Annotated in this window: 53 protein-coding genes and 1 pseudogene (1 of these 54 cut by a window edge); 28 read left to right on the top strand and 26 right to left on the bottom strand. The window is 64.1% G+C overall.

Annotation, left to right across the window (positions count from 1 at the left end):
* The 3 genes and pseudogenes from FJW08_RS28580 to FJW08_RS33320 all read right to left on the bottom strand — a co-directional run.
* Positions 1-433, bottom strand: the 5' portion of a protein-coding gene (locus tag FJW08_RS28580) for an isochorismatase family protein (protein ID WP_140762284.1). The gene continues 248 nt to the left of window position 1, outside the view; 433 of the gene's 681 nt are visible here — the first part of the coding sequence; the start codon lies at positions 431-433; its stop codon lies beyond the left edge, outside the window.
* 115 nt (positions 434-548) lie between these two features.
* Entirely contained in the window at positions 549-1,853 is a 1,305-nt protein-coding gene (locus FJW08_RS28575; protein WP_140813230.1) for a Xaa-Pro peptidase family protein, read from the bottom strand.
* 318 nt (positions 1,854-2,171) lie between these two features.
* Positions 2,172-2,285, bottom strand: a pseudogene (locus tag FJW08_RS33320) (helix-turn-helix domain-containing protein); the annotation flags it as partial.
* A gap of 99 nt (positions 2,286-2,384) precedes the next feature.
* Between FJW08_RS33320 and FJW08_RS32585 the strand changes: the two are divergent.
* Positions 2,385-2,552, top strand: coding sequence for a hypothetical protein (locus tag FJW08_RS32585; protein WP_181183080.1), 168 nt, complete (start codon positions 2,385-2,387; stop codon positions 2,550-2,552).
* Positions 2,553-2,566: 14 nt separating this feature from the next.
* Here FJW08_RS32585 and FJW08_RS28560 read toward each other — a convergent pair whose 3' ends face one another.
* The 4 genes from FJW08_RS28560 to FJW08_RS32580 all read right to left on the bottom strand — a co-directional run bounded on the left by FJW08_RS28560 (position 2,567) and on the right by FJW08_RS32580 (position 7,573).
* A complete protein-coding gene (locus FJW08_RS28560; RefSeq protein WP_140813229.1) occupies positions 2,567-3,535 on the bottom strand; it encodes a GlxA family transcriptional regulator in 969 nt (322 codons plus the stop codon).
* Between the two features lie 271 nt (positions 3,536-3,806).
* Positions 3,807-4,976 (bottom strand): PLP-dependent aspartate aminotransferase family protein, encoded by a 1,170-nt coding sequence (locus tag FJW08_RS28550; RefSeq protein WP_140813228.1) that lies wholly within the window; start codon positions 4,974-4,976, stop codon positions 3,807-3,809.
* The gene (locus tag FJW08_RS28545) at positions 4,973-6,424 is read right to left on the bottom strand and encodes a pyridoxal-phosphate dependent enzyme (protein ID WP_140813227.1); all 1,452 of its coding nucleotides are present in this window, start codon (positions 6,422-6,424) and stop codon (positions 4,973-4,975) included. The genes FJW08_RS28550 and FJW08_RS28545 overlap by 4 nt, the downstream gene beginning before the upstream one ends.
* 963 nt (positions 6,425-7,387) lie before the next feature.
* Positions 7,388-7,573, bottom strand: coding sequence for a hypothetical protein (locus tag FJW08_RS32580; RefSeq protein ID WP_181178733.1), 186 nt, complete (start codon positions 7,571-7,573; stop codon positions 7,388-7,390).
* A gap of 309 nt (positions 7,574-7,882) precedes the next feature.
* Here FJW08_RS32580 and FJW08_RS28535 point away from each other — a divergent pair, with 309 nt between their 5' ends.
* The 4 genes from FJW08_RS28535 (at position 7,883) to FJW08_RS28520 (ending at position 11,210) form a co-directional block, all read left to right on the top strand.
* Positions 7,883-8,251 (top strand): septal ring lytic transglycosylase RlpA family protein, encoded by a 369-nt coding sequence (locus FJW08_RS28535; RefSeq protein WP_140762270.1) that lies wholly within the window; start codon positions 7,883-7,885, stop codon positions 8,249-8,251.
* Positions 8,252-8,542: 291 nt separating this feature from the next.
* Positions 8,543-9,820 carry a polyhydroxyalkanoate depolymerase gene (locus tag FJW08_RS28530; protein ID WP_140762267.1) on the top strand — a complete coding sequence of 426 codons (1,278 nt, stop codon included), beginning with the start codon at positions 8,543-8,545 and terminating at the stop codon, positions 9,818-9,820.
* Positions 9,821-9,980: 160 nt separating this feature from the next.
* Positions 9,981-10,595 (top strand): transglutaminase-like cysteine peptidase, encoded by a 615-nt coding sequence (locus tag FJW08_RS28525; RefSeq protein ID WP_140813226.1) that lies wholly within the window; start codon positions 9,981-9,983, stop codon positions 10,593-10,595.
* Positions 10,596-10,970: 375 nt separating this feature from the next.
* Complete coding sequence (locus FJW08_RS28520; protein ID WP_140813225.1) at positions 10,971-11,210, top strand: hypothetical protein; 240 nt, start codon at positions 10,971-10,973, stop codon at positions 11,208-11,210.
* Positions 11,211-11,256: 46 nt separating this feature from the next.
* Here FJW08_RS28520 and FJW08_RS28515 read toward each other — a convergent pair whose 3' ends face one another.
* From FJW08_RS28515 to FJW08_RS28500, 4 genes are read right to left on the bottom strand one after another with little or no spacing between them, the layout of a single operon-like run.
* Positions 11,257-11,625, bottom strand: coding sequence for a helix-turn-helix transcriptional regulator (locus FJW08_RS28515; RefSeq protein ID WP_140813224.1), 369 nt, complete (start codon positions 11,623-11,625; stop codon positions 11,257-11,259).
* A 25-nt stretch (positions 11,626-11,650) separates the two neighbouring features.
* The gene (locus tag FJW08_RS28510; RefSeq protein ID WP_140813223.1) at positions 11,651-12,181 is read right to left on the bottom strand and encodes a Smr/MutS family protein; all 531 of its coding nucleotides are present in this window, start codon (positions 12,179-12,181) and stop codon (positions 11,651-11,653) included.
* Positions 12,181-13,278, bottom strand: coding sequence for a murein transglycosylase A (locus FJW08_RS28505; protein WP_140813222.1), 1,098 nt, complete (start codon positions 13,276-13,278; stop codon positions 12,181-12,183). Before FJW08_RS28505 ends, FJW08_RS28510 begins: the two co-directional genes overlap by 1 nt.
* A 21-nt stretch (positions 13,279-13,299) precedes the next feature.
* On the bottom strand, positions 13,300-14,007 hold the full coding sequence (locus tag FJW08_RS28500; RefSeq protein WP_140813236.1) for a Tim44/TimA family putative adaptor protein: 708 nt from the start codon (positions 14,005-14,007) through the stop codon (positions 13,300-13,302).
* Between the two features lie 200 nt (positions 14,008-14,207).
* Here FJW08_RS28500 and FJW08_RS28495 point away from each other — a divergent pair, with 200 nt between their 5' ends.
* From FJW08_RS28495 to FJW08_RS28475, 3 genes are all read left to right on the top strand, one after another.
* A complete protein-coding gene (locus tag FJW08_RS28495; RefSeq protein ID WP_140813235.1) occupies positions 14,208-14,705 on the top strand; it encodes an FxsA family protein in 498 nt (165 codons plus the stop codon).
* A 349-nt stretch (positions 14,706-15,054) separates the two neighbouring features.
* Entirely contained in the window at positions 15,055-15,558 is a 504-nt protein-coding gene (secB, locus tag FJW08_RS28485; protein ID WP_140813221.1) for a protein-export chaperone SecB, read from the top strand.
* Between the two features lie 497 nt (positions 15,559-16,055).
* Complete coding sequence (locus FJW08_RS28475; RefSeq protein WP_140813220.1) at positions 16,056-17,696, top strand: ABC transporter substrate-binding protein; 1,641 nt, start codon at positions 16,056-16,058, stop codon at positions 17,694-17,696.
* A gap of 1,069 nt (positions 17,697-18,765) precedes the next feature.
* On the opposite strand, the gene FJW08_RS32575 is transcribed toward FJW08_RS28475, so the two are convergent.
* Both FJW08_RS32575 and lepA read right to left on the bottom strand, forming a co-directional pair.
* On the bottom strand, positions 18,766-19,278 hold the full coding sequence (locus tag FJW08_RS32575; RefSeq protein WP_181183078.1) for a hypothetical protein: 513 nt from the start codon (positions 19,276-19,278) through the stop codon (positions 18,766-18,768).
* A gap of 1,134 nt (positions 19,279-20,412) precedes the next feature.
* Positions 20,413-22,218 carry a translation elongation factor 4 gene (gene lepA, locus FJW08_RS28460; protein ID WP_140813218.1) on the bottom strand — a complete coding sequence of 602 codons (1,806 nt, stop codon included), beginning with the start codon at positions 22,216-22,218 and terminating at the stop codon, positions 20,413-20,415.
* Positions 22,219-22,427: 209 nt separating this feature from the next.
* Between lepA and FJW08_RS28455 the strand changes: the two genes are divergently transcribed.
* From FJW08_RS28455 to msrA, 5 genes are all read left to right on the top strand, one after another.
* A complete protein-coding gene (locus FJW08_RS28455) occupies positions 22,428-23,492 on the top strand; it encodes a TadE/TadG family type IV pilus assembly protein (protein ID WP_140813217.1) in 1,065 nt (354 codons plus the stop codon).
* Between the two features lie 258 nt (positions 23,493-23,750).
* Complete coding sequence (locus tag FJW08_RS28450; protein WP_140813216.1) at positions 23,751-24,122, top strand: endonuclease domain-containing protein; 372 nt, start codon at positions 23,751-23,753, stop codon at positions 24,120-24,122.
* Between the two features lie 273 nt (positions 24,123-24,395).
* Positions 24,396-25,100 carry a DUF1223 domain-containing protein gene (locus FJW08_RS28445; protein WP_140813215.1) on the top strand — a complete coding sequence of 235 codons (705 nt, stop codon included), beginning with the start codon at positions 24,396-24,398 and terminating at the stop codon, positions 25,098-25,100.
* A 112-nt stretch (positions 25,101-25,212) separates the two neighbouring features.
* Positions 25,213-25,506, top strand: coding sequence for a hypothetical protein (locus FJW08_RS28440; RefSeq protein ID WP_140813214.1), 294 nt, complete (start codon positions 25,213-25,215; stop codon positions 25,504-25,506).
* Positions 25,507-25,692: 186 nt separating this feature from the next.
* Positions 25,693-26,418 (top strand): peptide-methionine (S)-S-oxide reductase MsrA, encoded by a 726-nt coding sequence (msrA, locus tag FJW08_RS28435; RefSeq protein ID WP_140765603.1) that lies wholly within the window; start codon positions 25,693-25,695, stop codon positions 26,416-26,418.
* A 188-nt stretch (positions 26,419-26,606) separates the two neighbouring features.
* Here the strand turns inward: msrA and FJW08_RS28430 are convergent, their stop codons facing one another.
* On the bottom strand, positions 26,607-27,611 hold the full coding sequence (locus tag FJW08_RS28430; protein ID WP_140813213.1) for a cytochrome d ubiquinol oxidase subunit II: 1,005 nt from the start codon (positions 27,609-27,611) through the stop codon (positions 26,607-26,609).
* A gap of 274 nt (positions 27,612-27,885) precedes the next feature.
* Positions 27,886-29,247, bottom strand: a complete 1,362-nt coding sequence (locus FJW08_RS28420) for a cytochrome ubiquinol oxidase subunit I (RefSeq protein WP_140813211.1) — start codon at positions 29,245-29,247, stop codon at positions 27,886-27,888.
* 319 nt (positions 29,248-29,566) lie between these two features.
* Between FJW08_RS28420 and FJW08_RS28415 the strand changes: the two genes are divergently transcribed.
* Positions 29,567-30,493, top strand: a complete 927-nt coding sequence (locus FJW08_RS28415; RefSeq protein WP_140813210.1) for an ABC transporter ATP-binding protein — start codon at positions 29,567-29,569, stop codon at positions 30,491-30,493.
* Positions 30,494-30,507: 14 nt separating this feature from the next.
* Complete coding sequence (locus FJW08_RS28410; RefSeq protein ID WP_140813233.1) at positions 30,508-31,269, top strand: ABC transporter permease; 762 nt, start codon at positions 30,508-30,510, stop codon at positions 31,267-31,269.
* Between the two features lie 80 nt (positions 31,270-31,349).
* On the opposite strand, the gene FJW08_RS28405 is transcribed toward FJW08_RS28410, so the two are convergent.
* A complete protein-coding gene (locus FJW08_RS28405; RefSeq protein ID WP_140765191.1) occupies positions 31,350-32,387 on the bottom strand; it encodes a phosphatidylglycerol lysyltransferase domain-containing protein in 1,038 nt (345 codons plus the stop codon).
* A gap of 434 nt (positions 32,388-32,821) precedes the next feature.
* On the opposite strand from FJW08_RS28405, the gene FJW08_RS28400 reads away from it, so the two are divergent.
* Entirely contained in the window at positions 32,822-34,006 is a 1,185-nt protein-coding gene (locus FJW08_RS28400) for an NAD(P)/FAD-dependent oxidoreductase (RefSeq protein WP_140813209.1), read from the top strand.
* A gap of 191 nt (positions 34,007-34,197) precedes the next feature.
* Here FJW08_RS28400 and FJW08_RS28395 read toward each other — a convergent pair whose 3' ends face one another.
* Entirely contained in the window at positions 34,198-36,201 is a 2,004-nt protein-coding gene (locus FJW08_RS28395) for a PhoX family phosphatase (RefSeq protein ID WP_140813208.1), read from the bottom strand.
* Positions 36,202-36,476: 275 nt separating this feature from the next.
* Between FJW08_RS28395 and FJW08_RS28390 the strand changes: the two genes are divergently transcribed.
* Positions 36,477-36,962 carry a hypothetical protein gene (locus FJW08_RS28390; protein ID WP_140813207.1) on the top strand — a complete coding sequence of 162 codons (486 nt, stop codon included), beginning with the start codon at positions 36,477-36,479 and terminating at the stop codon, positions 36,960-36,962.
* A gap of 179 nt (positions 36,963-37,141) precedes the next feature.
* On the opposite strand, the gene FJW08_RS28385 is transcribed toward FJW08_RS28390, so the two are convergent.
* Together FJW08_RS28385 and FJW08_RS28380 are read right to left on the bottom strand one after the other, a co-directional pair.
* Positions 37,142-37,804, bottom strand: coding sequence for a response regulator transcription factor (locus FJW08_RS28385; RefSeq protein WP_140813206.1), 663 nt, complete (start codon positions 37,802-37,804; stop codon positions 37,142-37,144).
* Positions 37,801-39,192: a sensor histidine kinase gene (locus tag FJW08_RS28380; protein ID WP_140813205.1), complete on the bottom strand. Its 1,392-nt coding sequence runs from the start codon at positions 39,190-39,192 to the stop codon at positions 37,801-37,803. Before FJW08_RS28380 ends, FJW08_RS28385 begins: the two co-directional genes overlap by 4 nt.
* Positions 39,193-39,360: 168 nt before the next feature.
* Between FJW08_RS28380 and FJW08_RS28375 the strand changes: the two genes are divergently transcribed.
* The 4 genes from FJW08_RS28375 to FJW08_RS28360 all read left to right on the top strand — a co-directional run bounded on the left by FJW08_RS28375 (position 39,361) and on the right by FJW08_RS28360 (position 42,806).
* Positions 39,361-39,699: a hypothetical protein gene (locus tag FJW08_RS28375; RefSeq protein WP_140765229.1), complete on the top strand. Its 339-nt coding sequence runs from the start codon at positions 39,361-39,363 to the stop codon at positions 39,697-39,699.
* A gap of 24 nt (positions 39,700-39,723) precedes the next feature.
* Entirely contained in the window at positions 39,724-40,425 is a 702-nt protein-coding gene (locus FJW08_RS28370) for a phosphatase PAP2 family protein (protein ID WP_140813204.1), read from the top strand.
* A 285-nt stretch (positions 40,426-40,710) separates the two neighbouring features.
* Complete coding sequence (locus tag FJW08_RS28365; protein ID WP_140765203.1) at positions 40,711-40,989, top strand: helix-turn-helix transcriptional regulator; 279 nt, start codon at positions 40,711-40,713, stop codon at positions 40,987-40,989.
* A 68-nt stretch (positions 40,990-41,057) separates the two neighbouring features.
* Positions 41,058-42,806, top strand: coding sequence for a SulP family inorganic anion transporter (locus tag FJW08_RS28360; RefSeq protein ID WP_140813203.1), 1,749 nt, complete (start codon positions 41,058-41,060; stop codon positions 42,804-42,806).
* Here FJW08_RS28360 and FJW08_RS28355 read toward each other — a convergent pair.
* Together FJW08_RS28355 and FJW08_RS28350 are read right to left on the bottom strand one after the other, a co-directional pair.
* Positions 42,796-43,413, bottom strand: coding sequence for a DNA-3-methyladenine glycosylase (locus tag FJW08_RS28355; protein ID WP_140813202.1), 618 nt, complete (start codon positions 43,411-43,413; stop codon positions 42,796-42,798). The genes FJW08_RS28360 and FJW08_RS28355 overlap by 11 nt on opposite strands.
* 129 nt (positions 43,414-43,542) lie before the next feature.
* Positions 43,543-44,397, bottom strand: coding sequence for an ATP/GTP-binding protein (locus tag FJW08_RS28350; protein WP_140813201.1), 855 nt, complete (start codon positions 44,395-44,397; stop codon positions 43,543-43,545).
* Positions 44,398-44,509: 112 nt separating this feature from the next.
* Between FJW08_RS28350 and FJW08_RS28345 the strand changes: the two genes are divergently transcribed.
* On the top strand, positions 44,510-45,310 hold the full coding sequence (locus FJW08_RS28345) for a helix-turn-helix transcriptional regulator (protein WP_140813200.1): 801 nt from the start codon (positions 44,510-44,512) through the stop codon (positions 45,308-45,310).
* Positions 45,311-45,421: 111 nt separating this feature from the next.
* Positions 45,422-46,798, top strand: a complete 1,377-nt coding sequence (locus FJW08_RS28340) for an adenylate/guanylate cyclase domain-containing protein (RefSeq protein WP_140813199.1) — start codon at positions 45,422-45,424, stop codon at positions 46,796-46,798.
* An 84-nt stretch (positions 46,799-46,882) separates the two neighbouring features.
* On the opposite strand, the gene FJW08_RS28335 is transcribed toward FJW08_RS28340, so the two are convergent.
* From FJW08_RS28335 to FJW08_RS28320, 4 genes are all read right to left on the bottom strand, one after another.
* A complete protein-coding gene (locus FJW08_RS28335; protein ID WP_246682624.1) occupies positions 46,883-47,629 on the bottom strand; it encodes an IS5 family transposase in 747 nt (248 codons plus the stop codon).
* Positions 47,630-47,722: 93 nt separating this feature from the next.
* Positions 47,723-48,550: a YiiX/YebB-like N1pC/P60 family cysteine hydrolase gene (locus FJW08_RS28330; protein ID WP_140813198.1), complete on the bottom strand. Its 828-nt coding sequence runs from the start codon at positions 48,548-48,550 to the stop codon at positions 47,723-47,725.
* 94 nt (positions 48,551-48,644) lie between these two features.
* Positions 48,645-49,586: a CHAD domain-containing protein gene (locus FJW08_RS28325; RefSeq protein WP_140813197.1), complete on the bottom strand. Its 942-nt coding sequence runs from the start codon at positions 49,584-49,586 to the stop codon at positions 48,645-48,647.
* Positions 49,583-50,056 carry a CYTH domain-containing protein gene (locus FJW08_RS28320; RefSeq protein WP_140813196.1) on the bottom strand — a complete coding sequence of 158 codons (474 nt, stop codon included), beginning with the start codon at positions 50,054-50,056 and terminating at the stop codon, positions 49,583-49,585. The genes FJW08_RS28325 and FJW08_RS28320 overlap by 4 nt, the downstream gene beginning before the upstream one ends.
* A 90-nt stretch (positions 50,057-50,146) precedes the next feature.
* Here FJW08_RS28320 and FJW08_RS28315 point away from each other — a divergent pair, with 90 nt between their 5' ends.
* The 5 genes from FJW08_RS28315 to FJW08_RS28295 all read left to right on the top strand — a co-directional run bounded on the left by FJW08_RS28315 (position 50,147) and on the right by FJW08_RS28295 (position 54,467).
* Positions 50,147-50,851 (top strand): CerR family C-terminal domain-containing protein, encoded by a 705-nt coding sequence (locus tag FJW08_RS28315; RefSeq protein ID WP_140813195.1) that lies wholly within the window; start codon positions 50,147-50,149, stop codon positions 50,849-50,851.
* Positions 50,848-51,801 carry an HlyD family efflux transporter periplasmic adaptor subunit gene (locus FJW08_RS28310; protein WP_140813194.1) on the top strand — a complete coding sequence of 318 codons (954 nt, stop codon included), beginning with the start codon at positions 50,848-50,850 and terminating at the stop codon, positions 51,799-51,801. Before FJW08_RS28315 ends, FJW08_RS28310 begins: the two co-directional genes overlap by 4 nt.
* Positions 51,798-52,718 (top strand): ABC transporter ATP-binding protein, encoded by a 921-nt coding sequence (locus FJW08_RS28305; RefSeq protein ID WP_140813193.1) that lies wholly within the window; start codon positions 51,798-51,800, stop codon positions 52,716-52,718. The genes FJW08_RS28310 and FJW08_RS28305 overlap by 4 nt, the downstream gene beginning before the upstream one ends.
* Before the next feature lie 14 nt (positions 52,719-52,732).
* On the top strand, positions 52,733-53,869 hold the full coding sequence (locus FJW08_RS28300) for an ABC transporter permease (RefSeq protein WP_140813192.1): 1,137 nt from the start codon (positions 52,733-52,735) through the stop codon (positions 53,867-53,869).
* A gap of 73 nt (positions 53,870-53,942) precedes the next feature.
* A complete protein-coding gene (locus FJW08_RS28295) occupies positions 53,943-54,467 on the top strand; it encodes a hypothetical protein (RefSeq protein WP_140813191.1) in 525 nt (174 codons plus the stop codon).
* 43 nt (positions 54,468-54,510) lie between these two features.
* On the opposite strand, the gene FJW08_RS28290 is transcribed toward FJW08_RS28295, so the two are convergent.
* Positions 54,511-55,494, bottom strand: coding sequence for a threonine/serine dehydratase (locus tag FJW08_RS28290; protein ID WP_140813190.1), 984 nt, complete (start codon positions 55,492-55,494; stop codon positions 54,511-54,513).
* Positions 55,495-55,684: the final 190 nt, after the last annotated feature.

Genomic DNA, 55,684 nt, shown 5'->3' with positions numbered 1-55,684 from the left:
CGGTGGCGTCGATGCAGGCCTCGGTCCACACGCCCGATATAACCAGCCATTCGATGCCGGAAGCCTTGAGCCGGTCGCCCGCCGGCCCGGAGCGGAAGGCGCTGGCCTCCGCCTTGATCAGCAGCGCCTCGCCATCTGCCGGCGCCACCTCGTGGCAGATTTCGGTCAGCGGGTCGCTCTTGTCGGAAAAGGCCGACTTGCCGTCTTCGCCTGTGGGATGAAAGGGCCGGACCTGGCTGTCGAGATCGACGATATAGGCCCAGTGATGAAGCGGCACATGGTTCTGCCGCGCCGTGGCCTGCAGGCGCTGGACGTTGGCGAGGATCTTTTCGTAGCCCTCAACGAGGTAGCGTGGGTCCTGCCGGTGCTCTTCCTGCAGGTCGATGAAGATGGCGGCCACCGTGCCGCGCTTGATGGAGATGGGGGCTTTCATGTGGATGGGCCTTCGCCCCAAGATATTTCCAAATGCTGGAGGGGCAGCGGGGGGCGCCACGGAATAAGGCGCTCGTTCTTCAAATGCGACACGTCGCTGAGGTGAGCAACCAGCATCAAACCTCTTTCTCCAGAAACGCGTCCTCGTAGGGGAAGCGCGACAGAAGCTCGGTGCCGGTGTCGGTGATCAGGATCTCGTCCTCCAGCTTGACGCCCTCGCGGCCGCCCTTCTCGCCAATATAGCTTTCCACGCTCACCACCATGCCTGGCACGATATGGCCGTCGCGGCCATAGGTCTCGTAATCCATGGCATGCGCGATGAACGGTGTCTCGCCATGCATGCCGACGCCGTGCATGACCGAGGTGTAGCGCTGGTCGACGAAACGGTCCGGGATTTTCCACGCCTTCTCGGCGATCTCGCGGAAAGCCATGCCGGGTTTGACGATCGAAATATTGTGCTGAACCTGGTCGTGCGCCATGCGGTAGAGCGACTTCTGGTAGGGGGTCGGCTTGCCCGGCCCGCAGCGGAAGGTGCGGGAAAAATCCGAATAATAGCCGTAGCAGCCGATCGTGTCGGTATCGAGCGCCAGCAATTCGCCGGGCCTGATCTTGCGGCCGCTGGCTTCGTTGAACCAGGGATTGGTGCGCTGGCCCGAGGTGAGCAACCGGGTCTCGATGAACTCGCCGCCTTGGCGGATGACCTCGCCATACATGATGGCGAACAGCTCGTTTTCGGATACGCCGGGCTTGATCGCCTCACGCACCGCATAGACCGCCGCCTCGGCGCCGGCCATCGACACCTGCAGGCACTTCACCTCCTCAGGCGTCTTCACCGCGCGCACCGCGAGGATCTCGCCCTGGCAATCGCGGACCTCGCAGCCGCGCTTTTCCAGGGCGAGCGCCTGCAGGTGGCTGCAGCGGTCGAGCCCGAGCTTCATCGAGCCGCCGCCATGCTTCTTCAGCAACTCGGCGATCTCGTCAGCGAAGGGGCCGGCGGTCTCGTCGTCGCGGCCGGACACGGAAGACCAGACAAGCTTGGAAGGACGCGCCTCGTCGATCGTGTCGAGCACCATCGAGACATGGTAGCTCTGCGGATATTCGAACAGCACGATCGGCCCGTCGGCCGGAATGAAGAAATAGCGGGTCGAGTTGCGCAGGAAATAGCCGAACATGTTGCGCGAGCCGGTGGCGTAACGCTGGTTGTAGGGGTCGAACAAAACGACGCCGCCATAACCGGCGTCGCGCATCCAGCCGCGCAGTTTCGCCAGCCGGCCTTTGCGCAAGGCGTCGGCATCGATGAAGGACGGCTCCGTGTCGGACAGCCACATGCCGCCGGCAGGGTCGGCCGCAACGGGATGGCGCATGCGATCCTTGAAGTCGACGTCCTCGGTGCTGTCGGGGTCGAATACGACGATGCTCATGGGTGCCAGGCCTTGGGTGGGTGAAAGGCTTGACCATGGCGCAGCAGGCGCGGAGGGATTGTGCGGAAAACCGCATAGGTTGTGCGAGATGCCGCTGGAGATACGGAACGCCGGCGGGACAGCACCCCCCTCTGGCCTGCCGGCCATCTCCCCCGCAAGGGGGGAGATCGGATGTCTCCTCGGCTTTCGCTAATTTTCCGACGTTGGACAAGAAGGCGAGGTTGGCGAAGCTGTCAATCTCCCCCCTTGCGGGGGAGATGTCCGGCAGGACAGAGGGGGGCGCTGTCCCGCCGACCTCTCACCGCATCGGCGCGCCCCCTAATGCCTCCGCGCCATCTTCGGCGCATGCCCGTGCTCCTCGCGAAAAGCCCTGGCAAAACTCGACATCGAGGCAAAGCCGCAGGCCAGCGCGACGTCGCATACGGCAAGCGTCTTTGCGGAACCTCGCAACCGCGTTATTCTGGCCGGGTAATGGAGCACCGGCACGTCAGGTCACGTGCTGGCGAACTTGAAAAGGAGAATCAAGTTCCCATGAGCAGACAAGTAGCCATTGCGCTTTACGTGGTGGCGATGGTGGTGGTTATAGTCGGTATGGATTTCCTGTTCTTCAGAGGTCAATTCTGGGGGCGGCTGGCTGCAAATATTGGGATAGTTTTTATGTTCATGGCTTTTTACCTGCTATTCCTTCGGCGCGGTTGACCCGCTGACTGCGCCTAATGCCTTCGCGCCATCTTCGGCGCATGCCCGTGCTCTTCCCGAAAAGCCCGGGCAAAGCTCGACATCGAGGCAAACCCACAAGCCAGCGCCACGTCGCGCACGGCGAGCGTCGAGTGTGCCAGCAGATCGGCGGCGCGCTTCAGCCTGAGCCGCCGGTAATAGCCGTTCGGCGAGATGGCGAGTTCGGAGCGGAAGGAGCGTTCGAGCTTGTCGGAGGAAACGCCGAGCTTCGCCGTCAGTTCGGCCATGCCGAGCCGTTCCTCCACCGCATCCTCCATGATGGCGATGGCCGACAGCACCAGTTCGTTCTGCACCCCGGTGCGCAGGCGCAGCGGCATCAGCTTGCGGTCGACGCTCGATCGCAAGGGGCTGTGCACGAACCATTCGGCAACGCTGGCGGCAAGCTCGGCGCCGTAGTCGCGGGTGATGATCTCCAGCATCATGTCGAGGCTGCCGACGCCGCCGGCCGAAGTGAAGCGCTTGCGGTCGATGACGTAGAGGTCGCGCCGCAGTTCGATGTTGGGGAAGGCCTCGGTGAAGGCCGCCTGGCTGGTCCAGTGCAAGGTGCAGGCATGGCCGTCGAGCAGGCCCGCGCGCGCCAGGAAGAACGCCGCGTCCGCCACCGCGCCGATATGGGCGCCGCCGCGCAGGCTGCGGCGGATCCAGCTCGCCGCGTCCTCGGCGACGAGGTGATCGGCGTCGCCGCCCGAGCACACCACGATGCGGTCGACCTTGGGCGCCGCCTCGGCGTAAAACCCCGGCTGGATGACGACGCCATTGGACGCCTCAACCGGACCTTGGGTCGCCCCAACGATGATCCAGCGGTAGCATTCCCGCTTCGCCAGTATGTTGGCGGCGCGCAGCGGCTCGATGACCGAGCTGAACGCCATCATCGGAAAGCCGGGGAACACGAGCACCGCGAAGGTGACGGTTTCGGCGGGTTTCGGTGGTTCGCGCGTGGCCATGGACGCTACATCTCGGGCGAATGGCGCCTGGGGTCAATTGCCTATCCGGAACCTTGGCGCCGCCCCTCATTGCCCTGCCGGGCATTTCTCCCCGTCTAGAGACGGGGAGAAAGGGCGGGCCGCAATGTCGGCGCTTGTTCTGCGACGTTGGCGATTGGCGAAACCATCGATGCCAGCGCCCCTCTCCCCGTCCCTATACGGGGAGAGGATGCCGGCAGGCAGGTGAGGGGCGGCGCCAGCTTCGACTATTGCCTCGTCTCAGCGAAGCCACTCAGTCCCCCAGCGCCTGATCCAGGTCCGCGATCAGGTCATCGCCGTCCTCGATGCCCGCCGACAGCCGCACCAGTGAATCCGATATGCCGATCTCCGCCCGCTTCCCGGCGGGAATGGAGCCATGCGTCATCAGCGCCGGGTGCTCGATCAGGCTCTCCACCCCGCCGAGGCTCTCGGCCAGCGTGAACAGCCGCGTGCGTTCGAGGAAGCGTTTCGTGCCGGCAAGGTCGCGATCCAGCACGGCGGATATCATGCCGCCGAAAGCATGCATCTGCTGGACTGCTATTGCATGCTGCGGATGGCTGGCGAGGCCGGGATAGATGACGCGGCGCACGTCCCTGCGGGTTTCCAGCCACTGCGCGATTTTCAGCCCGTTGGTGGAATGGCGTTCCATCCTGAGCGCCAGGGTCTTCAAACCGCGCAGCGCCAGGAAACTGTCGAACGGACCCGATATGGCGCCGATGGCATTCTGCAGGAATTTCAGCCGGTCGGCGAGATCCTTATTGTCGCCGACCACAGCCACCCCGCCGACCATGTCGGAATGGCCGTTCAGATATTTGGTCGTCGAGTGGACGACGATGTCGATACCGAGCTCCAGCGGCCGCTGGATATAGGGGCTGCAGAAGGTGTTGTCGGCGACAGTCAGTATGCCCTTGCGCCTGGCGAGCGCCGCGACGCCTTCGAGGTCGACGATGCGCAGCAGCGGGTTGGTCGGCGTCTCGACCCACAGCATCTTGGTCTCCGGCCGGATCGCCGCCTCGACCGCCGCAAGGTCGGTGAAATCGACGAAGCTCACCCGCAGGTTGGCCGAGCGCTTGCGCACCCGCTCCATAAGCCGGAACGAGCCGCCATAGATGTCGTCGGTGGCGACGATATGGGCGCCGGAATCGAGCAGTTCCAGCACCGTGGCGATCGATGCCAGGCCCGAAGCAAAGGCGAAGGCTGCCGAGCCGCTCTCCAGGTCCGCCACGGCGCGCTCGAAGGCGAAGCGCGTCGGGTTCTGGCTGCGGGCATACTCAAAACCCTTGTGCACGCCGGGCGACTGCTGGCCATAGGTCGAGGTGGCGTAGATCGGCACCATCACGGCACCCGTCAGCGGGTCGTGGCTCTGGCCGCCATGGATGGTGCGGGTGGAGAAGGCCAGGCGATTCTTGCCGGATGTGGTCATTTTGCGCGGCGCCTCAGATGGTTGATCAGGTCGATGCGGGTAATCAGGCCGACGAACTCGTCGCCGTCGAAGACGATGGCGACCTCGTTGCGGTCGAACACCGGCAGCAGCACGTCCAGCGTCTGGCTGGCCTGCAGCGTGTGCAGGCTGGACGTCATCGCCGAGCGCACCGGTCCGCTGAAGCGTTCCCAGCGCCCGTCATAGGGGCCGTCGACATGGGCGAGAATATCGCTTTCGTCGACAATGCCGACCAGCTTGCCATTGTCGAGCACCGGCAATTGCGAGACATCGGAGCGCCGCATGCGGCCATAGGCGTTGAGCAGGCTTTCATCCGGCCCGACATAGACCGTGTCGCCGGTGCGGTGGGTGCGCATGACGAGGTCACGCAGGTCGCCATGCTGTTCGTGCTCGGCCAGCCCCTGCTCGGCCAGCCAGAAATCGTCGAACACTTTCGACAGGTATTTGTTGCCGCTGTCGCAGACGAAGGTGACGACGCGCTTGGGCGTCGTCTGTTCGCGGCAATAGCGCAGGGCCGTCGACAGCAGCGTGCCGGAGGAAGAACCGGCCAGGATGCCTTCGCGTGACAGGAGATCACGCACGGCCAGCATGCTCTGCTTGTCGGTGATGGAATAGGCTTTCCTGACCAGCGACAGATCGGCGTTGGGCGGCACGAAATCCTCGCCGATGCCTTCCACGGTCCAGCTTCCCGCCTCTTCCATCTTGCCGGTCTTGATCAGCGGCGCCAGCACCGAGCCGACCGGATCGGCCAGCACCATCTCCGTCTTCGGCGACGCCTTGGCGAAAAAGCGGCCAAGCCCGGTCAGCGTGCCGCCCGAGCCGACGCCGACCACCACCGCGTCGACATCACCGTCAAGCTGCGAGAAAATCTCCGGTCCGGTCGTCGTCTCATGCGCCTGCGGGTTGGCCGGGTTGGCGAACTGGTTGGCATAGAAGGCGCCGGGCAGTTCGGCGGCGATCTTCTCGGCCATGTCCTGGTAATACTCGGCATGACCCTTGCCGACATCGGAGCGCGTCATGTGCACTTCGGCGCCCAGCGCGCGCAGATGCTGGATTTTTTCGCGCGACATCTTGTCTGGCACGACCAGGATGATGCGGTAACCCTTGGGGATGCCGACCTGGGCGAGGCCAAGGCCGGTATTGCCGGCGGTCGCCTCAACGATGGTGCCGCCGGACTTGAGCCTGCCGTCCTTCTCCGCCGCCGCGATCATCGATAGCGCGATACGGTCCTTGATCGAGCCGCCCGGGTTCTGGCTTTCGAGCTTGATGAACAGCCGGCATTTTCCCGTGTCGAACCTGGTCAGCTCGACGATGGGCGTCTGGCCGATCAGATCGAGCACCGAGGCATAGGGTTTACGCAGACGGGACGTTGCGGTGTCCGATGGGGCGCCGTCGGCACCGTCGGCTATGGCTTTTCTGTGCTCGCTCATGTCGGAGCCTCCATGGATCAACCTAGCGTCTTTTCCAGCCGATCGCTGTTGGAAAGAAGATAGATCGTGCCAATCCGGCGGCCAGACGAGGAATGAAATTCCAGCGGCGGTTGCCACAGAACGGTCGACCCGGATTCGATCCCTATGCCGAGTTCCGTCACACCCTCCCGCTCTGTCCTGCTGGACATCTCCCCGCAAGGGGGAGATCGGCATCACCCTGGCCTTCGCTATTCTTCGACCGTTGAGGGGAGACCACAGTCAGCGAAGCTGCCAATCTCCCCACCCGTGGGGGAGATGGCCGGCAGGCCAGAGGGGGGCGTCGTAAAGTGCTGACCTCACCGGCGAAACGCTATCCTCCGGCTGGCAGCAGGAGGGACTTCAGTCTTAGTTGAGTAGCAGCTAATATATATGTAGCTTGGTCATGCGGGGGACGATCCCAAATCGAAGCCTAACCCGCAATGGCCGGTGCGACCCGCTTTCAACCCAAGCATCCCCCGCACCGGCCATTCTTTTCCCGGCGGGTCCATGGCCAGCTTGAAATCGCAATCTGGTGCACGATCTGGCGCTACTTGGGGTAGAACGAGTGATCGATGCGCCGAACCAGAATGGCTCTTTGTGCCGACCGAGATGCACGTCAACACGGCCGAGGATTAGAACGCCTTTGAAATAGGTCTGCTTCAAACTGTGTATATCTCAATTGGCTAAAGTACGGAACGTCCAATGGACAAGTCCAGAACGTTTGAAGGCCCCTCGGACCAAGGCCTACCGGTGCGCAAGACTTAAGTCCCGCCGTCTTATAGTTGAGAACGGAAGTTGTTCGGCCACGCGCCGCCCCCCCGATAAATACCAGACTGCACTCAGGCGAACATGGTGCGATCGCGAAAGTCGCTTTCGGGCGAACACAGGTCCGCCAAATACAAGATCGCCGCCGGAAGTGCGTCGCGACAAGGGGCCAAGCGCGGCTTACCCGCGCGAACGGTTCGCCCACACCAGCCCGGCCAGGCCGACCAGCATGGCGGCGAGGCCGATATAGAGCCATTGCGACTGGCCGGTCATGAAACTGCCGCCGACCACGCCGATGCCTTGCAGCGACCACAGCGCACCGATGGCCAGCACAATCAAGGCCAGCAGATTTTTGATCAGTCTCATTGTCGAATCCCGCTTTTCAAGTCGATCGATTTCGGCGCTATCGCCGTGATGAAAGAGCCGAAGGAAGTGGCCAGATCGTGCAGACTTCTATTTGAAGATCAATGCATAATCTTGTCTTAAAAGTCCTTCGTGCCGATCAAAACATCATCAGAAACCGGTCCTGGAGCGCCAAAAAGTCCCTGACAGACTGTTACCCGCTGACTCCAAACGTGTGATCTCGCCATGGAACCGCCAGATCACTGCCGCATTTCGTGCCTTATTCTCCTCCTAACGGCTGGGGTCTGTCAAAAACGGAGCCATCCCCCAAGTATGAAGACCCCAAAACAGACCGCGCTTGTCGCGGTAACGATCGTTGCTGGCCTGATGGTCGGCGCCTCCGCAACTTCGGCAACCGCCGCCGCCGGCCAGTGTGGCCGCGCTTCCTGGTACGCGCTGCACTCGAGGACCGCATCGGGCGAGCGTATGAACCCCTCGGCGCTGACCGCCGCCCACCGCACGCTGCCGTTCGGCACCAAATTGCGGGTCACCAACAAGAACAACGGCCGCAGCGTCGTCGTGCGCATCAACGATCGTGGTCCCTTCATCAAGGGCCGCGTGCTCGACCTGTCGAAAGGCGCCGCAGGCCAGCTCGGCTTCATCGGCTCCGGTCAGACGTCCGTCTGCATGACGCGCGTTTGACCTGACCGTCTCTTGTGATCTCTCCCGGACCGCGGATCAGCGGAGCAAAGCGCGAAGCTACCGGGATCATGGCCAGGTGTCCGGCGCCGAGACCTGACACATATCCTACACATTTCGGCACCGCACATTGAGCCGGCTGTGCCGTCCGGGGCCGATTTTCAAGGCTTTGGGCGAAAAGAAGCATTCGTCACGCCACGTGACGTATTGCATCGCAGCAATTAGTTGTTAACCTCCCCGCGAGACATCTAGGGCTCGGCGCTGCTCGTCGTCCCTTCGGGCGCGGGGTAACGTATGTTCTACCAGCTCTACGAAATGAACCATGCTGCCTTGCAGCCGGCGCGGCTCTATGCCGACGCGGTCCGGTTTCTCTACTCCAATCCGCTCAACCCGGTTTCGCATACGCACTGGGGCCGATCGATCGCGGCGGGCGCCGAACTGTTCGAGCGCACCACGCGCCGCTACGGCAAGCCGCAATTCGGCCTGGCCAAGACGGTGGTCGACTGGAACAGCGTCGCGGTCACCGAAAAGACCGTCTGGTCGAAGCCGTTCTGCAATCTCGTCCGGTTCGAGCGCGCCGTTCCAGCCGGGCGCAAGGCCGACCCGAAGCTTTTGATCGTGGCGCCGATGTCAGGCCATTACGCCACGCTGCTGCGCGGCACGGTCGAGGCGATGCTGCCCCATGCCGATGTCCACATTACCGACTGGGTCGACGCCCGCATGGTGCCGCTGGCCGACGGCAGCTTCGATCTCGACGATTATATCGACTACATCATCGACATGCTGCACACGCTGGGTCCGGACACGCATGTGATGGCCGTGTGCCAGCCTTCCGTGCCGGTGCTTGCGGCCGTGGCGCTGATGGAGGCGAAGGGCGACCCCTTCGTCCCTTCGACGATGACCCTGATGGGCGGGCCGATCGACACCCGCCGCAACCCTACCGCCGTCAATCTGCTCGCCGAGGAAAAGGGCATCGACTGGTTCCGCGACAATGTCGTGATGCGCGCGCCCTGGCCGGTGCCGGGCTTCGGCCGCGAGGTCTATCCCGGCTTCCTGCAGCTGTCGGGCTTCATGAGCATGAACCTCGACCGCCACATCATCGCCCACAAGGAATTCTTCATGCACCTTGTGAAGGACGATGGCGACAATGCCGAAAAGCACCGCGACTTCTATGACGAGTATCTGGCGGTGATGGACCTGACGGCAGAATTCTACCTGCAGACCGTCGACACGGTCTTCGTGCGCCATGCCCTGCCCAAGGGCGAGATGACGCATCGTGGCGCCAGGATCGATCCGTCCGTTATCCGCAACGTCGCCCTGTTCACGGTCGAGGGCGAGAACGACGACATTTCGGGCCTTGGCCAGACCAGGGCGGCGCAGGACCTGTGCGTCAACATCCCCGCCGACAGGAAGGCGCATTACGTGCAGCCGGCGGTCGGCCATTACGGCGTCTTCAACGGTTCGCGCTTCCGCTCCGAGATCGTGCCGCGCATCGTCGACTTCATCACCAGCTATGGCCGCCAGAACCGGGTGGCGGTGAAGCCGAAGCTGGTCCGCACCGCCAAGCGGTAGGGAGTTTGGAAACGGAACCGGCCGCGGGTCCGATTCCGTTGCACGAGCGCCGCTTTCCCTCCCGGCGGGTAACCATGCCGCCAATCAACTCGATGTCTTTAATTGACACGGAGTGTAAATCGCCCTTAACGTTTCGTTAACAACAGGGTGAGCGGGGACAATGAATTCCTCAACCATGCGAAGGCTGCGCGTATGCGCGGCAGCCGGGCTGGCATTAACGGGAGGCTGGATGGCACCGGCCTGGGCGTCGGGCGCCATGGCGACCGGGGGCCTCACCTCGCAGCCGATCGGCCACTACGATTTCTGCAAGCAGCATCCGGGCGAATGCTCGATCCGCCCGGCCAACCTGGCGCCGGCCACCCTGACCGACGGGTTGATGCGCAAGCTGGTCGACGTCACCGCCAGTGTCAACGCCGCCGTCAAGCCGATGAGCGACATGGACATATACGGCAAGGACGAGGTCTGGGCCTATCCCGACAAGGGCGTCGGCGACTGCGAGGACTACGTGCTGGAGAAGCGGCGCCAGCTGTCCCGCATGGGCATCTCGCTCGCCGATCTCTTGATAACCGTCGTGCGCAAGCCCGACGGTGAGGGCCACGCCGTACTGACGGTGCGCACCGACGGCGGCGACTTTGTGCTCGACAATTTGACCGACAAGGTCAAACCCTGGGACGAGACCGGTTACCGCTTCCTCAAGCGCCAGGCGATCGACAACACCGGCCGCTGGGTCTCGATCCGCGGCGGCCAGCAGGTCCTGGTCGGCTCGGTGCAGTAGCAAAGAGCGCCGCGGTTCGAACCGCGGCAGCTTTCGTGCCCATGAAAGTGTCCGTTTATCTTTAGCAAAGGGCAGCGCTGCCCCTCATTGTCCTGCCGGACATTTCTCCCCGTATAGTGACGGGGAGAAAGACGCCGTTGTCGTTGCTTTCGCCAATCGCCAACGTTGCAGGACAAGCGGCGACGGCGCGGGAAATTCCCTTCTCCCCGTTCACGGGGAGAAGGTGCCGGCAGGCGGATGAGGGGCGGCGCCGACGTTGCCGATCGCGCGTCTCGCATCGCTATCCCGCAAATCTTTCATCCTCCGTGAACCATTTCCGTTCGCCCGGCGACACACAGCCGTGGACGATAGAAACCCAAATCATGGAGACTTCAAATGACTGCTTTTCTGCGAAATACCCTTCTCGCCGCCGCCGCCGCTTCGGCCCTGACCGGATCTGCTCTGGCCGGCCAGACCATCCCAAGCTGCGCCAACACCAATCTCAACGACCTGTGGAGCGGCCGTTGTTGCAGCGCTGGCGCGTCGGACTGCCTGGGCGGCGGCAACGGTGGCCGCGACCATCAGGGCAATGGCGGCCGGGGAAACAATGGCGGCAGCACGGCCGGCAAGCAATGATCCCGCCACGGCTGCCCGCTGGCTGCTCGCCGGCGGGCGCTGTCTTCTAGGATCGCCGGCCCAATGCCGCGCGGATCGAGGCGGTGATGCGCACAAGCGCGGCCTCATCCAGCTTCTCGATGTTTTCGGCCAGAAGATTGGCGAGTTCGGTGGCGGCGGGGGAAAGACCCGACGTGTCCAGCTTGACGCGCGGGTGCGAGGCCTCGGCCAGCCGCGCCAGCTCCTCGGCATCGTCCCAGATGATGTTGAAATAGCCGATGATCTTCTGGATCAGCGTCCAGGTCGGTGCGCCGCGCCTGCCATGCTCGAGCGCCGACAGATAAGCGGCGCTGACACCGATCGCCGCCGCCATATCCTTCTGGCTGACGCCGCGCTCGGCCCTCAGCGCGCGCAGCTTCTCGCCGAACGGGGTCATGCGCCCGGTCTCCCGGCTCTACGCCTCACGAGCGCGCCCGCCGCAGCCTGATGTAGAGCGCGCCCGAGCCGCCATGGTTGCGGGCGGCATGGTCGTGACTGGAGACCAGCGGCCGGAACGCCGGCGTCGACAGCCAAGCGGGCACGGCACGCCGCAAGACGCCGTCGCCGCCCGAGGACGACCCCTTGCCGGTGATGACCAGTACATAGCGGACGCCGCCGGCATGCGCCCGGTGCAGGAACGAGAACAGCAGCGAATAGGCCTCGTCCTGCGTCATGCCGTGCAGGTCGACGCGGCCCTCGATCGGCAGCCGGCCTTTTTGCAACTTGTCCAGCGTCGGCTCGTCGAGCCGGTGCGTGACATGCTGGACCTTCGGCTTTGCCGCGCCAGCCAGGCCGGCGGCGGGCTGAGCCGGTTGGGCCGGCGTCGGCCTGGCATCGACGGCCAGGTCTGGAATGTCGACGGCGGCGCGGCCCTTGAGCGGCTTGGCGGTGCGCGCCACCAGGTTCCACAGCACCCGGTCATCCTCGCTGAGCTTGTCCGGGCGCTTGCTCATCATGCGCCCCCGGCCAGCGCGCGTGGCACCAGCGCGTAGAAATCGGCCGCGTTGCGCACCACGCCGGCGATCTCGCCGGCGGCGTCGCCCGAGCCGGCGAACAGATCGCCGCGCGCCGGTCCGGTGATGGCCGAGCCGGTGTCCTGCGCGATCATCAGCCGCCGGAACGGTCTTTTGTCGAAGGCGGTGAGCGTCGGCGCGTCGATGTAGAAAGGCGTGCCGAATGTGTGGAGCAGCCGATCGACGGCCATCGAGCGGCCCGGCGTCAGCGGCACCTTGGCGGCCGCGATCGGCCCCAGCGCCGCGTCATCCACCGCGGCCTCGCGAAAGAAGATGTAGGAGCGGTTCTGCCACAGGATCTCGTCGATACGCTCCGGATGCGCCTTGAACCAGGCGCGGATCGACTGCATCGTCACCTCGGCGAGCGGGATTTCGCCGAGCTCGCTCAACACCTTGCCGGGGCTGGTAAAGCGCTGGCCGGATTTGGCGGCGTAGGTGACGCGGCAAAGCCGGCCATCGGTCATGGCGAGCCGCGCCGCGCCTTGCACATGGATGAAGAAGGCATCGACCTTGTCGGCCAGCCAGGCAATCTCCAGCCCCTGCCCGGCGAGCGCGCCGCGTTCGATCGCGCCACGGTCGAAATACTCGGCCAGCCCGTCCGGCGTCCGGCGGGCGAAGGCGTGGTAGGGATCCATCCCGGCGGGCCGGTTGGCGTCGTCGACATCGACGAGGTCGGCCGGACGCGACAGCAGCGGCACGGCAAAATGCTCGGTCCGCACCGGCGAAGCCTCGACTTGCGGCTCGTAGAAGCCGGTGACCAGCCCGGCGCCGGTCTCCGGCCGGACCAGCATGGGGACGAAATGGCGCTCGAAGAAGGCGCGGGCCTGCGCTCCGGTCACGGCAGAAAGACCGCGCGCTTGCGCATAGGCCTCGGCGAAGGCGCCGAAATCGACGCCCAGCGCACCGCTGCGATAAGGCTTTATCGGCGCATGGAAAGCGGACCGGGCAAAGGCCGCGAAGGCCGGCAGATGGTCGTCGTCGCCCCAACCGGGTAGGTCGCCGAAGGATCTTTCAACAAGGAGAGGCGACAGCGACACCGGAGCCCGCCTGTTCTGGGCTCAGTCTTCTTCTTCGGTGGCGACGAGCTTCCAGTTCGGATCGCGCGAGCGCGTGTCGCGGGCGAAGGTCCAGACATCCTTGACCTCGGCCACGGTTTCGGGATCGCCGTCGATGACCGCACCGGCCTTGTCGCGCGTCGCCGAGATCAGCTCGCTGATGATGCGCAGCGTGACATGCGCCTCGCCGCCCTTCATCTCGGCCGAGACGATGTCGGCCTTGTCGATGCCGACGAAGGAGGACTGGATCTTTTCCGACTTGGCCTCGCGTTCGCCGATCGCGGCGACGAAGCCGTCGAAAACTTCACGTGACAAAAGGTTCTTCAGCGTTTTGCGGTCGCCGTCGGCATAGGCCATGACGATCATCTCATAGGCCATCTTGGCGCCGTCGACGAACCCCTTTGGATCGAAGGACGGGTCGTTGTCCTTGATCGCGCGCAGGCCTTTGTTGAGATCTGTGTCGGGCTTGGCGAAGGCGTCGATCGCCGTATAGGCGTCGGCCGGCGCCGGCTCGCCGGGCGCCCGCTTGCGCGGCAGCGAAACCACGTTCTCGGGCTTCTGCGTGGCGTCCTTGTCGGTGCGCGCCGCCGTGTAGGGATCGAAGGGTGGCCGTTCGCTACCGGTCCGACGGCCCAGCACGTTGCGCAGCTGGAAGAAGATCACCACCGCCGCGATCAGGAAGAAAATCGTGCCGAAGTCGAAGAAGCCCATATCTTCCGCCAATCAATCCCTGCCTCTAGGCCGGACCGTCCAGCCAACAGGCCGCGGTCGCATAGCGTTCAACATTCAAAGCATATAGAACGCAAGGCGCAATCATTCAAATCAAAGGCAGGCATACCTATCTAACAGCCTCCATGCCAGCGGCGATTGGCGGCCGGCGGGACAAAACCAATCGAATGGTCGGTAAAGACTTGCGTATTTCGCTGCTTCCCTTCTTTCTCCTGGCGCTGCCGCTGCTGGAAATCGCCGGTTTCGTCGTCGTCGGCCGCGAGGTCGGCGCGCTGGCGACGGTCGGCCTGGTGCTGGCCTCGAGCTTCGCCGGCGTGCTTTTGCTGCGCCACCAGGGTTTCGGCGTCATGACCCGTATCCGCACCGAGATGGCAGCCGGCCGCGACCCCAGCCGCCAGCTCGCCCATGGCGCCATGATCGTGGTCGCGGCGATCCTGCTGATCATCCCCGGTTTCATCACCGACATCATCGGGCTGCTGCTGTTCCTGCCGCCGCTGCGCGACCTTGCCTGGAACAGGCTGAAGGGCCGCATCGTCGTCGCCACCGATTTCTCCACCAGCGGCTTCCGCCGGCAGCGAGACAAGGTCATCGACCTCGAAGACGGCGACTATTCGCGCGAGGACGACCTGAAGCGCGGCCCGGACCACAATTCGCCCTGGCGGCGTCTGAAGGACGACTGAGTGCCGCCCCGTTCCCGACGTCGGCGCCGCCCCTCAATGCCCTGCCGGGCATTTCTCCCCGTATAGTGACGGGGAGAAAGGGCTGATTGCGGCGCTGGCGCTCAATCCCGCAACGCCGACGATTGGCGAAATCGCCGATGACAGCACCCCTCTCCCCGTCACTATACGGGGAGAGGATGCCGGCAGGCAGGTGAGGGGCAGCGCTGACCTCGACAATTGACTTCTCCAACGCAAGCAAATGCCCCCGAGCCCGAAGGCGGCAAACCTTGTCTTGTCATGTCGGCCATGGTAGCGAACGCCCGATTTCAATTCGGTCAGCAACGCTGCCCAGGCAAAAGGATACAGGCTCATGGCCAGCAATGACGACGCGCCGGTCGGCGCCAACGGAAACGGCAACGGCGGCGCGACGCAGCCCTCGCTCAACGTGCTGGCCCAGTACGTCAAGGACCTGTCCTTCGAAAGCCCCGGCGCGCCGAACTCGCTGCGCGGCCGCGACAAGGCGCCCGGCATCGCCATCAACGTCAACGTCAATGCCAACCCGCTCTCCGAAAAGCAGTTCGACGTCAACCTGACGCTGAACGCCAAGGCCTCCTTCGACCAGGAAGTGCTGTTCAACGTCGAGCTGGTCTATGGCGGCGTCTTCGCCATTTCGGGCTTCCCGCAGGAGCACATGCTGCCGATCCTGTTCATCGAATGCCCGCGCCTTTTGTTCCCCTTCGCCCGCCAGATCATCGCCGAGGCGACCCGCAATGGCGGCTTCCCGCCGCTGATGCTCGACCCGATCGATTTCGCGCAGATGTTCCAGCAGAAGATCGCCGAAGACCAGGCCGCCTCGCAGACCAAGGTGAGCTGATCTCGGCTGACAGGGATCGCTTGAAGAACCCGGCCTCGTGCCGGGTTTTTTGTTGGCGTCATCCCCTTTGTCATCTCGGCAACGCTGGCGGGACAGCACCCCCCTCTGGCCTGCCGGCCATCTCCCCCGCAAGGGGGGAGATCGGATGTCGTGTTTTGCCTTCGCCAATCTCCAACGTCTCAAAGTCGGCGGAGCGCCGAAGCTGCCAATCTCCCCCCTTGCGGGGGAGATGTCCGGCAGGACAGAGGGGGGTGTGAAGGAACTCGGCGGTCGGCCAATTCTGAACCACACCGCTCATCCCCCCGTGCGGAGCAGCGCACAACTCCTGCGGATTCCAGAACACTTTCCCGCCTCCCCCCGCTTTATCATTCCCTCTCAGGGCGATGGCGCCCCGGCTGATGCAGCCGCCCCGCCTTGGCGCGCCTGTTTTCGTGCATGCCGTCCCGAAACCGCTGGGCACTTTTGGGCGGCATCTACCAACAAAAGAGGGAACGACGATGAAATTCATGCTGACCGACCGCAAGCTCCACCCGCGCGCCAAACCCGTCGCCGACGATTTCAGGACGGGCGGCATCAGCCGCCGCGAATATCTGGCGCTGATGGCCGGGCTCGGCGTCAGCGCCGCCGGCGCCTTTGCCCTGGGCGGCATCGCCGCGACCCCGGCCCGCGCCGCCGAGCCGAAGAAGGGCGGGACCTTGCGCGTCGCCATGAACGTCAAGGGTTTCAAGGACCCGCGCACCTTCGACGGCGTCGAGATGTCCAATGTCGCGCGCCACTGCAACGAATATCTGGTGCGCTGGAACACCGATTTCTCGTTCGAGCCCTGGCTGCTGGAAAAGTGGGAGATGAGCGACGACGCCAGGACCTTGACGCTGCATGTACGCAAGGGCATCACCTGGTCGAACGGCGACGCCTTCAACGCCGACGATGTCGTCCACAACCTCACCCGCTGGTGCGAGGCCGGCGTTGCCGGCAACTCGGTCGCCGCGCGCATGGGCGCGCTGGTTAATGCCGACACCAAGAAGGTGGTCGATGGCGGCATCGAGAAGGTCGACGACTTCACGATTAAACTCAATTTGCCGAAACCCGACATTTCGCTGATCGCCGGCATGGCCGACTATCCCGCGCTGATCATGCACCGCTCCTATGACGGCGACGGCGACCCGCTGAAGGCGCTGGCGATCACCACCGGCCCCTGCGAGCTGGTCAAATGGGACGCCGAGACCGGCGCCGAGGTCAAGCGCAAGGACAAGCCGTGGTGGAAGGGCGAGTTCTACCTCGATGGCATCCAGTGGATCGACTACGGCTCCGACCCCAATGCCATGCTGTCGGCGTTCGAATCCGGCGAGATCGACACCGACCACGAAACCGCTTCCGACGCCGTCTCGCAGACGGAGAAGATGGGGCTCGAAAATTCCGAGATCGCCACCGGCTCGACCATCGTCGCCCGCTTCAATGTCGGCAACGCGCCCTATGACGACGTCAAGGTGCGCCGCGCCGCCCAGCTCGCCGTCGACAATTCGGCCGTGCTGAAGCTCGGCCTCGACGGCCGCGGCAAGCCCGCCGACAACCACCATGTCGGCCCCATGCACCCCGAATACGCCGATATCGGCCCGGCCAAACGCGACGTGGATCAGGCGAAGAAGCTGCTCGCCGAATCCGGCAAGGCGGACCACGAATACGAGCTGATCTCCGTCGACGTCGAATGGCAGAAGAACACGGCCGACGCCATCGCCGCGCAGATCCGCGAGGCCGGCCTCAAGATCAAGCGCACCGTGCTGCCCGCCGCCACCTTCTGGAACGACTGGAGCAAGTTCCCCTATTCCTGCACCGAATGGCTCGGCCGCCCGCTCGGCGTCCAGGTGCTGGCGCTGGCGTACAAATCCGGCGCCGCCTGGAACGAAAGCGCCTACGCCAATAAGGAGTTCGACGAGCTGCTCGACAAGGCGCTGGCCATGCCCGACCCCAAGGCCCGCAAGGAGATCATGGCCAAGATCGAGCAGAATTTGCGCGACTCCGGCATCATCATCCAGCCCTACTGGCGCTCGGTCTACCGCACCTACCGCAAAGGGATCGAAGGCTGCGAACAGCACCAGGCGCTGGAGCAGCATTTCGAGAAGGTCTGGATCGAAAGCTGAGGCGGTCGCGGCGCCAACCTTAGACGTCGCGCCGCCCCTCACTGTCCTGCCGGCGTTCGTCGCTCGAAAAGCCAAGCAGTTGGCTTTTCGTCCGCTATGCGGACCGCTCCTCAACTCCCCGTAAACGGGGCGAGAGTAGCTGGCCGCAACGCCGCGTATTTTCCGCAAACGCTGGCGATTGATTGGCGAAAGCCGCCATGACAGCGTCCCTCGCCCTGTTTACGGGGAGAGGATGCCGGCAGGCAGGTGAGGGGCGGCGCCGACGCTGATTTTCCTGTCTCCGACGGGGATTGACCTCGACGTACCACCTACCGCCCGGCCCTCAGCCGCGTCTGGATCCAACCGGCGAAAGTCAGCACCGGGAGCCGCGGGCGATGCGGAGCGCCTTTGGCCCACACTCTTATCATTTGGGAAGATGGCCGGCGCGATGCCGGTGAGACAATTGCCTGAGCCCCGCGCCGGCCACTAGCGACCTTATAAAGGTCCGCCGCCCGATTTATGTACCGGCCCCGCGCCGCGCGATCAACCGAGCCGGGCGATTGGTACGAATTCGTACCGACCCTCGCGTGAGACTTCATCGCGGATCGACGACAGGTTGTAGAAGGCGCCGTTCAGCGCCAGCGCGGGAAGGTCCGCCCGGCTGGGCAGGCCTTGAAGGGAAGCTAATCGCAGGGGTGCGATATTGTACAGACTCCGGCCGTCACGGCCGAAAGCTTCTCGCGCTTGCTCAGCGTCGGCCTTGCATAGGTCTTTTTCATGGATAGTCCCCTTAGCCCCCAATGGCCGAGGTCCAAAGGCGCCGGTATTCGCGCGATGTCAATGCGCACGTGCAGACCGGACGGTGAAGAGCGCTCTTCCTTCTCCCCTTGTGGGAGAAGGTGGATTGCCGCAAAGCGGCAAGACGGATGAGGGGTGTTCCAGCTTGGCGGCACCATCAAAAGCCGCACCAAATCGGCGCGAAACACGTCACCCTCTCACTCTGTACGCACCCCTCATCCGTCTCGGCGCTACGCGCCGATCCACCTTCTCCCACAAGGGGAGAAGGAAGAAGCGCCGCGCCCGGTCCCGCTCACCGCGCCGGCCTCAGCAGCGTCCAGATCCAGCCGGCGAAGGTCGCCACCAGGAAGGGATAGCCTGCCGCCGGCAGCGGCGCCGAGGTCGGCAGCAAGGGCGCGCCCCACAGCACCATGCCAACCGACACCAGGAACAGCACGGCGGCCACGAGCGCGGTCAACCGCATCCACGGCGCGAACGTATTCGGTACGCTGACCATGATCAGCGCCGCCGCCCAGAGCGAGATGCCGCCGACATAGGAAGGCACGCTGGCCTGCAGGCCCGCCGCATTGCCGGCCAGAAGCAGGCTCTCGCCGGCAAGGAAGGTCAGGAACCCCGCGGCGACGCAATCATTGCCGAGGCGCTGATACTTCATCGTCAGCAGTGCCGTCGCCACGACCAGCGCCACGCCATCGATCGCCCACAGCGTTTCGCGCAGCGCATCGCTGGTCACGAAGGTGCCGGCAAGCCCGAAGATGCCGCCGATGGCGAGGCCGAGAGCGGCGACGGTGTCTAGAGTGGTGCGCATGTGATGTCTCCCCAAGCCGGAGAGAGGATACCCCGAGATTCGGGGATGGTGAAGACAGGTCGCGGAACACCGACTGTCGAGCGCGACCTTGAGCGACTTCCGCACAAAAGACGACGCCTTACCTCGCCGTAGATAGCCCAAGGCTCGGTAACTCGTTAGCCTAGGATGCTGCAATCCTCTAGGTGGATTTCGTGAGACAGAATTCTGTCTAATCGGCCTTCCACGGTTATTGAATTTCCCCTTTGCAACATATGAAGGCGATCAAGCCACGCTTCACCGAATTGCATGAAGATTTGCGTGTTAGTCTCTCTGTGCCGAGCGCCGTATTCGACTACGACCATCGATCTCCTCGTTGTTTTTTCGAGGAGCCTGAATTCGGTCGGCTCGTATACATTTCGCACCGACCCGGTGAACCTTATCCATTTTCCGATGTAGGGGAGGACCAGCGGTTCGCTTTGTATTGATGTCCTATCGTTGCGCAGAGCCGCTAAAAAGTCTGGGTCCACGCTGTCAGGGACGAAGAGCCGAGTTTCAGAAACGGTAGAGACAATAGGCTGCGGTGGGCTTGGCAGCATTGTGATGGCTGCTGCGTTAGGTAGTGCCGGGTTAGAAGATTTTATCCTACGGACTTCCAGGGCCAAGAAAAGAAAACCGATCACAAATGCCGGGAATATGGACCATGGGGGAGGGACCAGGAAGAAAGCGAATACACTGCCAACCCAGCCTAATTCGTGAATATGGGCAATGATAACGTCAAGCCTCGCGCCCCAATCGAATATAGAAACGACCCAGCGGAATACGCCGGGCGCAAAAGCAATGATGGCCAAAATGCTTGGCCAATGAGACTTGAACCCCTTCCCCATTCGCGATTCCATATATCAAACCGCTCCCGGTTCGTCACCGGGTTTTGCTAAACCGCGACGAGTGCAAGCGTTTGGTTAATAGAGCGTAGATCGCCCGAAGATCCGTCCAACGTGGAAGGGGGGGCGGACCCCGATGCAGCTAAGCTTCCACCGCGCAGCTTCAGCGCCGCGCTGGCGGGGGGCCCGCTGCCTCCGGCAACTCCCCCGCTTTCGAAGCCTGCCATCGATCCACCGGATCGATGACTTGGCGCGCTGCGCGCCAACCGTCCTCTCAATCGCCCATCTTCAGCGCCTGGATAAACGCCTCCTGCGGGATATCGACCTTCCCAAATTGCCGCATCCGCTTCTTGCCCTCTTTCTGCTTGTCCAAGAGCTTGCGTTTGCGGCTCACGTCGCCGCCGTAGCATTTCGCCGTCACGTCCTTGCGCAGCGCCGAGATGGTTTCGCGGGCGATGACCTTGCCGCCGATCGCGGCCTGGATCGGGATCTTGAAGAGGTGATGCGGGATCAGCTCCTTCAGCTTCTCGCACATCTGCCGCCCGCGCTTTTCGGCCGCCGTGCGGTGCACCAGCATCGACAGCGCGTCGACCGGCTCCTCATTGACCAGGATCGACATCTTCACCAGGTCGCCCTCGCGGTAGTCGGTCAGGTGATAGTCGAACGAGGCATAGCCTTTCGAGATCGACTTCAGCCGGTCGTAGAAATCGAAGACGACTTCGTTGAGCGGCAGATCGTAGGTCAGCATGGCGCGTTTGCCGACATAGGAGAGGTCGGCCTGGATGCCGCGCCGGTCCTGGCAGAGTTTCAATATGCCGCCGAGATAATCGTCGGGGGTCAGGATGGTGGCGCGGATCCAGGGCTCCTCGATCGCGGAGATTTTCACCACGTCGGGCATGTCGGCCGGGTTGTGCAGTTCCTTCACCGAGCCGTCATTGAGGAGCAGGCGGTAGACGACGCTCGGCGCGGTGGCGATCAGGTCGAGGTTGAACTCGCGCTCCAGCCGCTCCTGGATGATTTCGAGATGCAACAGCCCAAGGAACCCGCAGCGATAGCCGAAGCCGAGCGCCGCACTTGTTTCCATCTCATAAGAGAAGGAAGCATCGTTGAGGCGCAGTTTGCCGACGGCGGCGCGCAGATCCTCGAAATCGGCGGCGTCGACCGGGAACAGGCCGCAGAACACCACCGGCTGCGCCGGCTTGAAGCCGGGGAGCGCATGCGCCGTCTGGCGCTTGTCCTCGGTGATGGTGTCGCCGACGCGTGTGTCGGCCACTTCCTTGATCGAGCCGGTGAAGAAGCCGAACTCGCCGGGGCCGAGCTCCTCGACATTGATGCGGGCGGGCGTGAACACGCCGGTGCGCTCGACCAGGTATTTGGCGCCGGTACCCATCATGCGGATGGTCTGGCCCTTCTTGAGCACGCCATCGATGACGCGCACCAGCACGATGACGCCGAGATAGGCGTCGTACCAGCTGTCGACCAGCATCGCCTTCAGGGGTGCCGTCGCATCGCCCTCGCGCGGCGGCGGCAATTGGTGGACGATGGCTTCCAGCACGTCGGGAATGCCGAGGCCGGTCTTGGCCGAGATCAGCACGGCGCCCGAAGCGTCGATGCCGATCACCTCCTCGACCTGCTCGCGAATGCGCTCGGGCTCGGCGGCCGGCAGGTCGACCTTGTTCAGCACCACGACGATCTCGTGGTTGTTGTCGATCGCCTGGTAGACATTGGCCAGCGTCTGCGCTTCGACGCCTTGGGAGGCGTCGACGACCAGCAGCGAGCCCTCGCAGGCGGCGAGCGAGCGCGAGACTTCATAGGCGAAGTCGACATGGCCGGGCGTGTCGATGAGGTTGAGGATATAGTCCTCGCCATTGTTGGCGCGGTATTTCAGCCGCACCGTCTGCGCCTTGATGGTGATGCCGCGCTCGCGCTCGATGTCCATCGAGTCCAGCACCTGCTCCTTCATGTCGCGCAGTTCCAGCCCGCCGGTGGACTGGATCAGGCGGTCGGCAAGCGTGGATTTGCCATGGTCGATATGGGCGACGATGGAAAAATTTCTGATGTGGTCGAGGGGCGTGCTCATGCCGCGCGCTTTAGCAGGGGCGGCAACCGGCGGCAAGGCTTGCGGCGCAAGGGCTGCCTTGCCGCTCACAAAGCGGTGACATCAGCCAAAAAACCGAGAAAATCGGCCCGCCGGCCAAAAATGCATAAATTTTGATCGATCGCATTAGACCTTGGTTTGCCGCCTGTGTGGTAAATGCACGGTCGCTAATGTCTGTTGGGGGGTTCGAAATGTTCAGGGTTTTGCGCGGCTTTGCCCGTTCCCGCAGCGGGTCGATGATGCCGCTCTTCCTGGTGATGCTGATGCCGCTGATCGTGGCTGTCGGCATGTCAGTCGACTATACCAGCGCGGTCGAGACCAGGTCCAACCAGCAGCAGGCGCTGGATGCCGCCATCCTGGCGATCACCACCATGGATACCACGTCGACGCTGCCGCAGCGCCAGACGATGCTGCAGAATTCCTTCATCGCCAACGGTGGACAGGGCACCGCGACGCTGACCAACTTCGTGGCTGGCACCACCGCCACCGCCACCACCGCGCAGGCCACGGCAAGTTTCGCCATGCCGACCGTCTTCATGAGCATCGCCAGGATCAACACCGTGCCGATCGCCGTGGGTGCGGCGGTAACCAAGCCGCCGGCACTGGTTGCGGCGACGTTCAAGGTCACCGGCGTGTCGGGTTACTGGAACAAGACGATGACGCTCTACGGTACGCAATTCGGCGCGGCGGTGGCCAAACCGCTGATGACGATCGACTACACCTATGGCAACACCAGGGACCCGAAGGGCTATGGCACCACCAATGTCAACGTCCTCACCACCGATTCAGCCGGCAACACCGTCACCACGCTGGTCCAGAAGCAGGTCTGCACCGTCGGCAGCAATCCGCCAAGCGGCGTGACCCTCAAGACCGATGCGAGCGGCACGAAATATTACTGTGTCGACACGATGTACCCGGCCAACAGCGCCGGCGCGTCGATCGACGTCAGCGCGATGGGCGGCCTCTATTTGCAGATGGATGTGCCGTCGGGCAACCCGAAAAAGCTGATCTCGAACGACCCGGCCACGTCCAACCGGCTCTATAGCGGGTTGAGCGCGACCAACTTGACCGAGACCGCCACCGGCCAGCCCGTCGACATCTTCGGCGTCGTGCCTTGCGGCGCGACAGCCTATCAGGCCTGGGAAGACGGCGGCAACGCGGTCCCGGCGCCTGTCACCAACGCCGACTTCTTCTACAACGTCACCGGCAAATGCGACTTCAACAAGCGGCCCTCGGACACCGCGCTGACGCAGTGACGTAGACGCTTCTTCCTTCTCCCCTTGTGGGAGAAGGTGGCCTCGCGAAGCGAGGTCGGATGAGGGGTGTTCCAGGGAACACCAACGCCTCACTCCGCTGGAACACCCCTCAACCGTCTCCGCGCTATCGCGCCGATCCACCGCCCTGGGCGAGTCACGGGCCTCGCCCGCCCTTCGGGCCCCACAAGGGAAAAGGAAATGCGTGCCTTTTGCCACAGGGGCTGTAGACGGACCGCAGCGTTCGACTAACCTGACGTCATGCCGCATCAACCCGTCCTCCCCGCCAAACGCAATTTTGCCCGCTCGCTCCGGCAGAGAATGACAGAGGCTGAAGGCAGGCTTTGGCAGGAGTTGCGCGACCGCAGGCTCGACGGGATAAAATTCCGGCGCCAGATGCCGTTTGGAAAATACGTCGCGGATTTCGTCTGCATCGAAGCCAGCCTTATCATCGAGATAGATGGCAGCCAGCACGCGGATTCGGATTCGGACCGCAGCCGTGACGCCGACCTGAAGGCGAGAGGCTTTCGCATCCTGCGCTTCTGGAATGACGACGTCCTGAGAGACATGAACGCCGTCTGCGACACGATCATCGCCTATATCAGGGACACGAGTCTGCAGCCTTGGCGTTAGCGTCGATTTTTCCTTCTCCCCTTGTGGGAGAAGGTGGATCGGCGCGTAGCGCCGAGACGGTTGAGGGGTGCGCCACAGAGTGCCGTCCTTGCCAAGCTGGAACACCCCTCATCCGACCTCGCTTCGCGAGGCCACCTTCTCCCACAAGGGGAGAAGGGAAGAAAGCGCAGGCGCCCCGATCACAAACCGGTGAGCGTTGTAACGAAGCTCGTGGTGGCCGCGAAGTGGGGACATGACGGGCGCATCGCGGCGCCGTCCCCACGGAGCACGCCGATGTCGCCAGTCATATCAAGCAGGTTCCTCGCACTGTCCGGCCTCGCCGGGATGGCGCTCGCCGCCTCGCTCGGCAGCGCCGTCGCCCAGCCGCTCACCGTGGTCGAGCTGTTCACCAGCCAGGGCTGTTCGTCCTGCCCGCCGGCCAATGCCAACCTCATCAAGGTGAAGGACCGGCCCGGCGTGCTGGCGCTGTCGTTCAATGTCACCTACTGGGACTATCTCGGCTGGAAGGACACGTTCGGCAAGCAGGAATTCACCCAGCGCCAGGTTTCCTACGAGCCGCCGCTCGGCCATGACGGGCCGTTCACGCCGCAGGTGGTGGTCAACGGCCATGCCGATGTCGTCGGCGCCGCACCGGGCCAGATCGAACATCTGATCGCCGCCACGGGCAAGACCGGCGGCCCGTCGCTGTCGCTCGCGGGCGGCAAGGTCGCGATCGGCGCCGGCTCGGCGCCGGGCGGCAAGGCCGATGTCTGGCTGGTGCGCTACACCAAGGGTATCGTCGAGGTGCCGGTGGCGCGCGGCGAAAACACCGGCCGCACCTTGCCGCACGCCAATGTCGTGCACGCGCTGACAAAACTCGGCAGCTGGAGCGGCGAGGCCAAGACGCTCGATCTGCCGGCAGCCTCGGGCGGCCTCAGCACCGCCGTGCTGCTGCAGTCGCCCGGCGGCGGGCCGATCCTGGCCGCCGCCGCCAACTAGATCACGTTCAGGCAAAGACTTGCCGAGCAGAGATTTGCGCCGCCGCATGGGCGACGGCGCAAGAGCCCGGCCGCCCAAAGGGCGTGCCACCAACCCCACAAGGAAACCGACCATGACCAATTTCTCCCGCCTGACGCTGCCGGCGCTCGCGCTTGCTCTCTGCTCGACGGCGCTGTTTGCCGGCGGCATCGCGCGCGCCGACGACGCCACCAATGCGATGAAGCCCGCCGCCAACGCCATGGCGCCGGCCGCGGACGCCATGAAACCGGCAACCGATGCGATGAAGCCGGCCGATCCGATGGCCACCAATTCCATGAAGCCCGCCGCCGATGCCATGAAGCCGGCGGACGCGATGAAACCGGCGACCGACGCGATGAAGCCGGCAACGGATGCCACGGCCAATTGAGACTGGTCCGTGGCCTTCTGTCCCTGGCGGGCTCCGTGTCCAGCCGGGGACAGTTGCCGGAGCAATCCCGGGAAAGGCGTGAGGTCCCGGAGCACGCGAATGTGAGCCTCCGCCGCAACTCGCGCATCGCGCCACGGTAGCTGATCCAATAGACTGATCCCTGTGCAACCCATGAGGAGTGCAACCATGACCAATATCGACAATCGTCCGACGGGCTTTGTCCGGGGCGGGCTCGCCGCACTCGCCCTTGCCGTCGCGGGCGCCGCCTTCTGGCTCACGCCCGCCATCTCCGCCGAGGATGCCGTGAAGATCCCGCCGCCGGCGATCGACGAAAAGGCGGCCCCAGGCAGCGAAAAGGCGATCTTCGCCGGCGGCTGCTTCTGGGGCGTGCAGGGCGTGTTCCAGCACGTCAAGGGCGTCAGCAAGGCGGTGTCCGGCTATACCGGCGGGTCAAAGGAGAACGCCGTCTACGAGACGGTCGGCACCGGCCGCACCGGCCATGCCGAATCCGTCGAGATCACCTATGATCCGTCCAAGGTGACCTATGGCCAGCTGCTGCAGGTTTATTTCTCGGTCGCCCACAACCCGACCCAGCTCAACTACCAGGGCCCGGACTCGGGCACCCAGTATCGCTCGACGATCTTCGCCGAAAACGACGCACAGAAGAAGATCGCGCAGAGCTACATCGCCCAGCTCGACAAGGCCAAGGTGTTTTCCGAGCCCATCGTCACCACGCTGGAGACCGGCAAGACCTTCTACCCGGCCGAGAACTACCACCAGGATTTCCTGACGCTGAACCCGACCTACCCCTACATCGTCTACAACGACCTGCCCAAGGTGGCGAATTTGAAGGCGCTGTTCCCGTCGCTGTACAGCGAAAAGCCGGTGCTGGTGCTGTCGGCGAGCAATTGAGATGGCCCGCATTGAGCCTTCTCCCCGTTTACGGGGAGAAGGTGCCGGCAGGCGGATGAGGGGCGGCGCCGGCAGTTCGAAAGGTAGAGGCTACTCGCTTTGCTTGGCAAGTTCGTGCTGCCCCTCATTGTCCTGCCGGACATTTCTCCCCGTATAGTGACAGGGAGAAAGACGCTGTCATCCCACCCTCAGTCGTAAGTCAGATCCGTCGCCTTCCCCCCGAACACGCGGTAGGCATAGAACGAATAGAAGATGATGATCGGCAGCACCACCACGGTGCCGGCCAGGATGATGGCCAGGCTTTCGGTCGCCGACGCCGCCTGCCAGATGGTCAGTCGATCGGGCACCACAAAGGGATAGAACGACCAGGCAAGCCCCGCAAAGCCGAGCGCGAAGATGGCGGCCAGCGTCAGGAACGGCGTCAGCGCATGGCGGTCGTCGGGCCGCGGCAGATGGAAGGTCTGCCGCCACAGCCAGAGAAACAGCAGCGCCGACAGGATCGGCAGCGGCGAAAGATAGAGCATCTGCGGCCAGCCGAACCATTTGGCGAAGATGCGCGGGCTGGCGAAGGGCGTCGCCAGCGACACCGCGGCCATGCCGAGCGCGGTCAGCACCAGCGCCGTGCGCAGCCAGAGCACCGCCTTCTTCTGCAACTCGCCCTCGGTCTTGTAGATCACCCAGGCCGCGCCCATCGCGGCGTAGGCCGCCGCCAGGCAGAACGCCACCAGCACGCCGAACGCCATGCCGCCCGGCCCGATATCGAGGCCGAGCACATAGACGCCCAGCATGTAACCCTGCGCCAGCGAGGCGATGACCGAGCCGAGGAAGAAGATGCGGTTCCAGCGGTGCTTGCGGCCGGCCGGCACCTTGGCGCGGAAATCGAAGGCGACGCCGCGCAGGATCAGCCCGACCAGCAGCACGAACACCGGAATGTAGAGCGCGGTCAGGATGACGCCATGCGCCAGCGGAAAGGCGACCAGGAGCAGGCCGACGGCCAGCACCAGCCAGGTCTCGTTGGCGTCCCAGAATGGGCCGATCGCCGCGATCATCGTGTCCTGCTCGGTGTCCTCGGCGGCGGCGAACAGGATGCCGATGCCGAGGTCGAACCCGTCGAGAATGACATAGATCAGGATGGCGAGGCCCATCAGGCCGGCGAAGATGAGCGGGAGCAGGGTCGGCCAGTCGTAGGTCATGGATCTCTCCGCACTCGCCGCCCGATCGCGATGTGATCGCGTGGGGTTTCTATCACCAAATTGTCGAGGTCTGCGCCGCCCCTCATCGCCCTGCCGGGCACTTCTCCCCGTATAGAGACGGGGAGAAGCGGGCTGGCCGCAACGCCGGCGCCCTTTTTGCAACTCCGATCATTGGCGAACCCATCGATGACAGCGCCCCTCTCCCCGTCCCTATACGGGGAGAGGATGCCGGCAAGCAGGTGAGGGGCAGCGCAAACCTGCGATGAAAACATGCTCACTCCCCCGCGGCCGGCTGCGACAGCGCTGCGTTGAGAACACCCGGCAGCGGCGAGGTGTCGCCATCCTTGGCCGCCTTCAGCGCCAGGTGCACCAGCACGCCGAGATAGGCGATCAGCAAAAGCACGTAGAGGAGGAGATAGATGACGAGCGTCAGCGCGACATGGCTGCCGGCCACCGGCCCGACGGCGTCGGCGGTCTTCAACACGCCGGTCACCAGCCAGGGCTGGCGGCCGATCTCGGTCGTGTACCAGCCGGCCAGCGTCGCCAGCCAGCCCGACAGTGCCATCGGCACCATCAGCAGCGCGAGCGGCCTGGGCAGCGAATGCCGGCGCTTGAGGAAGAAGGCGGCCGACCACGAGACGGCGAGCATCAAAAGCCCGGTGCCGACCATGATGCGGAAGCTCCAGAAGAGTGGAAAGACCGGCGGATGGTTGCCCGGGAAATCGTTCAGCCCCGGCACCACGCCGTCGGCGCTGTGCCGCAGGATAACGCTGGCGCCGTCCGGAATCGTGACCTCGAATCTGTTTTCCTTGGCCGCCTCGTCGGGCAGCGCGAACAGCACCAGCGGCACGTTGGGGCCGGTGTTCCAGTTGGCCTCCATGGCGGCGATCTTCTGCGGCTGGTGTTCCAGCGTGTTCAGCCCATGCTGGTCGCCGGCCAGGATCTGGATCAGGATCAGGATGGCGGCCGTGAAGACGCCGGTGCGCAGCGCCTTCCACATCGATTCCGAACGGTCGCCCTTGAGGTAGCGCAGCGCCGACAGGCCGGCGATCAGGAACGACACGGTGAGCCCCGAGGCGAGCAGCATGTGCACCAGCCGGTAGGGCATGGAGGGGTTGAAGACGATGGCCCACCAGTCGACGGCGTGTGCCACGCCGTCGCGCATCTCGAAGCCGGCCGGCGTCTGCATCCAGGAATTGAGCGCGATGATCCAGAACGCCGACAGCGTGGTGCCGCCGGCGACCAGCACCGTCGCCAGCGTGTGGACGCGGTTGGAGACGCGGCGGAAGCCGAACAGCATGATGCCGAGGAACGCCGCCTCAAGGAAGAAGGCGGTGAGGATCTCGTAGGCGAGCAGCGGCCCCGCGATGTTGCCGACATGCTGCATGTAGCCCGGCCAGTTGGTGCCGAACTGGAAGCTCATGGTGACGCCCGACACGACGCCCATGGCGAAGGACAGCGCGAACACCTTCACCCAGGTGAAATAGGCGCGCATCCAGGCGGAATCATTGGTCGCATTGTAGCGCAGCTTGAAGAACAGCAGCACCCAGCCAAGGGCAATGGTGATCGTCGGAAACAGGATATGAAACGAGATATTCGCGCCGAACTGCATGCGCGAGAGAATAAGCGGGTCCATGGCGGGCTCCGGCTGCTTATTATTTCGACGCAATTCCCTAGGGAAAGCGTTATGCGCTTTTCCCGGGAAAACCGCTTCACACTTTTCCTGGAATTGCTCCAATATTGGCGAAGGATAGGCCCGAAGCGAGATCAGGTCAAAGCGGCGTCCCGCCGCGAGGCTGAACGCCACAGGACAATTTTGCCGGTTGCAAGCGACGCATTTCCGGCCAGCCCCGGGCTTCGATGTCCAGAACTGGCAGCAGGGCATTGACTTGCGGTTGCACTGGGCGACAACAGGCCTATATCAAGTCACCTCTTTCAGGCAGCCGTTTTCAACCATGCCGTCCATTCTGTCCATTTCCGGGGTCTCCAAGACCTACGCCACCGGCTTCACCGCGCTCAAGGAAGTCAGTCTCGACATAGAGCGCGGCGAGATCTTCGCCCTGCTCGGTCCCAACGGCGCTGGCAAGACGACGCTGATCTCGATCGTCTGCGGCATCGTCAACCGCTCGTCGGGCACCGTCACCGTCGACGGCCACGACATCAACAAGGACTATCGTGCCGCGCGCAGCCTGATCGGGCTGGTGCCGCAGGAACTCACCATCGATGCCTTCGAGAGCGTGTGGGCAACCGTCAACTACAGCCGCGGCCTGTTCGGCAGGCCGGCCAATCCGGCCTTTGTCGAGAAGGTGCTGCGCGATCTGTCGCTGTGGGACAAGAAGGACTCCAAGGCGATCACGCTGTCGGGCGGCATGAAGCGGCGGCTGATGATCGCCAAGGCGCTGTCGCATGAGCCGCGCGTCCTGTTCCTCGACGAGCCGACCGCCGGCGTCGATGTCGAACTGCGTCAGGATATGTGGGCGATGGTGCGCCGGCTGCGCGAGGATGGCGTCACCATCATCCTCACCACGCACTACATCGAGGAGGCCGAGGCCATGGCCGACCGCGTCGGCGTCATCAATCGCGGCGAGATCATCCTGGTCGAAGGCAAGGCCGAACTGATGCGCAAGCTCGGCCGCAAGCAGATGTCGCTGGAGCTGCGCGCCCCGCTCGGCGGCGTGCCCGACGGGCTCTCGAACTACGCGCTCGAACTGTCGCCGGACGGCAACCAGCTCACCTACACCTATGACAACCAGAGCGACCGGCCGGGCGTCGCCTCGCTGATCCGCGATCTCGAGGCGGCCGGCATCCAGTTCCGCGATCTCGACACCAAGAACAGCTCGCTCGAAGAGATCTTCGTCAATCTTCTGAGGCAAGAGCCATGAATCCGCGCGCAGCCATGAATCTACGTGCAGTGTGGGCGATCTATCGGGTCGAGATGGCGCGTGCGTTCCGCACCGTGCTGCAGAGCATCATCTCGCCGGTCATCTCGACATCGCTCTATTTCGTCGTCTTCGGGTCGGCCATCGGCTCGCGCATCGCCGAGATCGACGGCATCAGCTACGGCGCCTTCATCGTGCCGGGACTGATCATGCTGTCGCTGTTGACGCAGTCGATCTCCAACGCCTCCTTCGCCATCTACTTCCCGAAATTCGTCGGCTCGATCTACGAGCTCCTGTCGGCGCCGGTCTCCTATCTGGAGATCGTCATCGCCTATGTCGGGGGTGCGGCCACCAAGTCGATCATCCTCGGCCTGATCATCCTGGCGACCGCCTCGCTGTTCGTGCCGCTGCACATCGAGCATCCGTTCTGGATGCTCGCCTTCCTGATCCTGACGGCGGTGACCTTCAGCCTGTTCGGCTTCATCATCGGCATCTGGGCGAAAAGCTTCGAGCAGCTGCAGCTGGTGCCGCTGCTGATCGTCACCCCGCTGACCTTCCTCGGCGGCAGCTTCTATTCGATCCATATGCTGCCCGGCATCTGGAAGACGATCACGCTGTTCAACCCGGTGGTCTACCTGATCAGCGGATTCCGCTGGAGTTTCTACGGCAAGGCCGACGTCTCGGTCGGCATCAGCCTAGGCATGACGCTGGTATTTCTGGCGGTCTGCATCGCGATCGTCGCCTGGATCTTCCGGACCGGCTACCGGCTGCGCAACTGATCGGGTGAAGGCGATCTGAGCCGCAGCCGACATTTGCTGAAATTCAGGTCAGGCCGGCCTCACCCGAATATCGCCGGATCTCAAATCGCCTTGACCAGCCGCAGCAATCCCAGCATCTCGATGTAGGTCCCCTCGCGAAAGGCGATGTAGACCGGCTCCTCGACGCCGTGGAAGCGGCGCTTGAACGCCGCCTGGCCCTGCAGGTTGAACCTGCGGCGGTTGACCCAGGGCGAGTCGTAGGCGCGCTGGAAGGTGTTGCGCCAGAAGTCGCTTTCGGCAAATCCGCTCGGGCCGACATCGACGAGCGGCGACAGGCCGAGCGTCACCACCGAAGCGCCTTCCTCGCGAAAGCGGTCGACGGCGAATTTGGTCAGGCCGATCTCGGCATGCGGCGAGGCATCGATATGCTTGCGCTTGAAGGCGGTGGTGTAGCCGATCACCTTGCCGTCGGCGAACATCGGATCGAAATCGAGCAGCGCGACCAGGCCGCCATCGGGACCGTGCAGTACGAAACGGCGCATGTCCGTGCCGAGCTGATCGTAAAACGGACGGTTGAGGAAACCCATCTCCCATCGCTTGACGATGCGGTCGCCGCGCCAGTTTTGGGAGAGCCGGGAGATCTCGTCGAGGTGGATCGTGCGCTTGTCCTCCTCGAACGAAAAGCCTTTCTTCAGCAGCCAGCGCTCGGAATAACGCACCGTCTCGTTGCGCTTGCCGGAAAAATCATGCTCGGGCAGCGGCAGGCAGGTATCGATGCCCAGCCGGTTGACCTTGTAGCCGAGGCCGGCAAGGACCTGGGCGGTCTGTTCGCCGATCTGCACGAACCATGGGCCGCCGGCACTCTCGACGAAGCGTCTGATATAATCGGGCCGCTGCGCCGGCGCCGCCACCGGATCGCCGAGCGCGAAATGATGCTTCATCTTGGTGCCGAAGGCGATGTAGCCGTCGGCGTCGCCAAAATAGGAAAGCTTGGGCTGCACGGCGGTGGAATAGGCGAGCGAGAAGTCGCCATGGCGGCGCACCAGCGCCAGCCGTTCGACATGCGTCAGCGCCCGGCGCTCGACCTTGGGCGAGGCACCCTCGAGGATGTTGTCGAAATAGATCCGCAAGGAGGGCATGGTCGAGATTCCGCGTGCCGTTTGTGGCGCGACGTGTCCGCCGACACGCAAGACGCGCCACGGCGCCTTGATTTTTCGCGGGCAGCCGAAATCGGCTGTCGGTTTCGAATGCCCGCGTCCGTGACGAGATCCCCCAGCCCCCGGGACCTCGAATCAATCACTTTGCCGCGACCTGATTATCGCCGATGCCGCCGATATGCCATATAGGGTGGATGTATTCGGACAGAAGCGGGTAATCCGCTCAATGTCGTTGTTTTGGCCGCGATGCCGCGCCCTGTTTCCACCCGGGCGGCGGAATGCTCCGGAAGCGAGACCGCGCCTCGGCGCGGGGTCATCGAAGATCGGCATCGATTTGCCGTTCGGCGCGATCAAACGGTTACAGCGACCTGCGAGCCTTCGGGGTTGCCGCAAGGGCGAATGGGATTCGAGAGTGAATGGCTGAAACGACACCCCAGACGATGATGGAGCAGGTGGTGGCGGTCGAGCCGGCGATCGTCATTGGCGCCGGCGCCGCCGGGCTGGTTGTCGCGCACGCCTTGATGAAGGCGGGCGTGGCGACGGCGATCCTGGAGAAGGAAAGCCGGCTGGCCGAGCCCTGGCGCCGGCGCCACGAACAGCTGCACCTCAACACCCACCGCGATCTCTCGGCGCTGCCCGGCCTTGCCTATCCCAAGGGTACCCCCGCCTTTCCGCACCGGGATGTCGTCATCCGCCATATGAGCGATTTCCATGAGGCGAACCGTTTGCCGGTGGAGTTTGGCGTCTCCGTCGAGGCCATCACGTCCGGGGGCGACCATTGGATCGTGCGCACCAGCGCCGGCTTGCGCCTGGCGCGTCATGTCGTTGTCGCCACCGGCCGCGACAGGGAACCCTTCACGCCGCAATGGAAGGGCATGCAGGCGTTCGCGGGCCGGATCATCCATTCGGCGGATTTCGGCGACGCCCAGGCCTATGCGGGCAAGAAGGTGCTGGTTGTCGGCGCCGGCAATTCGGGCTTCGACGCCCTCAATCATCTGGCGGGCATCGATACCGCCGCTGTCTGGCTGTCGGCCCGCAACGGCCCCGCTCTTTTGCCCAAGCGCGTCGGCAAGATCGCCGTGCACCGCCTCTCGCCGCTCATGGCGCGCCTGCCGCTGCGCGTCGCCGATGCGGTCATGGCGGTGACGCAGCGCCTGGTTTTCGGCGATCTCACCAAATTCGGCTTGCCGCCCGCGCCCGCCGGCGGCGCCAGCCGCCTGACCTCGGACTATACCGCGATCGCCGCCGCCGATGGCGCCGTCGATGCCATCAAATCGGGCAGGATCGTGGTGGTGCCGGGGATACGGGAGTTCACCCGCGATGGCGTCATCCTGGCCAATGGCAGCCTGATCGCTCCCGACATCGTCATTGCCGCGACGGGCTACCGCACCGGGCTGGAGCGCATGGTCGGCGATCTCGGCGTCCTCGACGAGAAGGGCGTTCCGCTCTTCAACGGCGGCCAGGCCGATCCGAAACTGCCCGGCCTGTGGTTCACCGGCATGCGGCCGAGCATCCGCGGCTGCTTCGCCAATGCCGCCATTTTGGCCAGGGCGATAGCTGGGCGGATCGCCGGTCCCGGCCATCCGGGCACCTCACGCTGATTTCGGCTCCAGTAGTCGGAACCGACAGCCTCGGTCGGCATCTCCTCGTCGGCCTTGCCGGCATTGTTGAGGGCAAGCGAGGGTGAGAGCCAATTCACGCGCCAATCTTTCCCGAGGCTTGAATACAATACCGCACATAAAAAGAGGGGCCTCGGATCCCCGAAGCCCCTCCCGCTTTGTCTCGCCCGACGTCAGACGGCGATCTTGCCGCCGCCCTGTTTGGTGATCGCCACGACCGCCGGCCGCACCGGCATGTCGGGCTTGAAGTCGGGCCAGCGGGTCGACGGGTCCTCGTAATAGGAGGGCCGGCCAAACGCTTCCCAGTCCTCGCCACCGTCGCCCGGATGCTGGACGGCGACGAAGGCGGTCCGATCGTCCGGCGCGAACAGCGGGCCGCACATCTCGGCGCCGATCGGCACCCGGAAGAACAGTTTCGAGGTCGCCCGCGCCGGTCCTTCCGTGTCCACCGCCCACAGGCCGTCGGTGCGGCCGGTGGCCTTGGGGCCTTGGCCGTCGGTGGCGACCCACAGGCGCCCGGCCGAATCGACCGCGCAATTGTCGGGCATGCCGAACCAGCCATTGGCCGTCGTCGCGGTGGAGAAGGTGGCGCCGACATCGGCCACGGACGGGTCGCCGCATTTCAGCAGCACTTCCCACTTGCCCTTGGTGGCGGCGAAATCGCCGCCGTCCTCGACGATCTCGATGATATGGCCGAAGGCATTCCCGGCGCGCGGGTTGGCGGCGTCGACCTGATCGGCCTTGCGCTTGGAATTGTTGGTCAGCATGACATAGACCTTGCCGTTGCCGGCATTGGGCTGGATGTCCTCGGGCCGGTCCATCTTGGTGGCGCCAAGCAGGTCGGCGGCGCGGCGCGTCTCGATCAGCACGTCGGCCTGGCCGGCAAAACCGTTTTCCGCCGTCAGCGGACCCTGGCCGAACACGATCGGCATCCATTCGACCGAGCCGTCCTCGGCGAATTTGGCGACATGCAGCGTGCCGTCGTCGAGCAGGTCCTTGTTGGCCGCGCGGTCGCCGGCGTTGAACATGCCCTTGGTGACGAATTTGTAGACATAGTCGAAGCGCTCGTCGTCACCGAGATAGAAGACGACGCGGCCGTCCTTGGCGACGATCGATTCGGCGCCCTCATGCTTGAAGCGACCCATGGCGGTGCGCTTGCGCGGCACCGAATTAGGGTCGTTGACGTCGACCTCGACGATCCAGCCGAAGCGGTTGGGCTCGTTCGGTTCCTTGGCGAGATTGAAGCGGTCGTAATGCGCGCCCCATTCATAGGCGCCTTCCGGGATGCCGAGGCGCTTGTAGTTGGCGGCTTCCTTGTGGCCTTCCGGCAGCTCGCCGGAAAAATAGCCATGAATGTTCTCCTCGGCCATCACATAGGTGCCCCAGGGCGTGACGCCGCCGGCGCAGTTGTTGATCGTGCCGAAGACCTTCGTTCCCGACGGATCGGCATTGGTCTTGACGCGGTCATGGCCGGCGACCGGGCCGGACAGCGCCATCTCGGTGCTGGAGGTGATGCGGCGGTTGAGCTTGCCGTCGCGCACCACCTGCCACTTGCCGCCGTCCTTGCGGATCTCGACGATGGTGCCGCCATGGGCGGCCATCTCGACATCGACCTGCTCCTTCGAGAGCGGCGCCACCTCGGCCGACTTCTTGCCGTCCTTCTCGACGATCTTGACGAGGCCCGGGAACATCAGATGCGGGTTGGTGTATTCGTGGTTGACGACCAGCAGGCCGTGTTCGGCCGAACCGTCGATCGGGATATAGCCGACATAGTCGTTGTTGTAGCCGAACTGCCTTGCCTGGGCTTGCGCCGACTGCCTGGTCGGGTCGAATTCCGGCGAATCGGCAAACAGCGGATCGCCCCAGCGCAACAACACGTCGGCGTCGTAGCCCGGCGCGACATGATGCTTGCCGTCGATGCCGGCCTCCAGCTCGTCGAATTTGAAGGCGGAGCCGTCCGCGGCGCGGGCATCGTCGGCGGCGATCATGGCCAGCGGGCTGACAGTGGCGGCGATCGCCGAGACGGCAAGCGAACCTTTGAGGAAGCCACGGCGCGAAAAACGTGCGGCGATGATCTCGCCCATCGTGCGGTTTTCGCTGGGATTGTTGGCCGGGCCTTCGTTTTCCTCGAGCAGGCTGGTGCGGAATCGGGCGTCGGGGGTGCGATGTTCGGTCATGGGAGCCTCTGGCTTGGATTGGCTGGAGCTTGTTGCCTGTTCGACGCCTTACAGTCGGCTGATCACATTTTCGTGACAGGATATCGGCACTGCCGCTCCCTCACGATACCGTTTTTCATGCCGGGTCTGGGACTTTGGTCCAACCTTGCGCCTGCAAAGGTCCTGGGAGAGAAACGCAACGGTCGGAGGTCGCTTCCGGTCACCACGTCTTTCGGCGATGTTGGTTGCACTGCAACGTTGGGGTGGGCGCGCCGGCTCAATCGACGGAGATCAGTATGCACGGATCGATCACGGCCCGTTGTTGCCGTCTGGTTCTCGGATCGGCGGCCCTTCTGGCCCTGACCGTCGCCCCCTATGGAGTTGCCTTCCATGGCTTCGTGCCTGGAATCGATGCCGCGACCGCACATGCCGGCAGCGGCGGCAACGGCGGTAATGGCGGCAACGGCAACGGCAACGGCGGTGGTAACGGCGGCAGCGGCGGCAACAGTGGCGGCAGTGGGAATAGTGGGAACAGTAACGGGAATAGCGGCGGCGGCAACAACGGAAAAGGCAAGGGGCAGGGCGACAACAACTCCAGCCATGTCAACGCCACGACCGGCGACAAGGTCGACGTGGACGGCAGCAAGATTTCAGTTCAGCACCCCGACGGCATGACGGAAACCATCGAGAACGGCCGTTTCAGGATGAAGGATGCGCTCGGCCGCACGATCATCGACCGTCGGGCCACACCGGCCGATGTCAGCCGTCTCGAGGGCCTGTGAATTTCGGGCCTGTGAATTTCGCCCTTGTGAAGCTGGTCAACAGGCAACGACCGGTTTCACACGTCACCTCCGCCGCCCCCCGGCGGAGGTGACCTCCTTTTGCGTGGCGTAGCGCTTTTCCTGGCGGAATGCGTAAAAACAAGAGCTGGAGCGACTCGGCGATCAAACTCTGAACCGCCCTATGAGAAGTCCCGCTCGCGGTCGCGAAACTCGCGCATCATGAGGGCTGCTTCAGTGCGGTTTCGCACGTTGAGTTTCGACAGCACCCCCGTCATGTGGTGCTTGACGGTCTTCTCCTGCAGCTCCAGGCGCAAGGCGACTTCCTTGTTGCTCAGCCCCTCCGCCACCAGCCGCAGGATTTCGGTCTGCCGGCCGGTGAGTTGCCGCAGCCGGTCCGCCACGCCGTTGGCAGGCTGCAGGGACTGCACATCGGAAAGCAGCCGGGCCGACAGCATCGGCGAAAGATAGCTTTCGCCAGCCGCCACGTTGCGCAGGATATCGGCGAGCGAGCGCGACCCGACGCCTTTGAGGACATAGCCGCGCACCCCTGCGTTCAGGGCCTTGGTCACATCGGCATTGGCCTCTGAAACAGTCAACAGGACGATCTTCTGAGCGGGATGGTCGGCAAGGATGCTTACAACCGCGGCCAGGCCGCCGCCTGGCATCGAAATGTCGAGCAGCAATATATCGGGCTGCACGGTCGAGGCGATGCGTTCCGCGTCCTGCGCGGTCGCACCTTCCCCGGCCATCTCGAAGCCTCCGATCTCCGACAGGCTGCGCGTCACGCCTTCGCGGAACAGCGGATGGTCGTCGACAATGGCGATGCGGATTGCGCCCATCATGCTTGCTCCTCAACCGAAAGACGGATCACCAGCTTCGTGCCTTTCGGCCCGCTCAGGGTTTCGAACCGTCCGCCAATGCTTTCGACCCGCTCCCTGAGGCCGGCCAACCCCAACCCCTCGGCCCGCGCCGGATCGAAGCCCGGCCCGCCATCCGACACTTCAACGAAAAGCCTGCCATCTTTCATTCCTGCACGCACCGCCTGATCCTTGCCCCGCCCGTGGCGGTAGGCATTGTTCAGCCCCTCCTGCACGAAGCGATAGATGCTGATCTTCTCAGAAGCGCCGGGCTCGGGCAAATGTCCGGGCAGCGTCAGCTTCACCGACGTGCCGGTACGGTGCTCATGTTCCTCGATGGCCAGCCGCAACACATCCGCCGCCGCCGCCGTTTCTATCTGCGGCAGCACCAGGCCGTTGCAGATGCCGCGTATCTCGCGCATCGCGTCCTCCAGCGTCTTGCGGATCATGGCGACCTCGGTCGAGCGACCTTCGCTGCCATGGCCGTCGCCGGTAAACACAGGACTGTCCATGCGCAGCGCCGCCAGGGCCACGAGCTGGGCAGGGCCGTCATGCAGGTCGGCGCCGATCCGCCGCAGGTATCTTTCGTTGAGTGCGGTGGCGCGCCGCGACGCCCGCTGCACGCGTTGCCGCAAGGCGCTGTTCTGCGTCACCAGGCCTTGCAGCTCCGACACCTGCCGGCGCAGCGCCCCGCGCTGGTCATCGATGGTGCGGCTGGCGCGCAGGACGATGCCCGACAGAAGCAGGAATGCGGTCAAGGTGGCGCCGGCCACGACCAGCCAGCTCGACCGCAGGGCGGAAGCCAGCGTGGCTTTGAAATCGGTCGCGACCTCATAGAATTCGGTGACGGCGACCACGTCGCCGGACCAGGGTTCGCGCACCGGATTGTAAATCTCGAGCAACGGCACGCCCGAGCCCCGCACCTTGTCTTCGTTTTCGTCGAACGTATCGAATTGGGCAACGACACTGCCCTGGAAGGCGGAACGCAGATTTTTGTTCAGGTCGAAGCGGCGGCCGATCAATTCCGTGTCCTTCGCGTAGAGCACCGTGCCGTCGCGGCGCCAGAGCCTGAACGATGCCAGGCGTTTGCCGAGCGCGCCCTGGCCGAGCGTCTCGTCGAGCGCCTGTTTGACGGATTCGCTGAGCTCCTCGTTCTTGCGCAGGTCGGGCAGCAGCGGCGCAATCACGCTGTCGACATAAAGCGCCGTCGTGGCGGCCGAATTGCGGGTGACGCCGTCCCGGATCTGCGTCGTCACCCAAGTCCCTACGACCAACATGACGACAAGGAGCCCAAAGCCGCCGGCAACGACGAATTGCAGGGCAAGGGAAAGCTCGCTCCAGCGCCGCGTCAAGTTCTGAAGAATACGAATCATGGACCCCTGACCGCCCTTCTATCGACATGCCGGGCGATTCCAGCACATTGAGCTTCAGTCTCGCCCTTGCCAAGACCCTCCTTGGAGCGACGTTGCTTGACGTCTCGGCGCGCTTCGGAAACAAGGTCCGCGATATCAGGCGAAAGCCGCTTCGAGGGGGACGAGACATTGAGTTTTTCGGGATTGCTGCAGCTTGGCTTTTCGACGGTGATCTTCCTGCTGGCAGCGACCGCCGCCAAGCAATGGGGCCTGGCGCCGAGCCTGGGCAAGATCCTGCTGACGCTGGCGCTCTATTCGCTGGGCAATTTGATCATGCTGCGGCTGATCCGCGAGTTCGGCATGTCGGTGTCGTTCAGCCTCTCGGCGGTGATCCAGCTGGTCTCGGTCAACGTGGTGGCGCTGGTGTTCTTCGGCGAGCGCGTCAACGCGCTGCAGGCGGCCGGCATCGCACTGGCGATCGCCGCCGTGGCGCTGATCACGCTCGGGCCCTATCTGCAAGGGCGATGATATGACGACCGAGGTACCGGCCCGATGAAAGACAACGCAGGCACTCTGTTCAACCGGATCGAATTCCCGGTGCTGCTCGCCGGCCTGGTCATCGCCGGCGGGCTGTGGGGCTTCGTGGAACTCATGGAGGTAGCACGCGCCACCGCCCCGCATGGTTTCGACACCGAGATACTTCTCGCCTTCCGCCAGCCGGGCCTGCCCGGCGTTCCCATCGGCCCATCATGGCTGGAAGGGGCGATGCGCGACATCACCAGCCTTGGCAGTACCAGCGTGCTGGCGCTGGTCACCACGGCGACGATCATCTATCTGCTCTTGATCCGCAGGCGTGGGACCGCGCTTCTCATCCTCGTCGCCGTGGCTGGTGGCGAGGTGCTGTCGAGCCTGCTGAAAGTCGGCGTCGACCGGCCGCGCCCGGAACTGGTTTCGCATCTGGTCAACGCGACCTCGCTTTCCTTCCCGAGCGGCCATGCCATGCTGTCGGCGGTGACCTATCTCACGCTCGGTTCGCTGGCGGCGCGCTTCCTGCCGGGCCGGACGACCAAGGTCTACGTCTTGTTCCTGGCGGTGCTCACGACGGTGCTGGTCGGCGTCAGCCGCATCTATCTCGGCGTCCACTGGCCGTCCGATGTGCTGGCGGGCTGGTGTGCCGGTTTCGCCTGGGCGATGCTATGCTGGTTGGTGGCGCGGCTTCTGCAACGGCGCCAGGCGGTGAGCGACGACGCCTGACCCCGCCGTCAGATCAATCTGTTGATGAGATGCCCGCCACAGCCCGCCAGCGCCAAAACCATCGACAGCAAGCCTGCCGATGTCATCCAGGTCTTGAAAACGTTCAACCGCGTTACCCCTGCCCCGGATGGGCAGCACCCTAGCTTGAAATCCTTGGGAAGTATCGAAGAAAAATGGACAATCTGGCGAAGACGCTTACGTCTGAAACCCTTATAATGATGCTTGAAACATCACAATGAAGGTATTATACGTTATATCAGCAGACTCAGACATGGGTTCCGGCCGATGATCACTGCCGCGCAGATGCGTGCCGCAAGGGCCTTGGCCGGCATCGACCAGAAGACGCTCGCCGAGCGCGCCGGCGTTTCGCTTCCAACCATCCAGCGCATGGAAGCGAGCGATGGCGTGGTCCGGGGCGTGGTCGATACGCTGATGAAGGTCATCCAGGCTCTCGACGAGGCAGGGGTGGAACTGATCGGCGAGAACCAGGCCAGCGAGCGAGGCGGCAGGGGCGTGCGCCTCAAGCCCGCCGTGTCGCCGGATCCCAGGGCTGAGCCGGCATAAGTCGCGACGGCGACCGCCGACAGTCCTGCCGACGATCCCGCCGCCTTTGCAGGTGCGGAAGGCAGTCCATGGATCAAGCGCGTCAGACAGTGCATCAACCGGCCCACCAGGCGGCCCACCAGCCGGTCAAGCCGACATTTTCCGAACTGTTCACGCCGAAGCTGGTGACAGTCTGGCGGGAGGGTTACCACCTGCCGCAATTCAAGGCGGACTTCATGTCCGGCCTGACCGTAGCCATCGTCGCGCTGCCGCTGTCGATGGCAATCGCGATCGCGTCGGGCGTGACGCCGGAACGCGGCCTCTACACCTCCATCGTCGGCGGCTTCATCATCTCGGCCTTGGGCGGCAGCCGCTTCCAGATCGGCGGCCCGGCCGGCGCCTTCATCGTGCTGGTGGCGGCAACGGTTGCGCGGGTTGGCGTCGACGGCCTGCTGCTGGCGACGATGATGGCGGGCGTCTTCCTGCTTGCGATCGGGTACCTCCGCCTCGGCACCTACATCAAATTCATTCCCTATCCGGTCACCGTCGGCTTCACCGCCGGCATTGCCGTCATCATCTTCTCCGGCCAGATCGTCGAACTGTTCGGGCTGATCCTGCCGGGCAAGGAGCCCGGACCGTTCGTGCCCAAGCTGATCGCGCTTGGCGAAGCGGCCGGCACGATCAACCCCGCCGCAACCCTGGTGGCGGTGCTGACCATCGCAACCATCGTTTTCCTGAAGCGGTGGCGGCCGAAATGGCCTTCCATGCTGATCGCCATCGGGCTTGCCTCGCTCGTCGTGGCGCTGTTTGCACTGCCGGCCGAGACGATCGGCACGCGCTATGGCGGCATCCCGCGCAGCCTGCAATGGCCTGGCCTGCCCCCGGTCAGCTTCGGCAGGATGCTCGACGTCCTGCCCGACGCCATCGCCTTCGCGCTGCTCGGCGCCATCGAATCGCTGCTGTCGGCCGTTGTAGCCGACGGCATGACGGGCCGGCGGCACCGCTCGAATTGCGAGCTGGTGGCGCAAGGCTTCGCCAACATCGCGTCCGCCCTGTTCGGCGGCGTCTGCGCCACCGGCACCATCGCCCGCACCGCCACCAATGTGCGGGCCGGCGCACATGGCCCGGTTTCGGGCATCGTCCATTCGGCCATCCTGCTGGTGCTGATGCTGGTGGCGGCTCCACTCGCCAGCTACATCCCGCTCTCGGCCCTTGCCGGCGTGCTGGCGGTGGTCTGCTGGAACATGTTCGAGAAACAGGCTTTCGTCACGCTGCTCAGGGCATCGCGCGGCGATGCGCTGGTGCTGCTGGCGACCTTCCTGATCGTCGTCTTCCGCGACCTGACCGAAGGCATCGTCGTCGGCTTCGCGCTCGGCTCGATCCTGTTCATCGATCGCATGGCGAAGTCCGTCGCCGTCGAGGCGGATCTGGCGCAGGACGATGTCGCCGACAGCGGCGCCGGCGGCTATGATTCCAGCGAGGCCGCTGACGCCGACACCGTCGTCTATCGCATCTCGGGCGCCTTCTTCTTCGGTGCCGCCTCCACCGTCGGCAGCGTGCTCGACCGCATCGCCGACCAGCGCCGCAACTTCATCCTCGACTGTTCGGCCGTGCCGCTTTTTGATTCGACGGCGGCCAATGTCATCGAAAGCGCGGCCCGCAAGGCGAGGCGCGCCGGCGTGCGCTTCATCATTTCGGGCGCCTCGCCGCGGACACGGCGCATGCTGATCAACCACGGCGTCAAGCGGCCGCTGGTGACCTATGCCGCTTCGATCCGCGATGCGCGGGCGCAGCTGGCGGGAGAACAGGAGGCGGAGCAGCCGTCCCTCAACGGTTGAGCGATCTCGGGCCGCTGACGAAAGGACTTGCCTTCAGGTAAAATCGCAGCAGGCGTTCGGCATCCTTCGAAATGCCGATCCTGATGCTCTGCCCGATTTCAGCGGGGACGTGGTCTTCGTGTGCGAGCCATAGCGGGCCCTCCCGGCAAAGGTCGATCCCGTCGAGCGATCGATCGATCCGCAATGCCGCGGTCAGCCTTCCCGGCCCGCGCGCCAGGTCGCGCAGGCGCTCGACGCCACGGTTCAGCCGCATGATAGCGATGCCTTCCAGCGGCTCCAGCGCCCGGATCAGCACGCCGGTTCCCCTGCCTTGCGTCTCGCTCGAAACGTTCAGCATGAACGAGATGCCGTAGGCGAGATAGACATAAGCGTGCCCGCGCTCGAGAAACAACGACCGGTTGCGCGGCGTCATTCCCCGAAAGCCGTGCCCGGCGGCATCGCCGACGACATAGGCCTCGGTCTCGACGATGCGGCCGCTGACCCTGCCTTCGGGCAAGTCGCGCACCACCAGCTTGCCGATGAGATCGCGGGCGAGGGCGGCCGTATCGTCCGGCAGGTCGTCCCGCGCGAGCGGCGGATGATTGTCGCTGTGGCTCACGGCATCCATGGGGCCGCTCTGATCTCGCGGTCGTCCATGGCACACCTCCCTGATCATCACCGTGGATGGACCGTCCTACCACGGTCCATCCACGGCTGTCAGCGAAGGTCGCACGGGTCGGCCCCGCGGCGGCGATTCTCAATCGATCTTCAGCGCCGCCACCTCGCCCTCGTTCATCAGTGGTACATAGAGGATCGACTTGCCGTCGGTGCCGATGTCGGCGCTGCCCGGCTTGAAATGCGCCACCGCTTCCGGCGTGCCGCCGGTCCTGTATCGGTAGAGCGTGCCGGTCATGTAGGCGGTGGCATAGATGGTGTCGCCAATGGCGACGATGCCGTCGAGGTCGGCGAACCTTTGGGCGCCCGCCAGCGGCGTTACCGTCTTGCTGGCGAGGTCTACCGACAGCAGCCCGCCCGGCTCGGCGGTGCTGAAATCGGCCTTGATGCCCTTGCCCCATGAGGCCACGATCAGCCTGCCGCCATCGGCGAAGACGCCGTTCGGCGAGGCAAGCAGCGGGTCCTTGACGAACAGATCCGGCCTTTCGCCGTCGATGCGGTAGATCGTGTCGGCCAACATGTCGGTGACATAGACCTTGCCGGACCGGTCCGATGTCATGTCGTTCAGGAAGACCGCGTTCGGCACAACGATGCTGGTGACGAGCTTGCCGCTGGCGAGGTCGACGACGCGGACCTTGGTGATGTCGGCGACATAGAGCTTGCCGCCCGATATCGCCATGCCCTTGGGCGCGTCCATGCCGTCGGTCCAGTGCTGGGTTACGATCTTGCCGTCGAGGGACAGCACGCTGAGATAACCATTGCCGTCGGCGTCGCCCGGATTGCCGACGATGTTGGAAACGATGATGCGGTCGTTGGCGGCGTCGAACAACGCCGATTCCGGCTGTTCGAGGCCCGTTGCGCGCCAGAGCTCGCCGGCCTGGGCGGGAGCGGCGATGCCGATGGCGGCGATGAAGGCTGAGGTGATGAGGCGTCTCATGTCCGGTCTCCTGTGATGACGGCGGAGACTATGTTTTTCGATACTTTCCGGAAAGCGTGATTGGCGCTAGTATCGAATACCGATACGAAACCGACGGCAAGAGGTGCATCCCATGAACGGTTTGATCTTCGAGGCGCTGAAGCGGACGCTGAAGGCGAAGGGGGTCACCTATCGCGGCCTCGCCGAGCGCATGGGCGTTTCCGAGCCGACGGTGAAGCGCATTTTCCATGAGAAGAACTGCAAGCTCGACCGCCTGGTGGAGATCTGCGCCGCCGCCGGCGTCGAGCTGGAAAACGTGCTCGGCTCGATGAGCAGGGGGCCGGGGCCGGTCAACCACATCGCGCCCGAGATCGAGCGCCGGCTCGCCGGCCGGCCGGCACTGCTGTTCGTCTTCGTCATGCTGTCGGAAAAATTCACGCCGGAAGGCATCATGCGCTCGCAGGGCCTGAGCGAAGCCTCGATGTTCCTCTATCTGCGCGACTTGGAGGAGCTCGGCCTGATCGCGCTCGGCCGAGGCCTATCGGCGAAATTGCTGGTCGAAACGCCGATCCAGTGGAATTTCGAGGGGCCGCTCAGGCCGCTGTTCGAGATGACCAACAAGAATTTCATCGGTTGGGCGATCACCCATATCGAGCGGGAGGCGACCTTCGTCAGCTTCTCCAGGCGGATGCGGCCGGAGACGGCGGAGATGGTGCGGCGCGAGGCCGAGGAGCTGGCCGACCGCGCGAAGCTGCTGGCCCATCACGACCAGCACACCACGCCCGAGGACGGGTTGGTCGGCCACAAATGGACGTTCGCCTTCGGCGCCACGCCGTTCGAGGCGATCATGCCGATCGGCCCGCATCCGCGCGACGCCGGGGCGTTCGATCGGCCCGCCGCTCCAGCAAAGGGACGCCGCCCGTTACCGGCCTGATACAGAAAAACGAAATCACATTCATGATATAGTTCGCGCACTGATTTGTCAGATTGTAGAAGGCGGGTTTGCCGAATGCGTGACACGTCCCCGTGAAATCGAAGTGATCCTATGTCGACCGCGCCAACACTTGAACTTCGCCGCTATTCGCGCCTGAAAAATTTGCGGGCGCGTGCAGAACGCCAGGGTGCTGCATTACAGTTCTGGGCGCGTACGGCATCGCTCGCCGTGATCTCCTGCTTCTTTTCATTGACCAGCCGCTGGGATGCTTCGCTGCTCTTCGTGCTGGCGGGCCTCGTGCTGTTCCAGCTCATCGGCCTGATCCAGTTTCTCTTTGCTCGCCGTCGCACGGCGCGATGGTGGATCGGTTACCTCGCCGGTACGCTGGACATCATTCTGTTGACCGTTCTGCTGATAACGCCCAACCCGTTTTCCCTGGAGGTCGCGCCGGCCGCGATGCAACTGCGCGAGGGCAGCTTTAAATACCTGCTGATTTTCGTATGCCTTGGCGCTCTGACCCTTTCGACACGATTGGCACTCTATCTCGGCGCGCTCGCGGCCCTGACATGGGCGATCGGGGTGGGATGGGTGATTTCCCATCCGGGAACCGTAATTCCGGCGACGAACCTCTATTCGCTGCCAATGACAGAGCGACTGAACCTCTATCTCAACCCCAATTTCGTCGATACATTTGCGCAGGCGACCAACGTGTTGGTTGTGCTGATTATCGGCGCGATCATGGCGCTGGTCGTCTTTCGTTCCCGACATCTGTCGGAGGACTACGTCAAGGCAGAGCGCGCCCGCGCCAATCTCGCCCGGCATTTTTCGCCCAATGTCGTCGACCAGCTCGCCACCGATGACGAGCCCTTCGGCCCGGTCCGCCGGCAGGATATCGCGGTGCTGTTTGCCGACATCGTCGGCTTCACACACTATTCCGAGGATCATCCGGCCGAAGCAGTGTTCGAACTTCTGCGTCAGTTCCACCGTCGCATGGAACAAGTCGTTTTCGACCACCATGGCACCGTCGATAACTATATCGGCGATTGCATCATGGCGACATTCGGGGTTCCGCAAGCCAGCCATGACGACGCGACTCGGGCCATCCAATGCGCTGAAGCGATGGTCGCCGCTCTCGAAGACTGGAATGTACAGCGGGTGTCCAGGGGATACCCGCCGCTGGACGTTCGGATCGGTGCACAATATGGCGCAGTGGTCATCGGCGCGGTCGGCAGCGAGCGCAATCTGTCCTTCGCGGTGGTGGGCGACACCGTCAACGTCGCCAGCCGTTTGCAGTCGCTCTGCCGTGAGCTTCAGGTGAATATTTGCTTTGGGTCACGACTGATTGAGGCCGCGAAGGCGGAATCGCCCACGACACCGTTGAATGCGCGCGATCATGGACCGATGAGCATCCGCGGCCGGGACGAACCGGTCCATGTCTGGGTCGAACACAGAGCCGAAAACCAGGGTTCTATTGCGGTTCCGGCGTGACATAGGCCGCCATGTGAAACGCCTGCACCTCGGCGGGATAGCGGTAGGCCGCGTGTCCTGACCTAGGGCGTAGTGACGATTTAACTACCTGAGCCAGATAGCGATAGCGGCAAGTTTGACAAAGCCCATGAAGTTGGCGAGCAGCTTGTCATATCGAGTTGCGACGCGGCGGAACTGTTTGAGTTTGTTGAAGAAGCGCTCGATGATGTTGCGCTCCTTGTAGAGATCAGCGTCGTAGGGACGCTGATGCTTTCGATTGCGCTTGGGCGGGATGACGACGTCGGCGCCTATTTCTGCGATCTTTTCAAGCAAATGGTCGGCGTCATAGCCCTTGTCGGCGATCGCTGCGCCGGTCTCGAAGCCGTCGACGAGATCATGCGCGAAGGCGATGTCATTACGCTGCCCTGGGCTTGCGATCAGGCGAACCGGTAACCCAAGAGCATCGCCTGCCGCATGGATTTTGGTGCTCAGGCCGCCGCGAGACCGGCCCAGACCTTGGGCATCCGCCCCCCTTTTGACCGGCGCGCGCCGGCGGCGTGCTGATGAGCGCGCACAATGGTCGAGTCGATCATCAGCTTCGCGCGCAAGAACCAGAAGCATCTCATCGAGAACGCCCATTTCGATCCAGCGATAGTAGCGCCGCTTCACGGATCGATAGTCGCCGAGCCGCTCGGGTAGATCACGCCAGCGCCCACCCGAGCGGGCCATCCACAGCAGGGCATCGAGGAACTTCCGGTTGTCGGTGCGCGGGCCGCGCTTGCCCTTCGTACCGCCAGGCACAAAGCCCCTGATCCGTTCCCACTGATCGTCCCGAAGCGCATCGCAGTCCATCGCTGACCTCCAAAAATCAGCGTTGAATCTGATTTGCGCTTCCTTGGGAATCCCAACCCGTTAAATCGTCACTACGTCCTAGGCCGAAAGCCATCACGTGTCCGTCGCGGTTGCGCCAGCCTTTGCGGCTGCGGCGTCTGTGCTTGCCTTGTCGTCCCAGACCATTTGCCGGTAGTCGAAACCATATTCCAACGTCGGCTTGACGATGCGGAAATAGGGCGACAGGTCGAAATCGCGCGGCGTGTAGAGCGAGTGATGGCGGATGTGCAGGATTTCCCTGCGCGAATAGTTCGACTGCGCCGAGGCCCGGCCGGGCGCGCGGGTGATGTCGGGCAGGATCGGATAGTGGATCTGGCCGTAAGCCTCGGCGATCAGCGTCGAGCAGATCGCCCGGGTCGGGTTGCCGGAGCCGAAGGCCAGCATGCGGCGGCGCCAGCGCACCGGTACCGGCGGCGCCGGCAGGAAATAGCGCAGCATGTCGAAGATGTTCTTGAGATCGTATTTCAGGCCGAGCTTGCCGATCATGAAGGCAACGACCTTGTCACGGTCTTCGGGTGTCAGGCCGCTCGCCCGGCAGATGCGGGTGTTGTAGGTCCGGTACCGCGACAGCGGCACGGCGACACAGCCTTCGCCGACCGTAACCTCGATCAGGCGCCGCCGTTCCGAGCCATCGTCCGGTTCGGCCAATGCGTCGCCGACATAGAAGGCCGCGTGCGACCACGTCGACTGGGTCAGGTATTTGATCGCCGCCGAGATTTTCTGGTTGCCCTCGATCAGCAGGATGTCGCCCGGCTCCAGCGTGCGGCGCAGTGTTTCGGCGTCGGAAGGCGTGTAGGGCTCGTAACCCGAGGATTCTTCCTGCAGCCGGCCGGCAAGCCAGCGGCCTATGCGGTCCAGGAGCGTGTCGGCGGGCTGGGTCATGACTACGCGTGACTAGCACGAGGTGGCGGGAAAGTGCCAGCGCCGGCGCGTTCTCCCTTCTCCCACAAGGGTGAGAAGGGGAGGCACTGGCGCATCAGCCCACCGTCGCGTTCGCGTCTTCCTGCGCCGCGCCGGCAAGATCGTCGCGGGCCTTGCGGGCAAGCATCTTCGTCGAGCGCTTCGGGCTGTCGCCGAACAGTTCGGCCGCCTCGGCAAGGCACGCCTTCTTCAGGCCCTTTTCCGAGCGCTTGAGCAGCTTGCCGAGAAGTTTCGTATCCTCGGGCGGCCCAAGCGGCTCGCTGTCCGCCTCGAGCAGCGCACGCATGACGAACACGTCATGCAGTTCGCCGAGCCGTTCGCCCAGTTCATCGACGGCCTTGCGCCGCGCCTTGATCGGCGTCGGCCACAGCCTGCCAAGCAGCGACAGGTGCATGCCATGCGTCTTGGCCGCCTTGCGCAGGTCGTGGAAATCGTTGGCCTCGCCGTGCGCGCCGGCCTTGTCGAGCGCCTTCCTGGCACGGCGCAAGGTGGCGCGCGCGCCTTCGGCGAGCACGTCGGCGGCCTGTTCCGGCTGGTCGGGCAGGACAAGGGATTCGATGCGCTTCATGCCGTCTTCGCAGGCCGCGGTGGCCGCTCCGATCGCGGCCTGCAGCCCGGCCCCCTCATGCAAATCGTGCTGGCGGGCGATGAGCCTGTCGCGCACGGCATCGAGCCCGCCATCGGCGCTTTCCTTCGCGAAACTCGCAGCCAGCCGGTCGATGGTTTCGATCAGCGCCGTCGCCTCACGCGGGCCGGCAAGCAGCGCCGCCACATTGCGATAGCATTGGTTTTCCGTGGCGCAGAATGTTTCGTCTCCGGAACGAACGAGCCGCAGCAAGGCACGCGCGCTCTTCAGCCGCTTGCGGCATTTGTGCAGCCCCTGTTCCGGCCGTGTGCGCGCCGCATCCAGATGCAGCAGGGCCTTGCCGATTTCCTCGGCAAGGATGCGTCTGACCTCGCCGGTCAGCGGCATGCGCGGGTCTATGCGAAAGCTCATGCGGCGATCTCCGGTATCCCCCCGAGGGCGAGCGACGCGTTGTAGAACTTCTGATCGCCGGTGACTTCACGGCCGAGCCAGTCCGGCAGCATTTCGTCCGGAACGTCTTCCGGAGTCTCGAGTTCGGCCACTACAAGTCCCGCCAGTGCGCCACCAAAGACATCGACTTCATAGAGATAGCCGCGATGCCTAACATGGTGACGTGTCTTGTCGATGACACGTCCGATGGCGAAGTCCAGCATTTCCACCGCCTCCTCAAGCGGGATCGGATATTCGAATTCGTCGCGCTCGCGCGCGCTGCTGCCGAATTTGAGCGTCAGTTTGGCCGAGGCTCCGTCACTGATGCGGATGCGGACGGTTCGTCCGGGTGCCATGGCGAGATAGAACTGGAGAATGCGGATATCCGCTTCCACCAGATCTCGCCATGCGGTGCTGGAGATCAGGAACTTGCGCTCGATTTCCTTGCCCATGGCCACGCACTAAAGCGGTTGCCGCGCGCGATGGCAAGACGGCGCTGCGCCAGTTGACCTTAATCAATCGATTGATTAAAGTCTTGCGCCATGATCAAGTTGCCGAACGCCAAGACGCCCCGCCGCGCGACATCGCCGGCTGAGCTGACGCGTGCCGCGCTCGTCCGGGCGGCGCTGAAACTGTTCGGGCGGCAAGGATTCGACGGCACCTCGACGCGAGAGATTGCGGCCGAGGCGGGGGCCAATATCGGCTCGATCGCCTATCATTTCGGCGGCAAGGAAGGTCTTCGCACCGCTGCCGCCGACTTTATCGTCGAGACCATTGAGGCGGTCGCCGGCCAGGCGCTCGGCAATGGACAGGCCGCGACGGCAAGCGACCCGGAGGCGGCGCGGGCGCAGCTCTTCGCGGCCCTGGAGCGGATGGTCGGCTTTGTCGTTGCCAGCCCGCAGGCCGGAGAGATCGTGCAGTTCGTGCTGCGTGAGCTGTCGCATCCGACGGCGGCGCTCGACCGCATCTATGAAGGCGTCTTCGAGCCGACGCATCGCCGGCTGTGCCTGATCTGGGAGCAGGCCACCGGCGAGCCGGCCGAAAGCGAACGGACCCGGCTCACCGTGTTCACGCTGATCGGCCAGGTCATCTATTTCCGCATCGGCCGCGAGGCGGTGATGCGCCGCATGGGCTGGCACGACATCGGTGCCGCCGAGGCCGCCAAGGTGGTGGCGGTCGCCACGGACAACCTCGGCGCCATACTGGCCGCCCGAAAGGCGGCAGGGACGAAGGGATCGGGACAATGAGCTTTCTGTGTTCGCTGCCGCTCGCCGCCCAACTGTTTGGTGCCTGCGCGCCGGCAGCACCGCTCGCCGTCGGTTATGTCGAGGGCGATTACGTGCTCCTGGCGCCGATCGAGGTGGCGCAGGTCGAGACGGTGATGGTGAAGCGCGGCGACCGCGTCATGCCGGGAGCCATCGTGGTGACACTCGAAAACGCCGACGCCAAGATCGCGGTGGCGCAAGCGCAGGCGGCCCTCGCCCAGGCGCAGGCGCAACTTGCCGACCTGCAGGTCGGCAAGCGGCCGGAAGAAATCGCAGCGCTCAGAGCCCAGGTCGACATGGCCAAGGCGCAGGCCGACGACGCCAAGCGCAAATACGACCGCGCCGCCGATCTGTTCAAGCGCGGTACCGGCACCCAAGCGGACTATGACACCGCCTCGGCGACGCTGGAAACCGCCAACGCCCAGGTCGGCCAGGCGCAGGCCAATCTCGCCGTCGGTGGCCTGCCGGCGCGGACCGAGACGATCAAGGCCGCCGACAACCAGGTCAAGCAGGCGCGGGCGGAGCTGGAACAGGCGCAATGGCGCCTGTCCAAGCGCACCCTCGCCGCCCCTTCGCCCGGCCGTGTCAACGACGTCATCCGCAATCCCGGCGACACGGCGGGCCCGACCGCGCCTGTCATCTCGGTGCTTCCCGACGGCGCGGTGAAGCTCAGTGTCTATATTCCGGAAAGCGCCTTCTCCTCGGTCAAGGTCGGCAGCCTGCTCAGCGTCCGTTGCGACGGCTGCGGCCCGGACGTGAAGGCGCGCGTCAGTTACGTCTCGCCCGATCCCGAATTCACCCCACCGGTGATCTATTCGCTCGAGAATCGGCAGAAGCTGGTCTACCTCGTCGAGGCGCGGCCGGAGGGCGACGCGGGGCCGCTGCAGCCCGGCCAGATCGTCGATGTCAATCTCGCGGATATGGGAAAATGAACGTCATCGACGTTCACGGCCTGGTCAAGCGCTTCGGCGACAAGACCGTCGTCGACCACGTGACCATGTCGGTCGCCGAGGGCGAGATCGTCGGCTTCCTCGGCCCCAACGGCTCGGGCAAGACCACCACCATCCGCATCATGTGCGGCCTGCTGACGCCGGACGAGGGCGAAGGTACGGTGCTGGGTTTCAACATCCGTACCGATGCGCTCAGGATCAAGCGTGAAGTCGGCTACATGACGCAGAAATTCTCGTTCTACGAGGATCTGACGATCGGCGAGAATCTCGAATTCGTGGCGCGGCTCTACCGGCTGAAGCCGGTCGAGGAGTATGTCGCCCGGACATTGGAGGATCTCGGCCTGGCGACGCGCCGCAACCAGCTGGCCGGCACCTTGTCCGGCGGCTGGAAGCAGCGGCTGGCGCTGGCCGCCTGCATCATGCACGAGCCGAAACTGCTTCTGCTCGACGAGCCGACGGCCGGCGTCGACCCGAAGGCGCGGCGCGAGTTCTGGGACGAGATCCATCGCCTGGCCAGCGGCGGGCTCACCGTGCTGGTCTCCACCCATTACATGGACGAGGCCGAGCGCTGCCACCGCATCAGCTACATTTCCTATGGCAGGATGCTGGCCACCGGCACCGTCGCCGAGGTGGTGAAGAATGCGGGCCTGACCACGTTCGTGCTGCAGGGTCCCCGGCTCGACGAGGTGGCGCAAGCGCTGCAAGGCCGCCCCGGCGTCGACCAGGTGGCTCCGTTCGGCGCCACGCTGCATGTCGTCGGTTCCGACCGCAAGAAGCTCGAGGCTGCCCTTGCCGATGTCGAGAAAGAGCACAAGGGCGTGACCGTGAAGCCCGGCGAAACCAGCCTGGAGGACGTCTTCATCCAGTTCATGTCGGGATCGAAGGACAATATGGCATGAAGGGACAATATGGGATGAACAGCATCTTTTCCTTCGCCAGGCTCGGCGCCCTGCTGATCAAGGAATTCATCCAGATGCGGCGCGACCGCATCACCTTCGCCATGATGCTGGGCGTGCCGCTGATACAGCTCGTCCTGTTCGGCTACGCCATCAACAACGACCCGAAAAGCCTGCCGGCGGCGCTGGTGGCGACCAGCAGCGATCCCTACACCCGTGCCATGGTCTCGGCGCTGCAGACCACCGGCTATTACCGCTTCGATCATGTCGCGCGGAGCGCCGACGAGGCCGAGTTCCTGATGGCGCGGGGCGACGTCGCCTTCGTCGTCACCATCCCCGCCGACTTCGCCCGGCGTGTCGAGCGCGGCGACAAGCCGCAGATCCTGATCGAGGCCGACGCCACCGATCCGGCGGTCGCCAGTGGCGCCATCTCCACGCTCGGCACCATCGCCGGCCAGGCGCTGCTGAGAGCGCAGGGCATGCAGGAAGCCGCCGCCGAGGCCGCCAGGGGACAGCTCGATGTCGTCGTCCACCGGCGCTACAATCCCGAAGGCATCTCGCAATACAACATCGTGCCCGGCCTGCTCGGCGTCATCCTGCAGATGACCATGGTGATGATGACCTCGATCGCGCTGACGCGCGAGACCGAGCGCGGCACGATGGAGAACCTCCTGGCGATGCCGTCGAGCCCGCTGGAGATCATGATGGGCAAGGTGCTGCCCTATCTGGCGGTCGGGGCGGTGCAGGTGGTGGTGGTGCTGGCGGCGTCGAAGCTTCTGTTCGCCATACCGTTCAGCGGCTCGATGACGCTGCTCCTGTCGGCGGTGCTGGTGTTCGTGCTGTCCCTGGTGTTGCTCGGCTACACGATCTCGACCATCGCGCGCACGCAGATGCAGGCGCTTCAGCTCACCTTCTTCTTCTTCCTGCCGTCGATCATGCTGTCGGGCTTCATGTTCCCCTATCGCGGCATGCCGGACTGGGCACAGACCTTCGGCGAGATTTTCCCGCTGACGCATTTCCTGCGTATCACCCGCGCGGTGATGCTGAAGGGCGCCCAGCTGCCGGCGGTGGCGACCGAGATCGGCTGGCTGGTGGTCTTCGTCGCGCTGTTCGCCGGCGTGGCATTGGTGCGCTTCAGGCGCACGCTGGACTGATCGGCACGGCTGGCGCAGATGGCCGAGACATATAGAATGCAATGGCTGTGACGGGCCAATTCAGGGTTGATCAATGCTGCGGGGCAAACTCCATATCCTTCCATTGATCACAGGCAAGAAAGACACGCCCCTGCGTGTCGGAGCCGATCTCGGCCCCATTCAGAAGCACCTCGGCTTTCCGAAATGGCTGTATGTCTATCAGGATCAGCCCTGCGGCTTTCTTCTTGGCTATGGCGACCTGGAACTCGACATTCTGACCCGCAGCAATCGAGCGCGCGCCAATCGCATCAGCATCAAGCTGTGGCACGTGCCGGACGTCGCCAAGCCTTTACCTTTGAAGTGGAGCGGAAACAGCCAAATCGATCTCGATGGCTTTCATCCGGCGATGACGCTTTCCGCCACTAAGGCGCTGCTTACCGATCTCGGCCTTCAGGGCAAAGACTACAAAGTTGACAGTGCTTCTGAGACGGTGCGTCGCCTTGTGCTTCCCCATGCGGAATTGCATTTCTTCAGAGGGCCGGAAGAACCGATCCTTATGGAGATCCACTTCCTGACCTCAGAGGAAATCCGGCGAACCAAAGGTGATTGGGCCTTTTGAGCTTCGCAAGCTCAAGGCCTGACACTTGTGGAGGGCGCAGCCCCTACGCCGCCGCCATGATCCCGGCATAGGTGCCGAAATCGACATTGCCGCCGGACAGCACCACGGCAACGCATTTACCCGACAGCTCGATCTCGCCCGATGACAGCGCCGCAAGCGCGACGCAGCCGCCGGGCTCGACCACCAGCTTCAGGTAGGCCATGGCGTCACGCATCGCCTGTGCGGTCGCCTTGTCGGAAACCGCGATGGCACCCGCGAGGTTACGGCGGTTGATCTCGAAGGTGATGACGCCCGGCTCGGCGGTCAGGATCGCGTCGCAGATCGAACTGTGGCCCGGCTCGTTCGAAACCCTGGCGCCCGCTGCCAGCGAGCGGCGCGTGTCGTCGAAATGCTCGGGCTCGACCGCCCAGATCGCGGTGCCGGGCGAGGCATCCTTGACCGCGACGGAAATGCCGCTGGTCAGGCCGCCGCCGCCACAGGGGATGACGACCGCGTCGAGGCTGACACCGAGCGCCCGCGCCTGCTTCACCAGCTCCAGCCCGATCGTGCCCTGTCCGGCGATGATGGCCGGATCGTCGAAGGGCGGCACCAGCGCCATGCCCTTGTCGAGATAGGGGCGAACCACCGTCATGCGGTCGTCCTTGAAACGGTCGAAGGGCACCACCTCGGCGCCCATCTTGCGGACATTGGCGATCTTCATGTCAGGCGCATCCGTAGGCATGGCGATGACCGCCTTGACGCCGAACATAGCGGCGGAAGCCGCCACGCCTTGGGCATGGTTGCCCGAGGAAAAGGCGACGACGCCACGGGAGCGCTCCGCCTCGCTCAGCGAGGACAGCTTGTTGTAGGCGCCGCGGAACTTGAACGAGCCGGTGCGCTGCAGCGTCTCCGGCTTGAACAGGATACGGCCGCCGAAGCGCCGGTTCAGCTCCTGCGATTCGATGAGCGGTGTCTCGACGATCAGGCCCGAAAGGCGCGCGGCGGCGGCGTGGATGTCGGCGATGCCGGGAGGGGTGGTGGCGGTCATGCAAGGTCCAGAAAAAGAGGGTGTCTTCTCATGATGCTCGCAAAGACACGCAGTACACCAATGAAAAAATGTGACCGTTACAAAGTTGACGGACCACCTCGTCCGGCAGTGCCGCCCCTCACCTGCCTGCCGGTGTCCAGCGGATAGATGGGTAACAGAATGAACCGGATACATAGGTAACAGTTTTCTC

This window comes from Mesorhizobium sp. B3-2-1 (assembly GCF_006439515.1).
GTDB lineage: Bacteria > Pseudomonadota > Alphaproteobacteria > Rhizobiales > Rhizobiaceae > Mesorhizobium.
This window is presented reverse-complemented; position numbering and strand designations above follow the sequence as displayed.

What these genes read in the sequence shown, in the direction of transcription:
- FJW08_RS28575 (WP_140813230.1), bottom strand. Translation starts at nt 1,853, where the DNA reads ATGAGCATCGTCGTATTCGACCCCGACAGCACCGAGGACGTCGACTTC.
- FJW08_RS32585 (WP_181183080.1), top strand. Translation starts at nt 2,385, where the DNA reads ATGAGCAGACAAGTAGCCATTGCGCTTTACGTGGTGGCGATGGTGGTG.
- FJW08_RS28560 (WP_140813229.1), bottom strand. Translation starts at nt 3,535, where the DNA reads ATGGCCACGCGCGAACCACCGAAACCCGCCGAAACCGTCACCTTCGCG.
- FJW08_RS28550 (WP_140813228.1), bottom strand. Translation starts at nt 4,976, where the DNA reads ATGACCACATCCGGCAAGAATCGCCTGGCCTTCTCCACCCGCACCATC.
- FJW08_RS28545 (WP_140813227.1), bottom strand. Translation starts at nt 6,424, where the DNA reads ATGAGCGAGCACAGAAAAGCCATAGCCGACGGTGCCGACGGCGCCCCA.
- FJW08_RS32580 (WP_181178733.1), bottom strand. Translation starts at nt 7,573, where the DNA reads ATGAGACTGATCAAAAATCTGCTGGCCTTGATTGTGCTGGCCATCGGT.
- FJW08_RS28535 (WP_140762270.1), top strand. Translation starts at nt 7,883, where the DNA reads ATGAAGACCCCAAAACAGACCGCGCTTGTCGCGGTAACGATCGTTGCT.
- FJW08_RS28530 (WP_140762267.1), top strand. Translation starts at nt 8,543, where the DNA reads ATGTTCTACCAGCTCTACGAAATGAACCATGCTGCCTTGCAGCCGGCG.
- FJW08_RS28525 (WP_140813226.1), top strand. Translation starts at nt 9,981, where the DNA reads ATGAATTCCTCAACCATGCGAAGGCTGCGCGTATGCGCGGCAGCCGGG.
- FJW08_RS28520 (WP_140813225.1), top strand. Translation starts at nt 10,971, where the DNA reads ATGACTGCTTTTCTGCGAAATACCCTTCTCGCCGCCGCCGCCGCTTCG.
- FJW08_RS28515 (WP_140813224.1), bottom strand. Translation starts at nt 11,625, where the DNA reads ATGACCCCGTTCGGCGAGAAGCTGCGCGCGCTGAGGGCCGAGCGCGGC.
- FJW08_RS28510 (WP_140813223.1), bottom strand. Translation starts at nt 12,181, where the DNA reads ATGAGCAAGCGCCCGGACAAGCTCAGCGAGGATGACCGGGTGCTGTGG.
- FJW08_RS28500 (WP_140813236.1), bottom strand. Translation starts at nt 14,007, where the DNA reads ATGGGCTTCTTCGACTTCGGCACGATTTTCTTCCTGATCGCGGCGGTG.
- secB (WP_140813221.1), top strand. Translation starts at nt 15,055, where the DNA reads ATGGCCAGCAATGACGACGCGCCGGTCGGCGCCAACGGAAACGGCAAC.
- FJW08_RS28475 (WP_140813220.1), top strand. Translation starts at nt 16,056, where the DNA reads ATGAAATTCATGCTGACCGACCGCAAGCTCCACCCGCGCGCCAAACCC.
- FJW08_RS32575 (WP_181183078.1), bottom strand. Translation starts at nt 19,278, where the DNA reads ATGCGCACCACTCTAGACACCGTCGCCGCTCTCGGCCTCGCCATCGGC.
- lepA (WP_140813218.1), bottom strand. Translation starts at nt 22,218, where the DNA reads ATGAGCACGCCCCTCGACCACATCAGAAATTTTTCCATCGTCGCCCAT.
- FJW08_RS28455 (WP_140813217.1), top strand. Translation starts at nt 22,428, where the DNA reads ATGTTCAGGGTTTTGCGCGGCTTTGCCCGTTCCCGCAGCGGGTCGATG.
- FJW08_RS28450 (WP_140813216.1), top strand. Translation starts at nt 23,751, where the DNA reads ATGCCGCATCAACCCGTCCTCCCCGCCAAACGCAATTTTGCCCGCTCG.
- FJW08_RS28445 (WP_140813215.1), top strand. Translation starts at nt 24,396, where the DNA reads ATGTCGCCAGTCATATCAAGCAGGTTCCTCGCACTGTCCGGCCTCGCC.
- FJW08_RS28440 (WP_140813214.1), top strand. Translation starts at nt 25,213, where the DNA reads ATGACCAATTTCTCCCGCCTGACGCTGCCGGCGCTCGCGCTTGCTCTC.
- msrA (WP_140765603.1), top strand. Translation starts at nt 25,693, where the DNA reads ATGACCAATATCGACAATCGTCCGACGGGCTTTGTCCGGGGCGGGCTC.
- FJW08_RS28430 (WP_140813213.1), bottom strand. Translation starts at nt 27,611, where the DNA reads ATGACCTACGACTGGCCGACCCTGCTCCCGCTCATCTTCGCCGGCCTG.
- FJW08_RS28420 (WP_140813211.1), bottom strand. Translation starts at nt 29,247, where the DNA reads ATGGACCCGCTTATTCTCTCGCGCATGCAGTTCGGCGCGAATATCTCG.
- FJW08_RS28415 (WP_140813210.1), top strand. Translation starts at nt 29,567, where the DNA reads ATGCCGTCCATTCTGTCCATTTCCGGGGTCTCCAAGACCTACGCCACC.
- FJW08_RS28410 (WP_140813233.1), top strand. Translation starts at nt 30,508, where the DNA reads ATGAATCTACGTGCAGTGTGGGCGATCTATCGGGTCGAGATGGCGCGT.
- FJW08_RS28405 (WP_140765191.1), bottom strand. Translation starts at nt 32,387, where the DNA reads ATGCCCTCCTTGCGGATCTATTTCGACAACATCCTCGAGGGTGCCTCG.
- FJW08_RS28400 (WP_140813209.1), top strand. Translation starts at nt 32,822, where the DNA reads ATGGCTGAAACGACACCCCAGACGATGATGGAGCAGGTGGTGGCGGTC.
- FJW08_RS28395 (WP_140813208.1), bottom strand. Translation starts at nt 36,201, where the DNA reads ATGACCGAACATCGCACCCCCGACGCCCGATTCCGCACCAGCCTGCTC.
- FJW08_RS28390 (WP_140813207.1), top strand. Translation starts at nt 36,477, where the DNA reads ATGCACGGATCGATCACGGCCCGTTGTTGCCGTCTGGTTCTCGGATCG.
- FJW08_RS28385 (WP_140813206.1), bottom strand. Translation starts at nt 37,804, where the DNA reads ATGATGGGCGCAATCCGCATCGCCATTGTCGACGACCATCCGCTGTTC.
- FJW08_RS28380 (WP_140813205.1), bottom strand. Translation starts at nt 39,192, where the DNA reads ATGATTCGTATTCTTCAGAACTTGACGCGGCGCTGGAGCGAGCTTTCC.
- FJW08_RS28370 (WP_140813204.1), top strand. Translation starts at nt 39,724, where the DNA reads ATGAAAGACAACGCAGGCACTCTGTTCAACCGGATCGAATTCCCGGTG.
- FJW08_RS28365 (WP_140765203.1), top strand. Translation starts at nt 40,711, where the DNA reads ATGATCACTGCCGCGCAGATGCGTGCCGCAAGGGCCTTGGCCGGCATC.
- FJW08_RS28360 (WP_140813203.1), top strand. Translation starts at nt 41,058, where the DNA reads ATGGATCAAGCGCGTCAGACAGTGCATCAACCGGCCCACCAGGCGGCC.
- FJW08_RS28355 (WP_140813202.1), bottom strand. Translation starts at nt 43,413, where the DNA reads ATGGATGCCGTGAGCCACAGCGACAATCATCCGCCGCTCGCGCGGGAC.
- FJW08_RS28350 (WP_140813201.1), bottom strand. Translation starts at nt 44,397, where the DNA reads ATGAGACGCCTCATCACCTCAGCCTTCATCGCCGCCATCGGCATCGCC.
- FJW08_RS28345 (WP_140813200.1), top strand. Translation starts at nt 44,510, where the DNA reads ATGAACGGTTTGATCTTCGAGGCGCTGAAGCGGACGCTGAAGGCGAAG.
- FJW08_RS28340 (WP_140813199.1), top strand. Translation starts at nt 45,422, where the DNA reads ATGTCGACCGCGCCAACACTTGAACTTCGCCGCTATTCGCGCCTGAAA.
- FJW08_RS28335 (WP_246682624.1), bottom strand. Translation starts at nt 47,629, where the DNA reads ATGGACTGCGATGCGCTTCGGGACGATCAGTGGGAACGGATCAGGGGC.
- FJW08_RS28330 (WP_140813198.1), bottom strand. Translation starts at nt 48,550, where the DNA reads ATGACCCAGCCCGCCGACACGCTCCTGGACCGCATAGGCCGCTGGCTT.
- FJW08_RS28325 (WP_140813197.1), bottom strand. Translation starts at nt 49,586, where the DNA reads ATGAGCTTTCGCATAGACCCGCGCATGCCGCTGACCGGCGAGGTCAGA.
- FJW08_RS28320 (WP_140813196.1), bottom strand. Translation starts at nt 50,056, where the DNA reads ATGGGCAAGGAAATCGAGCGCAAGTTCCTGATCTCCAGCACCGCATGG.
- FJW08_RS28315 (WP_140813195.1), top strand. Translation starts at nt 50,147, where the DNA reads ATGATCAAGTTGCCGAACGCCAAGACGCCCCGCCGCGCGACATCGCCG.
- FJW08_RS28310 (WP_140813194.1), top strand. Translation starts at nt 50,848, where the DNA reads ATGAGCTTTCTGTGTTCGCTGCCGCTCGCCGCCCAACTGTTTGGTGCC.
- FJW08_RS28305 (WP_140813193.1), top strand. Translation starts at nt 51,798, where the DNA reads ATGAACGTCATCGACGTTCACGGCCTGGTCAAGCGCTTCGGCGACAAG.
- FJW08_RS28300 (WP_140813192.1), top strand. Translation starts at nt 52,733, where the DNA reads ATGAACAGCATCTTTTCCTTCGCCAGGCTCGGCGCCCTGCTGATCAAG.
- FJW08_RS28295 (WP_140813191.1), top strand. Translation starts at nt 53,943, where the DNA reads ATGCTGCGGGGCAAACTCCATATCCTTCCATTGATCACAGGCAAGAAA.
- FJW08_RS28290 (WP_140813190.1), bottom strand. Translation starts at nt 55,494, where the DNA reads ATGACCGCCACCACCCCTCCCGGCATCGCCGACATCCACGCCGCCGCC.